Below are 57,671 nucleotides of genomic sequence, written 5' to 3'. Positions count from 1 at the left end.
CGCCAGCGCGGTACCGCTCCTTAATCAAGTGAATAACATGCTTCAGTCCCGCTCAATGGTGGACGAGGCGCGTCTGCCGCGCGATCCGCGGCCTGCAAGCGTAGGACGGGGTGTGATTTGCTGGCCGGGCGGCCAGTCCTTGCCTGAAGGGAGCGAAAACTGTCGGCGTCGGTTGTCAACCTGGCTGCTGGAAGACAGTGAACCGCCTACGCTGCTGCTGCCTGAACAGGAGGGTATTCGCGGGATCCGTTTCCCGGTCTGGCTGGATAAAGAAGGTAAACGCGTCGCGGCGGATTGCCCTGATGCGACAGAGAAAGTGCTGGATGTCTGGCCGCTGCCGCTGGAGCCCTGGCTGCCTGTTGTCGAAAAACGGGCTGCTCGTCTCCCCGCCCGTTCCGAGGTTTGCCCCCCGCGGGATAACCACAATGCAGCACCGCTGATGTTGTCAGGCGTCAGAGAAGGGGCGGTAATTAAACGTCTTCCAGGTGAGCAAAATATTAATCTCTACGTTTCAACCAGCGGCGGGGAGGGGCAACGATGGTGGTTTTTGAATGGCGAACCGCTGGACCGGCATCAGAAGAATTATTCACTGCAATTATATTTGCCGGGTAAATATCAATTACTTGTATTGGATGAAACAGGACAATCGGCGACAGTGAATTTTGAATTAGATCGCTAAGTGTTACTCCTGAAGAGTTAGCTTGATAATTATCAATATTCATTCCTGAAAAAAAACGAGAATGCGTTTTTATTTTCTGGAACGAGCAATGAAAAACAATAAACATCAGGGAGAGGGAATTATACCCGCCCTATCCCGGCGTCAGTTTATTCAGGCAGGTTCGGCGCTCGCCGCCCTGCCGTTTGTCGTCAAAACCGGCAAAGTGCAGGCGCAAGACACGGCGGTAACAGACGCCACGCCTGAAGAAAAAGTGGTGCAAACCTGTAGCACGTTTGACTGTGGCGGTAAGTGTGACATTCGTGCTCACGTCAGTGAAGGCGTCGTGACCCGAATTTCAACGCGTCCGGATAATGCGCTTGATCCGCAGATGCCAGTGATGCGCGCCTGCGTTCGTGGTCGGGCTTATCGGAAATTTGTTTATCATCCCGATCGACTGAAATATCCAATGAAACGTGTAGGTAAACGTGGCGAAGGAAAATTCGAGCGTATTACCTGGGATGAGGCCACCACCCTTATTGCGGATCGCTTAAAAACGATTACGCAAAAATACGGTGCGGCTTCACGCTATGTTCATGTGGGCACCGCCGTGTCCGGCGGGACCTTTTCCGGCGATAAAATGGTTCGTCGTCTGCTCAACTTAACCGGCGGCTATCTCGAAAGCTATCACTCGGTCAGTATGGGCAATACGGCGGCGGCAACGCCGTATACCTACGGCACCGCTGCCAGCGGCAGCTCTCTGGACACGCTGCTGGACACTAAACTGGTCATCCTCTGGGGGCATAACCCGACGGAAACGATCTTCGGGCACAGCAACCACTTCTACCAGAAGATGAAGCAAAACGGCACCCGCTTTATCGTTGTCGATCCGCGCTATTCAGACACGGTTTCTTCCCTGGCCGACCAGTGGATCCCGCTCCTTCCCACAACAGACAACGCTCTGATGGACGCGATGATGTACGTGATCGTTACTGAAAACCTGCACGATCGCGACTTCATTCAGCGCTATACCCTGGGCTTTGACGAAGCATCAATGCCTGAAGGCGTTCCGGCCAATGAATCCCTGATGGCTTACCTGAGCGGGGCAAAAGATGGTGTGGCGAAAACCCCCGAGTGGGCAGAGAAAATTACCCACATCCCTGCACAAACTATCCGTCAGCTGGCGCGCGACTACGCAACCACCAAACCCGCCGCCCTGATCCAGGGCTGGGGCCCGCAGCGTCATAACTGTGGCGAGCGCACCGCGCGCGGCTCAACGCTACTGGCGACGTTGACGGGTAACGTCGGCGTAAAAGGCGGCTGGGCAGCAGGCTATGGCGGCTGCGCTAACCGCAAATTTGCGGCCGGACCCGAAATGCCGGATAACCCGGTAAAAGCCAAAATATCGGTGATGAACTGGGTGCAGGCCGCCGACGATGCTTCTCAGGTGACGGCGGATGTCGGTCTGAAAGAGGCTGACAAGCTGGACAGCAATATCCGCATCCTGTTCTCGCTGGCCGGCAATTACCTGGCTAACCAGAACCCGGATCTCCATCAGGCGACCCGCGTGCTGGAAGACGAGTCGAAAATCGAATTTATTGTCGCAAGCGATCTGTTTATGACGCCGAGCGCCAGATACGCCGATCTTCTCCTGCCGGAAACCAGTTTTATGGAACGCTGGAATATCGGCGAAACCTGGGGCACCGCGAGCTATCTAATCCTGTCAGAAAAGCTGATCGAGCCTGAGTTTGAGCGCCGTTCGGATTACGACTGGCTGCGGGAGGTTGCCGTGAAGCTTGGCGTCGAGCCAGCGTTCAGCGAAGGGCGTGACGAAAAAGCGTGGATTGAGCACATCTGGGAGCAGACGCGGCTGTCCATGCCGGATGAAAACCTGCCGGACTTCGCGACGCTACAGAAGACGCGTCAGCATCTTTTCAAAAGCGCGCCGTACGTTGCCTTTGAAGACAACATTCGCGATCCGCAGAATCATCCGTTCCCGACGCCGTCCGGTAAAATTGAGATCTTCTCGAAGCGTCTGTACGACATGCATCACCCGGAAATTCCGGCGCTGTCGCACTACGTGCCCGCGCATGAAGGGCCGGAAGATGAACTGGCGAAAACCTTCCCGCTTCAGCTGATTACCTGGAAAGGGAAAAACCGCGCCAACTCTACCCAGTATGCCAACCCGTGGTTAATCGAAGCGCAGCAGCAAAAGTTGTGGATTAACCCGCAGGACGCGCAAAAGCGCGGTATTGCACAGGGCGATACCGTGCGCATCCATAACGCGCGTGGCATCTGTGAAATCCCGGCAGAAGTGACGCCGCGCATTATTCCGGGCGTTGTTGCCATGCAGGCGGGTGCCTGGTGGCAGCCGGATGAGCAGGGTGTTGATAAAGGCGGCTGCGCGAACGTCCTCAGTTCCGCCCGCATTACCGCACTGGCAAAAGGGAATTCTCATCAAACCATGCTGGTGGAGGTAGCAAAAGCATGAGTCAGTTTAAACACTACGCGCCGGTGAGCGATAAACAGCTGGGTTTTTATATCGACTCCTCCCGCTGTTCGGGCTGCAAGGCCTGCCAGGTGGCGTGCAAAGATAAAAACAATCTTGAGGTCGGACGTCGTTTCCGTCGCGTTTATGAAGTCAACGGCGGGAGTTTTATCCCGACCGGGCAGGGCGGCGTCAGCAACAACGTTTTTGCCTACACGCTCTCTATTTCCTGTAACCACTGCGCAGATCCTATCTGCACCAAAAACTGCCCGACCACCGCGATGCACAAGCGGCCGGGTGACGGCATCGTGCGCGTCGATACAGACAAGTGCGTTGGCTGCGGTTACTGCGCGTGGTCATGTCCTTACGGCGCGCCACAGCTCAACGAGCAGACAGGGCAGATGTCGAAATGCGATTTTTGCGTGGATCTCCAGGCAAAGGGGGAGCAGCCTGTCTGCGTGGCAACCTGCCCACTCGAAGCGATCAAATTCGGACCCATCGATGAACTTCGGCAAAAATACGGCGCGGTTTGTGATGTGAATGGCTTGCCCGACTCCTCCATCACAAAACCGAACCTGGTAGTCAAAGCGCATCAGGGTGCAGAGAAAGAGGGGAAGCGTCATGCATGAGTTACCGCTGCTGATTTTTACGCTTTTCCTGCAAGGATCGGTTGGCGTTACGCTGTGGCTGGCGTTCGGAAGCTCGCAACGCAGCGTGCTGTTGCCTGCTGCCGGGGCGTTTGTGCTGGCGAGCCTGGGGCTGCTTGCCTCCGCGCTGCACATGGGCTATCCGCTTAATGCTTTCAACGCGCTGCGCCACGTCTCCAGCTCCTGGCTGAGCCGTGAGATTATCTTTGCCAGCCTTTACCTTGCGTCACTAGGCCTCGCCACGCTGCTGATGTTTGTCAAAAAGCCAGGCTGGAAACCGCTGTTGGTTGTGGCAGGTCTGATCGGTTTAGTCGATGTATTCTGCATGGCGCAGATCTACATGCACGCATCCGTGGTGACATGGCAGCACGTTAACACTCTGGTGCTGTTTATCGGTTCGGTAGGGATTATCGGTTCAGCCTGCATGGTCGTTGGGACGTGTTCCCAAACTACAGTGCGTGCGGCGGTAGTCATTATTTCGCTGCTGGTGCTTGTGCGTCTGCTAATGCAGCCCGTCTGGCTGGCAGATATTACGGCCATGGACAACACCGTGGTGACGTTCCCTCACGCACCGTTACAGATGCTGGAGCAACTGCGAACCGTGCATCTGCTGAGCTGGTGCGTATCCGTTGCGGGTATGCTGAGCTTTGCTGCGGGCGGCCTGAAAGCGGCGCGATCGCCCATGCTGCTGGGAAGCGCGTTGCTGATTGTCGGTGAGCTGATGCTGCGCTTCGTTTTCTTCAGTATTGGCTGATGGGCGGATTGACCTTTGCCCCGGCGATGGACGTGACGCATGCGTGCGTCCGTCGCCGTTTTCGCCACTCTTCCTGCCTCGCCTGCGCGGACGTCTGTCCTGTGCAGGCTTTTTCTTTTACCGACTCAGGCGTCTCGGTTGATGACAGCCGCTGTATTGAATGCGGTGACTGCCTGTTCGTTTGCCCCGCAGGTGCCATCACCGGCATCACGCCGCGAAAACGCTTTCTGTGTGGCGATACGCTTGTTGGACCGTTTACTGACCGTGCGCCAGGGGTGAATGAGCTGCTGCTCTGGCACGCGCAGTACCACGTTCGTTTTATCAGTATCGAGGCGGAGCAGAATCCTGACTGGTTGCTGGCGATTGCCCGGCTGAATCTGGCGCTTCGTCGACGCGGTGAAGCGGCGTGGGCGTTTAAACATATACCCGTCAACAAAGTTAATACCGCCCGGCGTGCGCTTATGCACGTTCCCCGTGAGGATGTCCGGGCCTGTAGCGTCGTGCCCGGTCAGCGTGAGCTGCGCAGGGCGTTTCCTGCGTTTAGTAAGGCAGAGATAACTCTTGATACTGGATCCTGCGTACTGTGCGGCGCGTGCTGGCGGAGTTGTACGGAAAACGCGATTCGGTTTGAGAACGCGGAACTGGTACTGAAAACCGGAGGCTGTACGGGGTGCGGCGGCTGCGAAGCGGTATGCCAGCATGCGGCGATAAACGTGACGCAAACAGAAGGAACAGCGAAAAGCGTGACCATACCGGCATATGAAGCCGTTTGCCTGACGTGCCACCGTCATTTCTGGTCATTTGGTCCTGATGAAAAGCAGTGTCCGCTCTGTTTTCACCATCAGTACGGTATGCGAAATCCGGCCTGTTGCTAATCTTCGTCTCATTTTAAAAAAATGTTATGCATAACCATAGGCAATGGCGCTATTGCTCTTTATAATCCGCGCCACACCATACTCAGGTATGCAAAAACAACAGAACATTTTACAGAGGTTATCAATGGCTATTGAACGTACTTTTTCCATCATCAAACCAAACGCGGTGGCAAAAAACGTTATTGGCAGCATCTTCGCTCGCTTTGAATCAGCAGGGTTTAAGATCGTTGGCACCAAAATGCTGCACCTGACCGTTGAGCAGGCTCGCGGTTTCTACGCTGAGCACGAAGGTCGCCCATTCTTTGACGGTCTGGTCGAGTTCATGACTTCTGGCCCAATCGTGGTATCCGTTCTGGAAGGCGAAAACGCGGTACAGCGTCACCGCGATCTGCTGGGTGCAACTAACCCGGACAACGCGCTGGCAGGGACTCTGCGCGCCGACTACGCAGACAGCTTCACCGAGAACGGCACCCACGGTTCCGACTCTGTTGAATCTGCTGCGCGCGAAATCGCGTTCTTCTTCGCTGAAGGCGAAGTGTGCTCGCGCACGCGCTAATAATTTCGTAAATGCCGCGTGCAAACGTGGCATCCCTGCGCCAGACTTTGTACAATGCAACGCCCCGGACGAGCAAGCTGCTTGCCGGGGCGTTTCTTTTCAACCCACCAAGGGCCACAACGTGTAACAACGAGGCCGGAAAAAATTATGTCTGAATTAGTGAATACCTCCGAAGTCGCCATTCCTGCGGTTCCCAATAAAAATGGAAAAATTAACCTGCTGGACCTGAACCGTCAGCAGATGCGCGAGTTCTTTAAAGAGATGGGCGAGAAGCCGTTTCGTGCCGATCAGGTCATGAAATGGATGTACCACTATTGCAGCGACAACTTTGATGACATGACGGACATCAACAAAGTGCTGCGCAATAAGCTTAAAGAAGTGGCGGAAATCCGCGCACCGGAAGTGGTGGAAGAGCAGCGCTCTTCAGATGGCACCATCAAGTGGGCCATTGCCGTTGGCGATCAGCGCGTTGAAACCGTTTATATCCCGGAAGACGATCGCGCTACGCTGTGCGTCTCTTCTCAGGTAGGATGTGCGCTTGAGTGCAAATTCTGCTCTACGGCGCAGCAGGGCTTTAACCGTAACCTGCGCGTGTCGGAAATCATCGGCCAGGTCTGGCGTGCCGCGAAAATCGTGGGCGCGGCGAAAGTCACCGGTACGCGTCCGATCACCAACGTGGTGATGATGGGGATGGGTGAACCGCTGCTCAACCTGACCAACGTCGTCCCAGCGATGGAAATCATGCTCGATGATTTCGGTTTTGGTCTGTCCAAACGCCGCGTTACGCTCTCAACTTCCGGCGTTGTGCCTGCACTGGACAAACTGGGCGACATGATTGACGTCGCGCTGGCCATCTCCCTTCACGCGCCAAACGATGCTATCCGTGACGAAATTGTGCCAATCAACAAAAAGTACAATATCGAAACCTTCCTCGCTGGCGTGCGCCGTTATCTGGAGAAATCCAACGCTAACCAGGGCCGCGTGACCATCGAATACGTGATGCTGGATCATGTTAACGACGGTACTGAACATGCTCATGAGCTGGCTGAACTGCTGAAAGATACGCCATGTAAGATTAACCTGATCCCATGGAACCCGTTCCCGGGCGCGCCGTATGGCCGTAGCTCGAACAGCCGTATCGATCGCTTCTCCAAGGTGCTGATGGAGTATGGTTTCACCACCATCGTACGTAAAACGCGCGGCGATGATATTGACGCAGCCTGTGGTCAGTTGGCGGGTGACGTTATTGACCGTACCAAACGTACGCTGCGCAAGCGTATGCAGGGTGAATCAATCGCGGTTAAAACCGTTTGATTATTATGCAGACACGGCGCATTTTTTGCGCCGTGAAGCATTAATTTACTGAATAACCAGTCACAATCATTATGACTGATTAATAATTACGGTGCGTTTCATACAACTTTCGGGCAGTATGTAACGACGTAACAACAGTTTAGCGTGAAGGCCTGCCAGCGCTGTCATCTGCGGCCCGACAGTCTTATACTGTTTGTTCCAGGTTAACTGACCTAAAGTTTCGCGGTGCGGGTGGCATTGTGACTCACCGGCACCTGAACCCTTATTTTCACGTACCAGTAGTTGTAGCGAATGAATACTGAAGCCACTCACGATCAAAATGCAGCACTCTCCACTGGCGTTCGTCTTCGCAACGCCCGTGAACAACTCGGACTCAGCCAGCAAGCCGTTGCAGAACGCCTGTGCCTGAAGGTTTCCACCGTTCGCGATATTGAAGAAGATAAGGCACCCGCCGATCTGGCTTCAACGTTTCTGCGCGGTTATATCCGTTCTTACGCCAAACTGGTTCATATCCCTGAAGAAGAATTACTGCCGATGATGGAGAAGCAGGCGCCTGTGCGTGCGGCAAAAGTTGCGCCGATGCAAAGCTTCTCCCTGGGTAAACGTCGTAAAAAACGTGATGGCTGGCTGATGAGCTTTACCTGGCTGGTCCTGTTCGTGGTTGTCGGTCTGACGGGCGCATGGTGGTGGCAAAACCACAAAGCGCAGCAGGAAGAGATCACTACTATGGCCGATCAGTCCTCCGCTGAGCTTAATCAGTCCAGTAATAACGGCGCGCAAAGCGTGCCGCTGAGCACCGAAGGGACCGCGACTTCCAGCGAACCTCAGGCGGCAGCAACTAACACGCCTGCAACCGAGCCAGCTACGGCACCAGAGGCGACGGCAAATAGCGCGTCTGCTAATCAGGGGCAGGATCAAAACGCAGTCGTATCACCTTCACAGGCCAATGTTGATGCCGCCCCTGCGGTAACGGCACCGACAGATAACACCGCGGCGTCACTGCCAACCGACCCGGCGGGTACGGCGGCACCTGCCGTTGACCCGAATGCGCTGGTGATGAATTTCACCGCCGATTGCTGGCTGGAAGTGACTGACGCGACAGGTAAAAAGCTGTTCAGCGGCCTGCAACGTAAAGATGGCACGTTAAATCTAACGGGCCAGGCACCTTATAAGCTTAAAATCGGCGCACCGGCAGCGGTACAGATCCAGTATCAAGGAAAACCTGTCGATCTGAGCCGCTTTATCAGAACTAACCAGGTTGCGCGTCTTACCGTTAATGCCGAACAATCAGCAGCACAGTAACAGACGGGCAATGCGGGAGATTTTACATGCATAACCAGGCTCCTATTCAACGTAGAAAATCGAAACGGATTTACGTTGGGAACGTGCCAATTGGCGATGGGGCGCCTATCGCCGTCCAGTCGATGACCAATACGCGTACTACGGATGTAGAAGCGACGGTCAATCAAATCAAAGCATTAGAACGCGTCGGCGCGGACATTGTTCGCGTCTCTGTGCCGACCATGGATGCCGCCGAGGCGTTCAAGCTGATCAAGCAGCAGGTGAGCGTTCCGCTGGTTGCCGATATCCATTTTGATTACCGTATCGCGCTGAAAGTCGCTGAATACGGTGTCGATTGCCTGCGTATTAACCCAGGCAACATCGGCAACGAAGAACGCATTCGCATGGTGGTTGACTGCGCCCGCGACAAAAACATTCCAATCCGTATCGGCGTGAACGCGGGCTCTCTGGAAAAAGATCTTCAGGAAAAATATGGCGAACCTACGCCGCAGGCGCTGCTCGAATCCGCCATGCGTCACGTCGATCATCTGGATCGCCTCAACTTCGATCAGTTTAAAGTGAGCGTGAAAGCGTCTGACGTTTTCCTGGCTGTTGAATCGTATCGTCTGCTGGCAAAACAGATCGATCAGCCGCTGCACCTTGGGATCACCGAGGCAGGCGGTCTGCGTAGCGGTTCGGTAAAATCGGCGATTGGTCTCGGTCTGCTGCTCTCTGAGGGCATCGGCGACACGTTACGCGTCTCTCTGGCCGCCGATCCGGTGGAAGAGATTAAAGTCGGTTTTGATATTTTGAAATCGCTGCGCATCCGCGCACGTGGGATCAACTTCATCGCCTGCCCAACCTGTTCACGTCAGGAGTTTGACGTGATCGGCACCGTGAATGCCCTGGAGCAGCGTCTGGAAGACATCATCACCCCGATGGACGTCTCCATCATCGGCTGCGTGGTGAACGGTCCGGGTGAAGCGCTGGTGTCCACGCTGGGCGTTACCGGCGGTAACAAGAAAAGTGGTCTCTATGAAGATGGCGTTCGTAAAGATCGTCTGGATAATAGTGACATGATCGACCAGCTCGAAGCCCGCATTCGCGCAAAAGCGACGATGATGGACGAAGCGCAGCGCATCAGCGTACAGCAGGTTGAAAAATAACGTGATGGGAAGCAGGCTGCTTCCCATGTATGATTGAACCCATTCTTTGGGTTCTTTTTTGTATATAGAAAGAGAATAAACGTGGCAAAAAACATTCAAGCCATCCGCGGCATGAACGATTATCTGCCTGGCGAAACCGCCATCTGGCAGCGCATTGAAGGCACACTGAAGCAGGTGCTCGGCAGCTACGGTTACAGCGAAATCCGTTTGCCGATTGTAGAGCAGACCCCGTTATTCAAGCGCGCGATCGGCGAAGTGACCGACGTGGTTGAAAAAGAGATGTATACCTTTGAGGACCGCAACGGCGACAGCCTGACCCTGCGTCCTGAGGGGACGGCGGGTTGCGTACGCGCCGGCATCGAACATGGTCTCCTGTACAATCAGGAGCAGCGCCTGTGGTATATCGGCCCGATGTTCCGCCACGAACGTCCGCAGAAAGGTCGTTATCGCCAGTTCAACCAGCTTGGCGTGGAAGTGTTTGGTCTGCAAGGGCCAGATATCGATGCTGAACTGATTATGCTGACCGCCCGCTGGTGGCGCGCGCTCGGTATTTCTGAGCACGTTTCCCTGGAGCTGAACTCTATCGGTTCTCTGGAAGCGCGTGCTAACTATCGCGATGCGCTGGTAGCGTTCCTGGAACAGCACAAAGAGAAGCTGGACGAAGACTGTAAGCGTCGTATGTACAGCAACCCGCTGCGCGTACTCGATTCCAAAAATCCTGACGTACAGGCGCTGCTGAACGATGCGCCAGCGCTGGGTGACTACCTGGATGAGGATTCCCGCGAACACTTTGCTGGCCTGTGCAAGCTGCTTGAAGCGGCGGGCATTGCTTATACCGTTAACCAGCGTCTGGTGCGCGGTCTGGACTACTACAACCGCACCGTATTTGAGTGGGTGACCACCAGCCTCGGTTCGCAGGGCACCGTCTGTGCCGGCGGACGCTATGACGGACTGGTCGAGCAACTGGGTGGTCGTGCAGCACCGGCTGTTGGCTTCGCGATGGGTCTTGAGCGACTTGTTTTGCTGGTTCAGGCAGTTAATCCGGAATTTAAAGCCGATCCTGTTGTCGATATATACCTGGTGGCCTCAGGTGCGGATACGCAGTCTGCGGCGATGCAGCTTGCCGAACGCGTGCGCGATGCGCTGCCGGAGGTTAAGCTGATGACCAACCACGGCGGCGGCAACTTTAAAAAACAGTTTGCTCGTGCCGATAAGTGGGGCGCAAGTATCGCACTGGTGCTGGGTGAGTCCGAGGTGGCCAACGGCGAAGTGGTGGTGAAAGACCTGCGCTCTGGTGAGCAAACTACGGTAACGCAGGATGGCGTTGCGGCGCACTTGCGCACTCTATTGGGTTAAGGAGAAGGACTGCGTGGAAATTTACGAGAACGAACACGACCAGGTTGATGCGGTTAAGCGCTTCTTTGCTGAAAACGGCAAAGCCCTGATTGTAGGGGTTATTTTAGGTGTTGGTGCGCTGGTAGGCTGGCGTTACTGGAACAATCATCAGGCTGACTCTGCTCGCGGTTCGTCCCTGAACTACGAAAATACCGTTAGCGCAATCCGTGCCGACCAGCCGCAAACGCTGACGGCTGCGGAAAAATTTGCCGCTGACAACAAAAATACCTACGGTGCGCTGGCTGCACTGGAAGTGGCTCAGCAGTATGTTGATAAAAACGAACTGGACAAAGCCGCTGCGCAACTGTCTCAGGGGCTTGCTGCTGCCAGTGACGAAAATCTGAAAGCGGTAATCAATCTGCGTCTGGCGCGTATCCAGGTTCAGCAGAAAAAAGCCGACGACGCGCTGAAAACGCTTGATACCATCAAAGGCGAAGGCTTTGCCGCTATTGTCGCCGATCTTCGCGGTGAAGCACTGCTGAGTAAGGGTGATAAAGTGGGCGCGCGTAAAGCGTGGCAAGCTGGCGTGGATAGTAAAGCTTCACCTGCGCTGAGCGAAATGATGCAGATGAAAATAAATAATTTGTCCGTCTGAGAGGGACCCAATGCAATTGCGTAAATTACTTCTGCCAGGACTGCTTTCTGTTACGTTATTGAGTGGTTGTTCACTGTTCAGTGGCGAAGAAGACGTTGTTAAAATGTCCCCGCTGCCGACGGTTGAAAACCAGTTCACCCCATCCACCGCCTGGGACACCTCTGTAGGCGATGGTATTGGCGATTTTTATTCTAACCTGCACCCGGCATTTGCTGACGGCGTTGTCTATGCGGCCGATCGCAAAGGCACCGTTAAAGCGCTGAACGCTGATGACGGAAAAGAAGTGTGGTCCATTAACCTGGCGGAAAAAGACGGCTGGTTCTCCCGTAAACCTGCACTGCTTTCTGGCGGCCTGACCGTTGCCGGTGGCCATGTGTATGTGGGCAGCGAAAAAGCGCAGGTTTATGCGCTGAATGCCAGCGATGGTTCAGTTGCGTGGCAGACCACCGTTGCCGGGGAATCCTTATCGCGTCCGGTTGTCAGCGACGGTCTGGTGCTGATCCATACCAGCAACGGCCAGTTGCAGGCGCTGAACGAAGCCGATGGTCTGGTAAAATGGACGGTTAACCTGGATATGCCAGCGCTGTCTCTGCGCGGTGAATCTGCGCCGGCGACCGCATTTGGCGCCGCCATTGTGGGCGGTGACAACGGCCGTGTCAGCGCGGTACTGATGCAGCAGGGCCAGATGATTTGGCAACAGCGAATTTCTCAGGCGACGGGTTCAACCGAAATCGACCGTCTGAGTGACGTGGACACCACGCCAGTCATCGTTGACGGTGTGGTTTACGCGCTGGCGTATAACGGCAACCTGACGGCGCTGGATCTGCGTAGCGGGCAGATCATGTGGAAACGTGAGCTGGGTTCCGTGAACGATTTCATCGTCGACGGCAACCGTATTTATATGGTGGATCAGAACGACCGTCTGCTGGCGCTGAGCACCGAAGGCGGCGTGACGCTGTGGACGCAAAGCGATCTGCTGCACCGTCTGCTGACCGCACCGGCACTGTATAACGGCAGTCTGGTGGTGGGCGACAGCGAAGGCTATATGCACTGGATCGATCCAGAGAATGGCCGCTTCGTGGCACAGCAGAAAGTGGATAGCTCAGGCTTCCTGACGGAGCCCGTTGTGGCTGACGGCAAACTGCTGATTCAGGCAAAAGACGGCACGCTGTACGCGATCACGCGTTAATTAAGCGGCGGTTGTAGTATACTAAACGGCTCCTGTTCACTCAGGAGCCGTTTTGACATTTTTAAAAACGCTGCGAAAGCGACGTTATTTTGAATTTTATGAGGCTTCAAACATGGTACCTGTGGTCGCGCTTGTCGGGCGCCCTAACGTTGGAAAATCCACTCTTTTTAACCGTTTAACACGCACCCGTGATGCGCTGGTTGCGGATTTCCCGGGGCTGACGCGTGACCGTAAGTACGGTCGTGCAGAGGTGGAAGGACGCGAGTTCATCTGTATCGATACCGGGGGTATTGACGGTACGGAAGACGGCGTAGAAACCCGCATGGCAGAGCAGTCTCTGCTGGCTATCGAAGAAGCAGATGTGGTTCTGTTTATGGTGGATGCTCGCGCAGGCCTGATGCCCGCGGATTCTGCTATTGCTAAACATCTGCGTTCGCGCGAAAAGCCAACCTTCCTGGTGGCGAACAAAACTGACGGCATCGATGCCGATCAGGCTGTTGCGGATTTCTGGTCTTTAGGCCTGGGCGATATTTATCCTATCGCGGCCTCGCACGGTCGCGGCGTGACCAGCCTGCTGGAAACCGTTCTGCTGCCGTGGGTTGACGAAGTTAACCCCCCGGAAGAGGTGGACGAGGACGCCGAATACTGGGCGCAGTTTGAAGCCGGAGAAGAAGGCGAGGAAGAGCCAGAAGATGACTTCAACCCGCAGGATCTGCCTATCAAGCTGGCTATCGTTGGTCGCCCAAACGTAGGTAAGTCTACGCTTACTAACCGTATTCTGGGTGAAGAGCGCGTGGTGGTTTACGACATGCCTGGCACAACGCGCGACAGCATCTACATCCCAATGCAGCGCGATGAACGTGAGTACGTACTCATCGACACCGCAGGCGTGCGTAAGCGCGGGAAAATCACCGATGTGGTGGAAAAATTCTCGGTGATCAAAACCCTTCAGGCAATTGAAGACGCCAACGTGGTGCTGCTGGTTATCGACGCACGAGAAGGTATCTCCGATCAGGATCTCTCTCTGCTCGGCTTTATCCTTAATAGTGGGCGCTCACTGGTTATCGTCGTCAACAAGTGGGACGGCCTGAGCAACGAAGTGCGCGAGCAGGTGAAAGAGACGCTGGACTTCCGTCTGGGCTTTATCGACTTTGCGCGCGTTCACTTCATCTCTGCCCTGCACGGGAGTGGTGTTGGCAACCTGTTCGAATCCGTTCGTGAAGCCTATGACAGCTCCACCCGCCGTCAGAGCACCGCCATGCTGACCCGTATCATGAACATGGCTGCTGAAGACCACCAGCCGCCGCTGGTGCGCGGTCGCCGCGTGAAGCTGAAATATGCTCACGCCGGGGGGTATAACCCGCCTATCGTGGTGATCCACGGTAACCAGGTGAAAGACCTGCCGGATTCCTACAAGCGCTACCTGATGAACTACTTCCGCAAGTCGCTGGACGTAATGGGTACGCCTATCCGTATTCAGTTCAAGGAAGGGGAAAACCCGTTTGCGAATAAACGCAACACCCTGACGCCGAACCAGATGCGTAAGCGTAAGCGTTTGATTAAGCACATTAAGAAAAGCAAATAATTTTTACCGAACTCACTAAAACCCGCGCCTGTCGCGGGTTTTTTTTCATTCATTCAAAAGGCCCGCCTTCCCTGTGTGATGTCAATCACTATTCGCTTTTAACCATGTTTATATCTAAGAAAGTAGACAATCGTCGAATTTTCGTCTTAAAGTCCAGAGTTCGGTACTAGACAAAACTAGCGCCTGGTTATCAAATGGTTAACCAACATTTCGCCGCATGTAAAAAATCGATCGGATACGTAACCGTTCGGCGTACATGCTGGTGTTTACAAGCACGACACATACCTTTTCGGGAGAATTATGCAATCCTCTGTTAATCAAAAAGAGAGCCGAACCTTCTTCGGCCATCCTTATCCGCTCGGTTCGCTGTTCTTCACCGAGATGTGGGAGCGTTTCTCGTTTTACGGCATTCGTCCGTTACTGATCCTGTTTATGGCCGCCACCGTCTATGATGGCGGGATGGGCCTGGCGCGCGAAAACGCCTCGGCGATTGTCGGTATCTTTGCCGGGACCATGTACCTGGCCGCGCTGCCGGGCGGCTGGCTGGCGGATAACTGGCTTGGGCAGCAGAAAGCCGTCTGGTACGGTTCAATTCTGATTGCGCTCGGCCACCTGTCGATTGCGCTGTCGGCCATCATGGGCGATAACCTGTTCTTTATCGGCCTGATGTTCATCGTGCTCGGCTCTGGCTTGTTCAAGACCTGTATCTCGGTGATGGTCGGGACCCTTTATAAGAAAGGCGATGCGCGTCGTGACGGCGGTTTCTCGCTGTTCTATATGGGCATTAACATGGGTTCGTTCATCGCGCCGCTGATTTCCGGCTGGCTGATTAAAACCCACGGCTGGCACTGGGGCTTTGGTATCGGTGGTATCGGGATGCTGGTCGCCCTGATTATCTTCCGCGTGTTTGCCGTTCCGGCCATGAAGCGCTACGACAGCGAAGTCGGTCTGGACTCCACCTGGAACAGTCCGGTAGTGAAACGTAACGGCGTGGGCGCCTGGCTGCTGGCGCTGGCTGCGGGTGTTGCAATCATCGTTACGTTGATTGCCCAGGGCGTGATTGTGATTAATCCGGTCGCGGTCGCCAGCGTACTGGTGTATGTGATTGCCGCCTCCGTTGCGCTCTACTTCATCTATCTGTTCATCTTCGCCGGGCTGAATCGCAAAGAGCGCGCAAGGCTGCTGGTGTGCTTTATTCTGCTGGTCTCCGCCGCATTCTTCTGGTCTGCGTTTGAGCAGAAGCCAACCTCCTTCAACCTGTTTGCCAACGACTACACTAACCGCATGATCGGTGATTTTGAGATCCCGGCGGTATGGTTCCAGTCGATTAATGCCCTGTTCATCATTCTGCTGGCCCCGGTATTTAGCTGGGCATGGCCGAAGCTGGCGAGCAAAAACATTCGTCCGAGCAGCATCACCAAGTTCGTGATCGGTATTCTGTGTGCGGCAGCGGGCTTTGGCCTGATGATGCTGGCGGCACAGAACGTGCTGAGCAACGGTGGGGCAGGGGTTTCTCCGTTCTGGCTGGTGGGCAGTATCCTGATGCTGACACTCGGTGAGCTGTGCCTGAGCCCGATCGGTCTGGCGACCATGACCCTGCTGGCGCCGGAAAGAATGCGTGGCCAGATGATGGGACTGTGGTTCTGCGCAAGCGCGCTGGGTAACCTGGCGGCGGGCCTGATTGGCGGCCACGTGAAGGCCGACCAGCTGGATATGCTGCCGGACCTCTTCGCGCGCTGCTCCATCGCGCTGCTGATTTGTGCTGCGGTGCTGATTGTCCTCATTGTTCCGGTGCGCCGCATGCTGGAAAATGCGCAGACTAAACCGGCTGCTAACGCCTGATAAACCTCGACCTTGCCGGGGTGCGTTATGCCCCGGCAATTGACTTAACGAGGTAAGAACATGCTGTTAGGGTTTGTTGGGCTTGGTGCTGTGGTTGAAACGGCTTACTTACCGGCAATACGAAATCTTTTTCCTGATACCCCGCGCTGTTTAGGTTTTGATGTTCACCCCGAGAAGCAGCCTGAAGGCGTCACACGTTGCGCGTCGCTCGGTGAACTTCTTTCCCACCCGCTGGATACCCTGTTTATCACCACTTCCTCCCTGTCCCATCTCGAGGTACTTGAGCATGCGCTGGCCTCACCCGCGTCGCGTATTGTGGTAGAAAAGCCGATTGTTGCCACGCTTTCCCAAATAGAAAAGCTCAATGTGCTGCTGGCCACGCCCGGTGCGGCATCCCGCGTGCTGGCGCTCGACCACTGGATGGCGCGCATCGAAACGGTGAAGCGGTCGCTGGTCGATCGTTTTTCTGATGTCGTCAGGATCGAAGGCTTTTTGCAGGAGCCAAGCGGGTATAACGCAGCCGGCGAACCCATCGCGCTTAATTTCGCCACGGGTGAACCGGATACCAGAACGCTTCGTCACCCTGATGGCGTGATTCTGGATATAGGCACGCACGTGCTGGCGATGCTGCGCGAAACGATGCGCTTTCTGGGTGGCCATGACGAAATGACGCTCCAGGTCGTCGCCGCTAAAGACCGCCTGGGCCGCGCTATTGTGAAAGGAGATTTGACTACGGCGGAAGGTGAGGCGCATCTTCAGGGAAGCATCAGCGGCGTGCCGGTGGACATCTGGCTTAATAAATACGCGGGACCTGCGGGCGGGCAAAAGGGATTACGCTGCCATTTGCGCGACGGGCGTATCGTCAGCCACGACCGACGCGGCGCAGAAGATGTGCTGGAGCTGATTAAGGGTAAAGAAATTCAGCGCTGGCATATTCCCGGTACGATATACGAGCATTGCCTTGCGGAGCATATTCTGGGCGCAAAAAGTCTCTTTGAACGGGATCCGCACGAGGTGAGCCGCACGACGCGCCGCAGGGTCGAGGAGGTAACGCTGCTGCTGACCTTACAGCAACAGTTGCGTGGCTCGCACTGAATGCGACGTGGTAAAATTAATGTAGACCTGAACGCTTTGAAGGAGTCACCATGACGATTACCTGCCCGGATTGCCAGACACCGCTGGAGCCCCAGAACGGGGTGGCGCACTGCGAAAATTGTAATAAAGATTTCGCGCTCGAAGCCCGTTGCCCGGAGTGCCATCAGCCGCTCCAGGTTTTAAAAGCCTGCGGTGCGGTGGATTATTTCTGCCAGAATGGCCACGGTCTTATCTCTAAAAAACGCGTGGAGTTTGTTCGGGCTGAAGGTTAATCGCACACGCAGCCTTCCCCTTTCTGCCACAGTTCCACCAGCGACTCGGGTGCTTCCTGCTCGGGTACAAGCACGATGATATCGGCGTAGTGCGCCTGATTTTGGCCGGTCCAGATAATCTGGATGCGAAAATAGCGCTGGTCACCGCTGCCGGGCGAAGAGGCGTGCCCGGGCGGCTGGCCGCGCGGGAAAGCCTGCTCAAGAATGTTCACCAGGCGCTGGCGCTGGGCCTCATTGAGCGAGGAAAGCGCGATGGTGCGCTGACCGCTCAGCTTAGGAATAAAGGCGACGCCGCCTTCCCGGGCCAGCTCAACCACGGCGTCATCCGTCAGTTCCGGTACCTGCATTACAGTACTCCCACCTGTTCCCAGGCTTGTTTAATGGCCGCCCCAACGTCACCCCCCGAGCGCTTCTCGCCGTGGGCGATCGTCAGTTTTGCGAAAGCGTCAAAATCCGCATCCTGCGCCAGGTTGCGATCGCAAACCGTGTCGTACCAGGCATAACCTGCTTTTTCCCAGGCGTAGCCACCGATTGCCGTTGCGGCCAGGTAAAACGCCCGGTTGGGGATGCCGGAGTTGAGGTGTACGCCGCCGTTATCTTCGCGCGTTTTGATGAAATCTTTCATGTGCGCGGGCTGCGGGTCTTTGCCAAGGAGGGGATCGTCGTAGGCGGTGCCGGGTTCAGACATTGAGCGCAGCCCTTTGCCGTTAATCCCCGCTGCCAGCAGCCCTTCGCCAATCAGCCAGTCTGCCTGGTCGGCGGTTTGCTTCAGATGATACTGTTTGACCAGCGAGCCAAACACGTCGGATAACGACTCGTTCAGCGCGCCCGACTGTTCAAAGTAGATCAGCCCGGCTTCCGTCTCGGTCACGCCGTGGCTCAGCTCATGCGCCACCACGTCGATGGCAATGGTGAAGCGGTTGAAGATTTCCCCGTCGCCATCGCCAAAGACCATCTGCTGGCCATTCCAGAAGGCGTTTTGATACTCACGGCCGTAATGCACGGTGCCGGTGAGGATCAGCCCTTTGTTATCGAGCGAATCGCGCTGATATTCTTTCCAGAAGAAATCATGGGTGATACCCAGATAATCGTACGCTTCGTCCACCGCCACATCGCCGTTGGAGGGCTGGCCTTCGTAGCGCACCTGGGTACCCGGCAGCTCCTGGGTCTGTTTTGCATCGTAGATGTCACGCTCAAGCTGACCGGCTGTATTCACATGCGGCGCGGCGGGTTTGCCCGGCATATGCGCCATCAGCGTCTGGACGTGGGTTAAGGTCTGACGGGCGCAACGCTGCTGCGGCTCAGAACCGCTTTCGATAATACGGCGAAGAATATACGGAGGGATGACGCTATGAAGATGGGGCATGCTGCTCTCCTTATTAAAAAAGGCAATAGCAGCAGTATAGTTTGTAACCGGCGAAGATTTATCCGCTTTTGCGCTGGCGCGTTTTTTTCACCGGTTTAATCTCTTTCACTTCACTCTCGACCCAGCCGTCTGAAAGCCGGGTGGTAAGCACATCTCCGGCTTTTACCTGTTTCGTTTGTTTCAGCACTTTGCCGTCCGTCGCGGTAGTCACAGTATAGCCGCGGGCCAGCGTGGAGAGCGGGCTGACGGCTTCCAGATGGGTGACCGCATTGCCAAAACGCTCGCGGGTGGTGCTCAGGCGCGAACGGATATTTTCCGCGAGGCGGAACTCAAGCTGCTGGATACGCGTTTGTGCGCGATAAATCTTCGGCTGCGGATCCTGCTGATTCAGACGCTGAGTCGTGCGCTGCTGGCGGGATATCGCCCGCTTAAGCTGGTTATCTATCGCGAAATTCATGCGCTGACGTAGACGTTCCAGCACGGTTTGCTGACGCGCCAGACGTAATTGCGGATGCTGCTGTTGCAGACGATGGTGAAGCTGGGTAAAGCGGCGGGTACGGTTGGCGAGGAAATAGTCCATCGCCATCTCCAGGCGCTGCTGCCCGTTCTGGATCTGACGCAGCAGCTCCTGCTGGTTACGGCTGACCACCTCTGCCGCCGCGGACGGCGTGGGCGCGCGTAAATCCGCGACAAAATCCGCAATCGTCACATCCGTTTCGTGACCGACGGCGCTCACTACCGGGATAAGGCTGGCAAAGATCGCCCGCGCCACGCGCTCGTCGTTAAAGCTCCACAGGTCTTCCAGCGAGCCGCCGCCGCGCCCGACGATCAGGACATCGCACTCCTGACGCGTATTTGCCAGCTCAATCGCGCGCACGATCTGCCCCGGCGCATCGTCACCCTGAACGGCAGTTGGGTAGATAATGACGGGCAGGGAAGGGTCACGGCGCTTCAGCACGTGCAGAATATCGTGCAGGGCCGCACCGGTTTTCGAGGTGATAACCCCAACGCAGTGGGCTGGTGAGGGCAGGGGCTTTTTAAACTGCTGGTCGAACAATCCCTCAGCCGAAAGCATGGCTTTTAGCTGCTCGTACTTCTGCTGCAACAGGCCTTCGCCCGCGGGCTGCATGCTCTCGACGATAATCTGATAATCGCCGCGCGGCTCATACAGGGTAATGTTGGCGCGAACCAAAACCTGCTGGCCATGCTGAGGGCGGAACGTCACGCGACGATTGCTGTTGCGGAACATCGCACAGCGCACCTGAGCGGTGTCGTCTTTCAGCGTAAAATACCAGTGACCGGAAGCGGGCTGCGTGAAGTTAGAGATTTCACCGCTGATCCAGACCTGCCCCATTTCCTGCTCAAGCAGCAAACGCACCGTCTGATTAAGGCGGCTGACAGTATAAATTGAGGGGGATTGAGAGGATAACATGTGAGCGGGATCAAATTCTAAATCAGCAAGTTATTCAGTCGATAGTAACCTGCTGAGAGGCAATCGCAAGCTTTTTTATAAAAAAGTGTAGATGCAATCGGTTACGCTCTGTATAATGCCACGGCAATATTTAACCACCCAGGTCAGAGATATTGCCCATGCTACGTATCGCTAAAGAAGCACTGACGTTTGACGACGTCCTCCTCGTTCCCGCTCATTCCACCGTTCTGCCGAATACTGCCGACCTCAGCACGCAGTTGACGAAAACCATTCGTCTGAACATTCCTATGCTCTCCGCAGCAATGGACACCGTGACTGAAGCGCGTCTGGCTATCGCCCTGGCACAGGAAGGCGGCATTGGCTTTATCCACAAAAACATGTCTATCGAGCGTCAGGCGGAAGAAGTTCGCCGCGTGAAGAAGCATGAATCCGGTATCGTGTCCGATCCTCAGACCGTTCTGCCAACCACCACGCTGCACGAAGTGAAAGCCCTGACCGAGCGTAACGGCTTTGCAGGCTACCCGGTAGTCACTGAAGACAACGAACTGGTGGGCATCATTACCGGTCGTGACGTGCGTTTCGTGACTGACCTGAACCAGCCTGTCAGCGTCTATATGACACCAAAAGAGCGTCTGGTGACCGTGCGTGAAGGCGAAACCCGCGACGTGGTGTTGGCGAAAATGCACGAAAAACGCGTTGAGAAAGCGCTGGTTGTGGACGCGAACTTCCACCTGCGCGGCATGATCACCGTTAAAGATTTCCAGAAAGCAGAACGTAAACCGAACGCTTGTAAAGACGAGCATGGCCGTCTGCGCGTTGGCGCTGCGGTGGGCGCAGGTGCAGGTAACGAAGAGCGCGTTGACGCGCTGGTTGCTGCGGGCGTTGACGTGCTGCTGATTGACTCCTCCCACGGCCACTCCGAAGGCGTTCTGCAACGTATTCGTGAAACCCGTGCTAAATACCCGGATCTCCAGATCATCGGCGGTAACGTGGCAACCGGCGCAGGCGCTCGCGCGCTGGCGGAAGCGGGTTGCAGCGCGGTGAAAGTGGGTATTGGCCCTGGCTCTATCTGTACCACCCGTATCGTCACCGGCGTAGGCGTGCCGCAGATCACGGCGGTTTCTGACGCGGTTGAAGCGCTTAAAGGTACCGGTATTCCGGTAATCGCGGACGGCGGTATCCGCTTCTCTGGCGACATCGCCAAAGCGATCGCCGCAGGTGCCGCAGCCGTGATGGTGGGCTCCATGCTGGCGGGTACCGAAGAATCCCCGGGAGAAATCGAACTCTACCAGGGTCGTTCTTACAAATCCTATCGCGGTATGGGCTCCCTGGGTGCGATGTCCAAAGGTTCCTCTGACCGTTACTTCCAGACCGATAACGCCGCAGACAAACTGGTGCCGGAAGGTATCGAAGGCCGCGTGGCCTATAAAGGCCGCCTGAAAGAGATCATTCACCAGCAGATGGGCGGTCTGCGCTCCTGTATGGGTCTGACGGGCTGTGGTACCATTGACCTGCTGCGTACCAAAGCGGAATTCGTACGCATCAGCGGTGCGGGTATCCAGGAGAGCCACGTTCACGACGTGACGATCACCAAAGAGTCCCCGAACTACCGTCTGGGCTCCTGATAAATTTCCGCGCCCGGCTCAATGCCGGGCGCTTTGTTTTGTTTCACTTGCCTCGGAATTAGCGTCAATGACGGAAAACATTCATAAACATCGCATTCTCATCCTGGACTTTGGTTCTCAGTACACTCAGCTGGTGGCGCGCCGCGTGCGTGAACTGGGCGTTTACTGTGAACTGTGGGCGTGGGATGTCACGGAAGCACAGATTCGCGAGTTCAATCCAAGCGGCATCATCCTGTCCGGCGGCCCGGAAAGCACCACCGAAGAGAACAGCCCTCGCGCGCCGCAGTACGTGTTCGAAGCGGGCGTGCCGGTATTCGGCGTTTGCTACGGTATGCAGACCATGGCAATGCAGCTGGGCGGCCACGTAGAAGGCTCTAACGAACGTGAGTTCGGCTATGCACAGGTAGAAGTCGTCACCGACAGCGCGCTGGTGCGCGGTATCGAAGACTCCCTGACCGCAGACGGCAAACCGCTGCTTGACGTGTGGATGAGCCACGGCGACAAAGTCACCGCTATCCCGTCCGACTTCGTGACCGTTGCCAGCACCGAAAGCTGCCCGTTTGCCATCATGGCGAACGAAGAAAAACGCTTCTACGGCGTGCAGTTCCACCCGGAAGTGACCCACACCCGTCAGGGTATGCGCATGCTGGAGCGCTTCGTGCGTGACATCTGCCAGTGTGAAGCCCTGTGGACCCCGGCAAAAATCATCGACGACGCCGTGGAGCGTATCCGCCAGCAGGTTGGCGATGACAAAGTGATCCTCGGCCTCTCCGGCGGCGTGGACTCCTCCGTGACCGCCATGCTGCTGCACCGCGCCATCGGCAAAAACCTGACCTGCGTCTTCGTGGATAACGGCCTGCTGCGCCTGAACGAAGCGAAGCAGGTGATGGACATGTTTGGCGACCACTTCGGCCTGAACATCGTTCACGTGGAAGGGGAGCAGCGCTTCCTGGACGCGCTGAAAGGCGAGAACGATCCGGAAGCCAAACGTAAAATCATCGGCCGCGTGTTCGTGGAAGTGTTCGACGAAGAAGCGCTGAAGCTGGAAGACGTGAAATGGCTGGCGCAGGGCACTATCTATCCTGACGTTATTGAATCAGCTGCCTCCGCAACCGGTAAAGCGCACGTCATCAAATCTCACCACAACGTTGGCGGCCTGCCGAAAGAGATGAAGATGGGCCTTGTTGAACCGCTGCGCGAGCTGTTCAAAGACGAAGTGCGTAAGATCGGCCTGGAGCTGGGTCTGCCGTACGACATGCTCTACCGTCACCCGTTCCCGGGCCCGGGCCTGGGCGTGCGCGTGCTGGGTGAAGTGAAGAAAGAGTACTGCGACCTGCTGCGTCGCGCGGACGCGATCTTCATCGAAGAGCTGCACAAGGCTGACCTGTACAACAAAGTGAGCCAGGCGTTTACCGTGTTCCTGCCGGTTCGCTCTGTCGGCGTCATGGGCGATGGCCGTAAATACGACTGGGTTGTCTCCCTGCGCGCGGTGGAAACCATCGACTTCATGACCGCGCACTGGGCGCACCTGCCGTATGACTTCTTAGGCCGCGTGTCTAACAGAATAATCAATGAAGTCAATGGCATATCGCGTGTCGTGTACGACATCAGCGGTAAGCCACCGGCGACGATCGAATGGGAGTAAGCCCATAACCTTTCCTGCGAAGTTATCAGCAGGTAAGACTGATAAAACCCTCTGTTTACAGAGGGTTTTTCTTTTCTGACCGGCGGTGAGTTACTGCCTAATCTGCTGCGATCCACGGCAGCCGATACTGCGTCGCCATGCGCCTGGTGCCTGACCGTACTGACGCTTAAAGCTGCGGTTGAAGGACTGCTGAGAGTCAAAGCCCAGCGCGATCGCCACGTTCAGAATCGGTTCATCGCTGTGGGCCAAGCGCTCAACCGATTTTTGCAGCTTTTGCGCGCGAATATATTCGGCGAGAGGGGAGCCGGTATGTTCTTTGAAAAGCCGCTGGAGGTGCCATTTCGAATAGCCGGCTCGCCTGGAGACGGTTTCAATATCCAGACGGCTATCGAGGTTGTTGTCGATCCAGTCGAGTAAATCGTGAATGAATGCACCCGTGTTCATTTTGCTTCCCCTACGCCACATATTAAAAAGCATCTTTGTGTGTTGCACTTAAAGGTGACCCGTTTTTACATTAATTGCAAGTTTTATAGTTGCATTTAAATCCCTGCTCAAAACGCGTGATCTACCTTTGCCGCAAATAGCACATAAAGTGCAACAATTATTCTTGCACTTAGTTAAGCGCCTTCCTACAATCGCCGCGAATAGTGTATTCGCAACTGTTACAGTTTTGTGGCGATGAACGACACAAATGGCCTTAAGCCAGCTACCGGACAAAGGAAGTGGCGCGGCGCCTCCCGCTGCGTCTTGCCCGGCGGCTACAATAACCGGAATAAAAATAATGAGCCTGCAAAAAACCTGGGGTAACTTTCATCTGAGCGCGATGGGGGTAGTTTTACTCTCCGCGCTTCTCGTCGGGTGCGATGACAGCGTCGCGCAAAATGCCGCGCCGCAAGCGCCCGTCGTCAGCGCTGCTGACGTGGTGGTGAAATCCATTAGCCAGTGGGACAGCTTTAACGGTCGCGTTGAAGCGGTGGAAAGCGTTCAGCTGCGTCCGCGCGTCTCCGGCTACATTGAGAAAGTGAATTACACCGACGGCCAGGAGGTGAAGAAGGGTGAGGTGCTGTTCACGATAGATGACCGAACCTATCGCGCCGCGCTGGAGCAGGCGCAGGCGAATCTGGCGAGAGCCAAAACGCAGGCCAGCCTGGCGCGAAGCGAGGCTAACCGTACCGATAAATTAGTCAATACCAACGTGGTATCCCGTGAGGAGTGGGAGCAGCGCCGTTCCGCAGCTACCCAGGCACAGGCCGATATTCGCGCGGCGCAGGCGGCGGTTGACGCTGCGCAACTTAACCTCGACTTCACCAAAGTGACTGCGCCTATCGACGGTCGCGCCAGCCGGGCGCTGATCACCAGCGGTAACCTGGTGACGGCGGGCGACAGCGCCAGCGTGCTCACCACCCTGGTCTCGCAGAAGACGGTTTATGTCTACTTCGACGTGGACGAGTCAACCTACCTTCACTATCAGAACCTGGCCCGCAGCGGGCAGGGGGCGTCAAGCAATCACACGGCGCTGCCGGTGGAGATTGGCCTGACGGGCGAGGAGGGCTATCCCCATCAGGGCAAAGTGGATTTCCTGGATAACCAGCTTACGCCGGGCACCGGAACGATCCGCATGCGCGCACTGCTGGATAACTCACAGCGTCAGTTCACGCCTGGACTCTTTGCCCGCGTGCGCCTGCCGGGTAGTGCGGAATTTAAAGCCACGCTTGTTGACGATAAGGCGGTGCTGACCGATCAGGATCGTAAATACGTCTATATCGTAGATAAAGACGGAAAAGCGCAGCGCCGCGACATCACGCCCGGGCGTCTGGCCGTTGGTTTACGTATCGTACAGCAGGGGCTGAATCCCGGGGATAAAGTCATCGTCGATGGTTTACAAAAAGTGTTTATGCCGGGTATGCCGGTTAACGCGAAAACCGTTGCCATGACCGCCAGCGCCGCCCTCAACTGATCCCTTACCTGAGAATCCAATCCATGGACTTTTCCCGTTTTTTCATCGACAGGCCGATTTTTGCCGCGGTGCTGTCGATTCTGATTTTTATCACAGGGTTAATTGCCATCCCGCTGCTGCCGGTAAGCGAATATCCTGACGTCGTGCCGCCAAGCGTGCAGGTTCGCGCCGAGTACCCGGGCGCTAACCCGAAAGTAATTGCCGAGACCGTGGCAACGCCGCTGGAAGAGGCGATCAACGGTGTTGAGAACATGATGTACATGAAATCCGTTGCGGGCTCCGACGGCGTGCTGGTGACTACCGTCACCTTCCGTCCGGGGACCGATCCGGATCAGGCGCAGGTTCAGGTACAAAACCGCGTCGCACAGGCCGAAGCGCGTCTGCCGGAAGACGTGCGGCGTCTGGGCATCACGACTCAGAAACAGTCGCCAACGCTGACGCTGGTGGTGCATCTGTTTTCGCCTGGGGGTAAGTACGATTCACTGTATATGCGTAACTACGCCACGCTGAAGGTGAAGGACGAGCTGGCGCGTCTGCCCGGCGTGGGTCAGATCCAGATTTTTGGCTCGGGCGAATACGCGATGCGCGTCTGGCTGGATCCGAACAAGGTGGCTGCCCGCGGGCTGACCGCTTCGGACGTGGTGACGGCGATGCAGGAGCAGAACGTGCAGGTGTCCGCCGGGCAGCTTGGCGCCGAGCCGCTGCCGAAAGAGAGCGATTTCCTGATCTCCATTAACGCCCAGGGCCGCCTGCATACCGAAGACGAGTTCGGCAACATTGTCCTGAAAACCACGCAGGATGGTACGGTCGTCCGTCTGCGCGACGTGGCGCGTATCGAGATGGGTTCCGGCAGCTATGCGCTGCGCTCCCAGCTGAACAATAAAGATGCGGTCGGGATTGGTATCTTCCAGTCGCCGGGAGCAAACGCCATCGATCTGTCTAACGCGGTGCGCGCCAAAATGGACGAATTGTCCACGCGGTTCCCGGACGATATGAAATGGGCGGCGCCTTACGACCCAACGGTGTTTGTACGCGACTCGATCCGCGCGGTGGTGCAAACGCTGCTGGAAGCGGTGGTGCTGGTCGTGCTGGTGGTGATCCTGTTCCTGCAAACCTGGCGCGCGTCGATTATCCCGCTGATTGCGGTGCCGGTATCGGTAGTGGGCACGTTCAGTATTCTCTACCTGCTGGGCTTTTCGCTGAATACCCTGAGTCTGTTCGGGCTGGTGCTGGCGATTGGTATCGTGGTGGACGATGCCATCGTGGTGGTGGAAAACGTCGAGCGAAATATCGAAGAGGGGCTCGCACCGCTTGCGGCAGCGCATCAGGCGATGCGTGAGGTGTCCGGGCCGATTATCGCCATTGCGCTGGTGCTGTGTGCGGTGTTCGTGCCGATGGCGTTTCTCTCCGGCGTAACCGGTCAGTTTTACAAACAGTTTGCGGTGACGATTGCGATTTCCACAGTGATCTCCGCCATCAACTCGCTGACGCTCTCGCCGGCGCTGGCCGCGCTGCTGTTGAAGCCGCACGGTGCGCCGAAAGATTTCCCGACCCGGCTTATCGATCGTCTGTTCGGCTGGATTTTCCGTCCGTTTAACCGCTTTTTCCAACGCAGTTCGACTGGCTATCAGGGGCTGGTGGGTAAAACGCTCGGCCGACGCGGGGCGGTATTTGTGGTTTATTTGCTGCTGCTGTGTGCCGCAGGCGTCATGTTTAAAGCGGTTCCCGGCGGGTTTATTCCGACGCAGGATAAGCTGTACCTGATCGGCGGCGTGAAAATGCCGGAAGGTTCGTCGCTGGCGCGTACCGATGCGGTGATCCGCAAAATGAGCGAAATCGGGATGAATACCGAAGGCGTGGATTATGCGGTCGCGTTCCCGGGGCTGAATGCGTTGCAGTTCACCAATACGCCGAACACCGGGACGGTCTTCTTTGGCCTGAAGCCGTTCGACCAGCGCAAACATAGTGCTGCGGAAATTAACGCTGAAATTAACGCGAAAATTGCGCAAATCCAGCAGGGCTTTGGCTTCTCGATTCTGCCGCCGCCGATTTTAGGGCTGGGTCAGGGGTCGGGTTATTCGCTGTACATTCAGGATCGTGCTGGTCTGGGCTATGGGGCGCTGCAAAATGCGGTGAACACCATGTCCGGGGCGATTATGCAGACGCCGGGGATGCATTTCCCGATCTCGACCTACCAGGCCAACGTTCCGCAGCTGGATGTGCAGGTTGACCGTGACAAGGCGAAAGCGCAGGGCGTGTCGCTGACCGATCTCTTCGGGACGCTGCAAACCTATCTGGGCTCGTCTTACGTGAATGACTTCAACCAGTTCGGGCGCACCTGGCGCGTAATGGCGCAGGCTGACGGGCAGTTTCGCGACAGCGTGGAAGATATCGCGAATTTACGCACCCGTAATAGCCAGGGCGACATGGTGCCGATTGGCAGTATGGTGAAAATCACGACCACCTACGGGCCTGACCCGGTGATCCGCTACAATGGCTACCCGGCGGCAGACCTGATTGGTGATGCCGACCCGCGCGTGCTCTCTTCCGCGCAGGCGATGACGCAGCTGGACGGTATGTCTAAGCAGATCCTGCCGAACGGGATGAATATTGAATGGACGGACCTGAGCTTCCAGCAGGCCACCCAGGGCAACACGGCGCTGATTGTCTTCCCGGTCGCGGTGCTGCTGGCGTTCCTGGTGCTGGCTGCGCTGTATGAAAGCTGGACGCTGCCGCTGGCGGTGATCCTCATCGTGCCGATGACGATGCTCTCCGCGCTGTTTGGCGTCTGGCTGACCGGGGGCGATAACAACGTCTTCGTGCAGGTAGGGCTGGTTGTGCTGATGGGGCTGGCCTGTAAAAACGCGATTCTTATCGTGGAGTTTGCCCGCGAGCTGGAAATTCAGGGCAAAGGCATCATGGAGGCCGCGCTGGAGGCCTGCCGACTGCGTTTACGTCCGATTGTAATGACCTCTATCGCCTTTATTGCCGGGACCATTCCACTGATCCTTGGTCACGGGGCAGGGGCAGAAGTGCGCGGCGTCACCGGGATCACCGTCTTCTCCGGGATGCTGGGCGTGACGCTGTTTGGTCTGTTCCTGACGCCGGTCTTTTACGTGACGCTGCGTAAGTTCGTAACGCGCGGCAAAGCGGAAAGAGAGGTGTTGCCTGCGTAGGACGTAGCAGATAGCAAAAAGCCGCCTTCACTGTGAAGGCGGCTTTTTTCGCAATCTGCCAGGATTAAGGCGCTTTTTTATGCTGCGTACAGAGTTCCGGCACCGGAACGCACCCGCTGGTATCGGCTTTTTTTACCTCTTCCAGCGCGCTGGCGACGGTATGGCGCGCTAAAACCGCTAACGAAGCCTGCTCCGCTTCATCAGCAATTGATTTGAAGTACCAGCAGGCGTTGGCGCTGACCACGCAGCGGGCCGGGACGTCAGGACGGGACGCCCACAGCTTTTTATCTTCAGTGACGGAGAGGTAGATATCGCGCAGGGTAATTTCTTCCGCCGGGCGGCCAAGGTGAATAGAGCCGTTGCGGCCAAGCGTGGAGACGATAATGCCGTCGCGGGCGAGAGGAACCATTAATTTGCGGATAAAGCTCGGATTCGCTTCCAGGCCGTAGGCCAGGATTGCACTCGTCGAACGTTCACCCGATTGCTCCGCCATCGCTACGCTGAGAACCATCTGCAAAGCTGTCGGGAAGCGGTAATCTAACATTTTTCTGTCCTGGGTTGCGGTGAATCTTGTTCTTTTTGGCACCGCAGAGGTGAATAATCAGTAAGTAACAATATAACAAATACGGTAATTTTATTGAAGCAATCTGCGGCATACGTGAAGTAACGCTGCGCTGACACATGTCAGGACGTGTAGCGCCGCGTTTACGTTCATGCGAACGCCGGGTTCGGGAAATCAACGGTCACCATAAGGCCGCCTTCGTCTGAGGTACTCAGATTGACCCTGCCGTTGTGTTGCTGCGTAACGGCTTTAACGATGGCAAGCCCCAGTCCACTCCCGCTTTGGCTCTGATTAGGATCGCGGAAAAATCGGTCGAACACGCGCTCCCGCAGTTCAACCGGGATGCCGGGGCCCGCGTCTGAGACGCGCAGCTGAGCAGACCGATCGCCCGATTGCAGTTGTACCTCAATGCGTCCACCCTCAGGGCTGTACTTCACGGCATTCTCAATTAAATTATCGATCAGCGACACCAGACGTTCCCGAATGCCTGCGACATGGATTTCATCGTCGGCGATGAATTCAAACTCAATTCTGCGCCCGGACGCCAGCGGTTCCAGGGCAGCCATTCGCTCCTGAATAAGCGTTGTCAGCGGCACAGGCGACATCACCGTGCTGATGTGCGCTTCGCTGTGCATCATCAGCAGAAGCTGATTAACGAGACGCGCAGCACGGCTATTGCTGCGAACAATGCCCGCAAGCAGTTCCTGCTGGCTTTCGCTGATGACCCAGGACTGCAACGCCTCGACGTTGATCCGCATCGCGGCCAGCGGCGTACGCAGTTCGTGTGCGGCATCGGCAATAAACATTCTTTCCCTTTCGGCGCTGTCCCGCACCCTGGCCAGAAAGTCATTAATCGCGTCGACCGTCTGGCGAAGCTCCGTGTGTCTGGGGACGGCTTTTAACGGAGAGAGGTCGCTCGGCGTGCGCAATGAAATTTCATTCACCACCTTGTTCCAGGGGCGCATCGCAATGCGGATGGACAGCCACGCGGGGAACAGAAGAAAAGGGATGCATATCATCAGCGGCATGACGTAGTAGCCGCGCGAGTTCAGGTAGATAAAGAAATTCCAGCTCCCGGCCGGGGTAAAGAGGGTGACCTCCACGTCGGAGTGCGCGGATTTGAGGGTACGGCTCGTCCATGTATGGTCCTCACTCTGCACAAGCTGCATGACCCCCAGACGGCTATTTTTTATCGACGTTGGCGCACCATCTGAAGAAAAAATAATCATATCGTGCTTGCGAACAATGAGATTGATTGACAGCTCCGGATCTTCGCCGCCGCCATACCCCTCCCGCAGCGCCTTGCTGAACGCTGTAAGCACATCATTACGCGCCTGCGGACGATCGTCCATACTCTCAACCAGGGAAAACAGGGTTTCGTAAGTCTCACTGCCCGTCAGTATTGGCGGGCTACGCAGGTCTTCCAGCAAAATGAAGGTTAAAAAGAGACACCAGAGCAACGTCAGCAGCAGCATCTGGGCGACCAGCATTCGCCTGACCAGCGTGGGGAGCCTGAGGCGGTGCCACAAATTACGCATCAACCTGTCGCCTTCTGAACAGGTACGGTATCAATGACATACCCAACGCCTCTCACCGTTCGCACAAAGCCATCGCCAATTTTTCGCCGCAGGTTACCCATATGCACGTCAAGCGCGTTGCTGAGGTTTTCTTTCGTGCCAAATATCCTTTCTTCCAGATACCGTCGCGTAAGCACGCGATCGGCGCGCAGCATTAACGTTTCAAGCAGCACATATTCGCTTGCCGTCAGCTCAACGTGGCGAGCGCTCACCGTCACGCGACGGGTCGGAATATGAAGCGATAAACCGCGAATTTCTATTGCCTCGTTTTCATAACCGTAACTGCGCCGCGCAAGGGCTCTCACGCGCGCCAGCAGTTCGGCGAGAACAAAAGGTTTGACCAGGTAGTCGTCTGCTCCTGCATCCAGCCCGCACAGGCGATCCTGTAGCGTGCCTCGCGCCGTCAGGATGATGACGGGGACGCCTCTAAGCTGTTGACGCAGGCGCGTCATCAGGCTCATGCCATCGCCATCGGGCAGCCCCAGGTCGAGCAAAATAAGTTCCGGCACGCAGAGCCCAAGCTGATGCAGCGCATCCTCTTTGCGGCGTACCCATATGGCATCAAATCCTTGATCTGCAAGGGCGATACGCACGCCATTGCCAAGATCCAGGTCGTCTTCAATTAGTAGAATTTTCACATTGGTAACTGTATCAACAGTGCATGAAGAACAACTGAAGAAAAAACGGTAACAGGAATTCTTCAGGGTTTACAGAACCTTCACGTGCTTCAGCCTTTCTTCATTTACGGCTCATAAGAACCTTAGGGTGAGTATTCAGAATGAGCGCTCTGGCGTTTAACACCGCTTGTATCGCAATTATCTGAATCCAAAGGGCTTCTTTAATGAGAAACATCACACTGCGTCATAGTTTTCCCCGTTCACGCATCGGTCGCAGCATGAAAAGCATCTTGCCGGGGGCCGTCCTGGCGTTACTGGCCACTCCGGTCCTGGCGGCAGATCAACCCCAGGGCAACGTGTTAACCCTGGGAGGCGGCGTGGATGTTGCGCCACGCTATTCCGGTTCGGACGAGAGCCGGGTCTCTGCGGCTCAGGTGGTTGATTATGCGATGGCAAATGGTTTTTTTGCCAGCACCACGCGGGGGATCGGCTACGGCAACAGCTTTGGTAAGCTGGACTACAACGCAGCGCTAAGCTATCGCGCAGGACGTAAGGATCGCGATGTCAGCAGCAATTCGATCGACTCCGGCAGCGACGACCTGCGAGGAATGGGTGACATTAAAGGCTCAGCTATCGTTGTGCCAGGGCTGGGGTACAGGGTGACTGACTGGCTGACCGTGCAGTTGCAGGCAGAGGTTCCGGTTTCTGAGAGAGACAATGGTGAGGCTGTGCATTTCGGTATTGCCAGCCCGTTCTATACATCACCGAAAAATGCGTTAACGCTGGCGCTGACCGGTAGCTGGGGAACCAGTAAGTACGTGCAAACCTACTACGGGGTGAATGCCGCCCAGTCGGCCGCATCGGGATTGGCCCGACACGATGCCGGATCGGGAATATATGCGTATTCGCTGAACCTGGACTGGACCCATAAGCTTACCTCCCGCTGGAGCCTGCTTGCCGCAGCTGGCGTTACGCAGCTGACGGGGGATGCGGGCGATAGCCCCATTGTTCAGCGAAAAACGTCTCCTGTGGGAAGTTTGAAGGTGACGTATAGCTTCTGATGGTTAAGAGAGGGGGAAGGCGCGTTTGTGACAAAACCGCACATAACCCCGTTGCAAGAGCCAGATGTGCATAAAGCCCGCAGGATGGCGTGGCCCGAAGTCGGACCGTTCATCATGCGGGTTTTTTATCACTGTTGACCCGATAACGCCTGTTCAATCGTACGGGTAATGACGTCCGGCTGGCTTACCATCGATACATGGCTTGCCGCTACCTCCGTGATGTTGGCGTTGATTTTTTTCGCCATTGCGCGCTCAAGTTCAGGATTGATCATCCGGTCATTTTTGCTGACCACATACCAGCTCGGTTTGTCATGCCAGGCGGCATGCGCGACTTTCTCGCCAAACGCATCAGCCTTAATGGGCCCCTGCGTCGAGGCAATCACATTGCGCTCAGCGTCCTTCACGTCAGGTGCAAAATTTTCGCTGACCGCTTTTGACGGCAGATATAGATACCCCTCTGCCGTTTTAGCGAGGCTGGCGCTCCCTGGCGGAGCCGGGAAGCTGTCTGCCAGTTCTGCCGTTGACTGGCCGGAATCCGGTGCAAAAGCGGCGACATAAACCAGAGATTTCACCCGCGGATTATTGCCCGCTTCGCTGATTACCGTCCCGCCCCAGGAGTGCCCGACCAGCACAACGTCGCCATGAGCCCGGGCGATAGCGCGCTGCGTGGCGGCGACATCATCTTTCAGAGACGTGAGCGGCAGTTGTACCGCAATGACCCCGGTATGATGTTTTTGCAGCCGGGTAATCACCTTATTCCAGCTGCTGCCGTCAGCAAACGCGCCGTGCACCAGCACCACGCTGGTGGTCTCTTTGGCAAACGCACCGGCCGACAGCGCCAGCAGACCCGCCGCAGCGAAAGATAAAACGTTCATCTTCAACTCCTTAAAAGTGATGCACCGCAGCATGCGGCGGCACGGTAAATTCCACGGTTTTGTGGTCGATGGGTTTATGGGTAGGGTCGGCAAGGATGACCGTCACCTTGTGCTTTCCGGCGGGCAGCCCGACCAGAATCACCGGCTCGCCGCTGGTGTCAGCCCAGTGCCAGGGGGCGTCATCCACCACAACGTGAATATGGCCGATACGTGGAGTGACTTTCAGCGCGTCGGGCCCAAATACAGGTTCAATGCGCAGGTTTTCGACCCGGTACTGAATAAAGACCGCCCCTTTACCTGGCGGTCCCGCCAGCGGCGGATCGACGAACAGTTTTGCCGGCGGCTGGGGCTTTTCCAGCGGCGCTACGGCGGCCGGGCCATTAACATCAGCGGCGCTCAGGCCATCCAACGGTGCGGCCAGTGCGCCAGCAAATGACGTCAGCGCAAATACAGGAAACAGGAAATATCGACGAATCATCTGTGTCTTTCCTCATCAGTTCATAATGGCGAGGGACACAGGAGACCATTTTTATGTATCAGGGATGTTTGCTTTTGCGGGCGATTTGTACCGGTTTGTCAGCGTAGCAGCTGGGATACAGTGCGATACAGTTTGTCTGGCGGGGCGGCGCACGAGCACCACTGCTAATCCCAAAATGACCAGCGTCAGTCCTGCGGAAACCCACATTCCGCCTGTTATACCCAGTGACTTATTCAGCCACGCATAGGCAAACGGAGAGGCGGCTGCCATCAGTTGGCCGGGAATAAGCAGCAGCCCGGTGTGGCTGGCATAGCGCTCTGCACTAAACAGCTCCAGGGGTAGCGTCGCTTTGACGATGGTCACAAGCCCGTTAATTGCGCCATAGCCGAACACAAATCCGGCGGCGCACCAGGCCTGCATGTCGCTGCTCAGTCCGATGAGAAAACAAAGCGGCATGGCGAGCGCAGTGAAAAGCGTCAGGTTGAGCGCAGTGAGGCGCGTCCCCGCCAGCACCTCCATAAGGCGCGCGCCGGTCTGCCCCATCCCCCACAGCATGCCGACGGCGACCGGCAAGCCGAAGCTGGCGATAAATTCGGGAAGGTGGGTAGAGGTGCCGTTAGAGACGAAGGTGATAAGCGCAATGAAGGTTGCATAAAGCCAGCCGTTACGCCTGTCATGAGGGGAGACCGGTGCATATGCTTTTGGCTTGACAGTAAAGCGCTGGCGCGGGAACGATCGAAGAAGCAGGGCACTGAGCAGGCCGAACAGGGCGTAGATCCTCAGCGCGTCCTGCCAGCCCATTACGTTTAATAGTGCGTCTCCCAATGGCCAAAAGGCGGCGGACGCCAGTCCACCCGCCAGGGTGATATGAGAGATTGTCCTGCGTGCCTGTTGTCCGTACAGGTTTACCAGAGCGGCAAAAAGCGCATCATACAGTGACAGGCGCATCCCGACGCCAGTCAGCAACCAGGCGCCATACCAGCCTGAAAGGCTGGGCATAGCGGCCATCGCCAGACAGCTTAAGGCGATCAGCAACGTCCCGCTTATTACCACCTTCTGTCCGCCAAAACGTGTCAGCAGAGGAGCGACAAACGGCGAGACAATAGCCATGACCAGCATGGCCAGCGTCAGACCGAGATAAATTTGCGGGGGCGACCAGCCTCTGTCTGCCGCGATGGCATGAGCAAAGGTTCCCGGCATGTAAAAGGAGATCCCCCAGTTAATGAGTTGATTACATCCCGCGTTGATCGCAAGACGACGTGGGAGGGCAGGTGTTTCCATAATTTTTCATTCCGTCAGGCAGTTGTCCCGAGCATACAGGGCGGGGTATCGTGCTGGCAGAGCCGTATCCTTATTAACCGTATAAGAGAAACTTCGCATGACGACGCTCAATCTGGGACATCTCGCCACTTTTCGCCTGGTCGTTCAACGCGGCAGCTTTTCTGCGGCAGCAGATATGCTGGGGATTTCCCAGCCCGCAGTCAGTCTGCAAATACGCCAGCTGGAGCAGTTTCTTCAGACGCGGCTGATTGAACGTACGGGGCGTGGGATCAAAGCCACTGCTGCCGGTGAGGCGCTACGGGTGCACGGTGAACGTCTTGAACTGGCGGTTGAGGAGACAATTCGTTCGGTAAGTGCGTTCAATCAGGAAGTGAGCGGTACCATTACGCTGGGCACGGGCGCGACGGCCTGTATTCATCTCCTTCCACCACTGTTGCGGCAGCTTCGTGAGGAGTACCCCCTGTTACGGGTCGGGGGGACGACGGGAAATACGCCGGATATCGTCAGGGCGATTGAAGAGAATCGGCTGGATATGGGACTGGTCACGCTGCCGACGAGCAGCCGTGCGCTGGCGGTAATGCCCGCGATAGAGGAAGAGTTTGTCTGGATAGGCGCGCAGGTACAGCCGGAAGAAGTGGAACAGTATACGCCAGACTCTTTATACGCTCAGCCGCTCATTGCGTTTGAGTCAGGCAGCGGTACGCGAACGTTGATTGACGGCTGGTTTGAAGCCCGCGGGTTAGCCGTCTCACCGATTATGCAGCTTGGCAGTATCGAGGCCATCAAACGCATGGTGCGTGCAGGGCTGGGCTACAGTATCGTGCCGCGAATGGCGGTGGAGCATGCCGACGACCGGGAGGGATTACGCGTTCGATCGTTAACGCCCGTGCTGCGCCGACAGCTGGCGATAGTGATGCGTCAGGATAAGATCCTCAGCAAAGGGATGGCAGCGATTATTCGGCTGTTACAGCATGAACAGGGGCGTTAGCGCTCGGGCGAATCCACTACAAGACCTGATTGCTGCGACTGAATTTTGTCCTGATGGTGATACCAGGCGCCAATAGAGGAATAAACAAAGCGGCCAAAGAAAAACAGAAAACTGATGAGCAGTATGATGCGGGTCATCCGGGTGTTAAATCGATGTCGTTTTCGCATACGCGTAGCCTGACTCACTTTCTTTTCCTGAGTAAGCCCTTTTGGGCGATGCGGTTATTAAGGCACAGCCGTAAGCCAGGGTCAATTCGGTCAAATGTAAAATAGCGTCAATGCTTACATTAATTTATGTTATTAAAAACAACGATTTTATTTATCGCGTTGATAATTACAGGAAAAATATTCAAAAAAAGCGTAAGAAAGGTGTATTCAGATAATTTAATTTGATTTAGGTCAACGGAATCCCGCCGTTGATATTTAAAATCCCTCCTCCACTGTGCTTGCCAGGAATTTTCCGGGCAACGTGTACGTCAGGTTGGATGCCTGTCTTCAATTACCCTCTGGAGTGCAAGGGTTATAAACGAGCATCTATGAATATTCACCACTTCCTGAAGCAAAATAAAGACCGCTGGTGGGCACTTCCTCTTATTTTACCCGTCGTGTTACTCCCGGTGCTAAGTGCGGCTAATACCTTAACGCAACTGGGTGACGGTATCGTTGCGATCTATTATCTCCCGCTCTCCTTTTTGCTAACGCTGATGTTATTCTTTGGCCTGGAAGCCTTGCCCGGGGTGGTGGTGTCGCTGTTTTTACGTTATTACCCGTCCGTAGGGCTGTTTGAATCCCTTGTCAGCATTCTGCATTTTATCGTCCCGCTGGTGCTTAGCTGGGGCGGATATCGCGTGTTTGCGCCCCGACGCAATATGACGTCTTACGGTGATGGACGCCTGATGGGGCAGCGTATTTTCTGGCAGGTGTTTTGCCCGGCAACGCTTTTTCTGGTGCTGTTTCAGTTTGCGGTTTATCTCGGCGTTTATGAGAGCCGCCAGAGCCTCGCTGGCTTGAATCCCCTTAATATACGGACCCTGATTAACTATCAGGGGCTGCTGGTGAGCGGGCTGACGGGCGTGCCGCTAAGCTACCTGCTGATCCGCCTGATACGTCATCCACGCTATATCAGGGGACTGATGTCCCAGCTCCGCGCGCAAGTAGACAAAAAGGTGACTGCCGTTGAGTTTGTGGTGTGGTTTTTAGCACTGGGCGGGTTGCTGGTTATGCTGCTGCTTCCCATGAATGCAAACAGTTCTATTTTCAGTACCAACTACACCTTGTCCCTGCTGATGCCCGTGATGCTCTGGGGTGCGATGCGCTTTGGCTACAAGTTGATGTCACTCATCTGGACGCCGGTTCTGCTGGTGTCGATTCACTACTTTTATCACTACATTCCGGTGCAGGAAGGTTATGGCATTCAGCTGGCGATCACCTCATCCAGCTATCTGGTTTTTTCCTTCGTTGTGACGTATATGTCGATGCTGGCGACACGCCAGCGGGCCATCAATATTCGCTCCCGCCGTCAGGCTTTTTTCGATCCGGTGGTGCATATGCCCAACCTGCGGGCGCTGTCTCGCGAGCTGACCGCGAATCCGTGGTCGGCACTCTGTTTACTGCGCGTACCCGAGCTGGAGGTGCTGGGACGCAATTACGGGGTGATGCTGCGGATCCAGTATAAACAGCAGCTGGCACAATGGATAAACGGCACCCTTCAGCCAAATGAGCGGGTCTATCACCTCACCGGGTATGACATGGCGGTGCGTCTGGATGCGGCGTCGCATCAACAGCGCATTGAGACTTTGGACGAGCATATCAAGCAGTTCGTTTTTATCTGGGATGGGATGCCGGTACAGCCTCAGGTTGGCGTGAGCTATTGCTATGTGCGCTCACCCGTCAATCATCTTTATCTGGTGCTGGGGGAGCTGGGCATCGTGGCCGATCTCTCCCTCTCAACCAACCACCCTGAGAATCTTCAGCAGCGCGGAGCTGTTCATTTGCAACGTAGCCTAAAAGATAAAGTTGCGATGATGAGTCGGTTACAGACTGCGCTGGAACAGAACGCTTTTACCCTGCTGGTTCAGCCTGTACGCGGGCTGCGAGGCGATTCTTACCACGAGGTGCTGCTGCGGATGCGCGATGACAACGGTGCGTTGATCTTTCCCGAGCAGTTCCTGCCCATAGCACAGGAGTTTGGTTTATCGTCGCGTGTCGATTTATGGGTTCTGGAACGTACGCTGAGTTTCCTGGCACAGCACCGCCATCGCTTACCGGGCCAGCGCTTTGCGATCAACCTCGCACCGTCTACCGTTTACCGGGCGCAGTTCCCGCTTGAAGTAAGCCGCCTTTTAGCCAAATATGCCGTTGAGGCGTGGCAGCTGATCTTTGAAGTGACCGAAAGCAGCGCCTTTGGTCATGCGGATCTGGCGGCATCTACTCTCAGGAAATTACAAAAAATGGGGATACGGATCGCTATTGATGATTTTGGCACCGGCTACGCCAGCTATGCGCGGTTAAAAAGCGTGGATGCCGACATTCTTAAAATCGACGGCGGCTTTATTCGCAATATTGTCAGCAACAGCCTGGATTATCAGATTGTGGCTTCCATTTGCCATCTGGCCCGGATGAAGAAAATGCTGGTCGTGGCAGAATATGTGGAAACAGAGGAGATACGTAGCGCGGTGCACGCGCTAGGTATCGATTATGTGCAGGGCTATCTGATTGGGTTGCCGGCTGAGCTTGATACGTTGCTCGACAAGCAGCCTTCTCATGAGAACGACTGAGCCGTTACGCTGCCGCCTCAGAGCTTTCTTCTTCAATCTTCAGCAGCCAGCCGGTGACCGCTTCCCAGTACTGCTGCTCTTTTTCCAGATCCAGCAGAACCAGCGCGTTCTGGCTAAACCAGTCGTGCGGGAAGCTCAGCGTCCAGTGATAGTCATCCGTTTTTAGCTTCAGCGTCGGCGGCGTGGTGGTCGCCTGTCGTTGATTATTGAGCAACACGCCCAGGCGCAACAGCTGAATGAGCGGCAGGAACTGCTTTTTCTTAAACAGCGTAAAGCGCGGCAAATCGTCGAGCTTGATGGCCTTGCGGTGATAGCGCACCAGCGTTGCCATCATGGTTTGCTGCTCCTGGTTGAAGCCAGGCAGATCGCTGTTTTGCAGAATATAGGCTGAATGGCGATGCATCCCGCTGTGGTTAATGTTCAGTCCCACTTCGTGCAGCATCGCGGCCCATTTTAACAACGCAGCCAGCTGCGGATGCGCCAGCTTCGGGTTCTGCTCCTCCCACTGCTCGTACATCTGAACCGTGGTTTCCAGCACCCGTTTCGCCTGTTCGCGGTCAATGTTGTACTGGTTGGCCAGGCTCTGCGCGGTGCGGCTGCGGATATCCTGATGACGGAAGCGGCCTTCCATCTCATACAGCACCCCTTCGCGCAGGGCGCCATCAGAGAGGCGCAGCTCTTTAATTGCCAGGGCGTCAAACACGCCGCAGAGGATCGCCAGCCCCGGGACAAACACCGCTTTACGTTCGTCAGACAGTCCCGGCAGACTCAGGGCGTCGAAGCTCTTATGCTTAAGCACCTCTTCGGTGAGTTTCACCAGCCGCTCAGGCGTGATAAACCCGTCTTTTTCACCCATCGCCAGCAGCACTTCATGAGCCGCTTTAATTGAACCAGACGCCCCCAGCGCCACGTTCCAGCCCTGAATACGGTACTGCCAGGCCAGATTTTCCAGTTTTTGTACGGCGGCCATACGCGCGCGCTGGAAATTTTCGCGGGTGATGACGCCGCCCGGGAAATACATCTGCGCGAAGCTGACGCAGCCCATACGGCGGCTCTCCACCAGACGCGGCTCGAAATCTTCGCCAATCACCAGTTCCGTGGAGCCACCGCCGATATCTATCACCAGCTTGCGTCCTTTTTCCGGCTGCGTATGCTCCACGCCCATAAAAATCAGGCGCGCTTCTTCGTTACCGGAGATGATTTCAATCGGGTAGGGGATAACCTTTTCCGCGCGCTTAAGAAATTCCGGCGCGTTTAGCGCCTGACGTAGCGTATGCGTCCCGACGATGCAGACGCTGGACGGCGAAAAGCCTTGCAGACGTTCGGCGAACAGCGACAGGCAGTTCAGTCCGCGCTCCATGGCCTCTTCGCTCAGCATATTACGCGCATCCAGACCATCGGCGAGATGCACGCGCTGCTTCAGACGACCGATGATCTGCATCGCGCCATCCACCTCGCGGGCGATGACCATATGGAAACTGTTTGAGCCAAGATCGACCGCAGCGAACTCCTGCGGGCGTGGGGTATTATCGTTTAGTGGCATAGGTTAATCGGGTTGCTCAAGTGATTTGATGTAATCGTAAATCGCCAGCTGTGAGCGTACTTTACGGCGATTGCCGCGCGGCACATAGCGATTACTGAGTTCTTTGTCGATATAACGTGCTTTCACCGTATCACTGAACAGGATCTCAATAATGTCCAGGATACGCTGCTTAAGACGGGGATCCAGCAGCGGTGCCGCCACTTCAATACGGTAATCAATATTCCGCGTCATCCAGTCGGCGGACGAGAGGTATACGCGTTTATCACCGGCGTTATCGAAAATATAGACGCGATCGTGTTCAAGATAGCGATCCACAATGCTGATCACGCGGATGTTGTCGCTGATGCCTTCCAGTTCCGGAATGAGCGAGCACATGCCGCGAATGAGCAGATTTACCGGAACGCCGGAGCTGGAGGCGGCGTACAGGCGGTCCACCAGCCCTTTGTCCACCAGATTGTTGAGCTTCAGCGTAATGCCGGACGACAAGCCGTTCTGCGCATTGGCAATCTCTTTGTCGATCATATCGTACAGCAGGCGTCGCGAGTTCTGCGGGGACACCAGCAGATAATCGAAGCTCACCGGGCGGTACGGGTTCTCAATGAAGTTGAACACCCGACGCACCTCGTTGGTGATGCGCGCATCGGCCGTCAGCAACGAGTAGTCGGTGTAAATTCGCGCGGTTTTCTCGTTAAAGTTCCCGGTACCGATATGGGCGTAGCGCACCACGTCGTCGCCTTCCTTACGGGATATCAGGAACAGCTTGGCGTGAATTTTCAGCCCCGGCGCTGAGAAAATGACGTGCACACCCGCTTCCGTCAGACGGCGCGCCCAGTGAATGTTAGCCTCTTCGTCGAAGCGAGCCTGGAGCTCAACCACCACGGTCACTTTCTTGCCGTTGTGCGCCGCGTGGATCATCGCATCGATGATGCGGGAATCTTTCGCCACACGATAGATGTTGATCTTAATCGCCAGCACGTTCGGATCGAATGAGGCCTGACGCAGCAGTTCCAGCACGTGTTCAAAGGTGTGATACGGATAGTAAAGCAGCACATCCCGTTCACGGATGGCGTCGAACCCGTTGCGGAACTTATCGAACCAGATGTGGCGCAGGCGCGGCAGCGGTTTGTTCACAAGATTGGCTTTGCCAACGTTCGGGAAGCCGATGAAATCTTTGAAGTTGTGGTAACGCCCGCCGGGGATAATGGAGTCGTAGCGGGAGATGGTCAGCTTATCGCGCAGCATCTCCACCATCGCGTCCGGCATATCGCGCTGATAGACAAAACGCACCGGCTCTGCCGTCAGGCGTTGTTTTAGGCTGGAAGACATCAGCTCCATCAGGCTGGCCTCCATCTCATGCACCAGATCGTACTCGGCGTCACGGGTCATCTTCATCGAGTAGGCGTTGAGCGCGTCGTAATCGAAGAAGCCTTTGAAGATATCGTCCAGACAGTAGCGCAGAATATTATCCAGAAGGATCATCGGCTTGCGTCGGCGTGGCGTTTCCGGCGGCAGGTTAACAAAGCGCGGGACTTTATCAGACGGTATTTCCAGCAGCGCGTAGTTAATGGTCTCACCACGAATGATTTCTACTGCCAGATAGGTGTAATCATCCTTCAGGAACTGCACCAGATCGGTTTCACGGTTGATCAGAATTGGGGTGATATGCTGGCGCAGATAATGTTTGAAATAGTGGCGCAGCCAGTTTTGCTGATTCGCGGAGAGCTGACGTTCGTTAATCAGGAAGATTTGGTTACGTGCCATTTCCAGCAGCAGCTCGTTATAGAGGCCATCAAATTCCTGATCGGCTTTCATTACCCGAGACTGGATTTTTCCAAGCAGATGCCGCGAATGGGAGTTTAAGCCCTGTTCTTCGCTGATGATGATTCGGCGTTTTAGTTCGGCAAAGCGAACCTTGTAGAACTCATCCAGATTGTTGGAATAGATGCCTAAAAAACGCATGCGCTCAATCAGCGGGTTGCTTTTATCGGCCGCTTCCTGAAGTACACGTTCGTTAAATGCTAACCAGCTTAGCTCTTTCTCGATATATAACTTTTCCTGACCCATTACAGCTCACACTCCAGTTCAATCACAGGACGTGGTAAATCCGTCTCGTCCTTATTATGGCGAGCATTTCCACGATATGTCCAACAGTGCCAGAAAAGTATGACAGTTATTTTTTTGTTGGGGAATTTAGAGGGTTGGGGGAGGGGGTGTCGGGTGGCGCTGCGCTTACCACGACCTACGGGATCGTAGGCCCGTGCAAGCGAAGCGCCGCCGGGCAATTCAAACAGACTACTCTTCAGCCGCATAACCCTGCGGGGGCAACTTCACGCCGTCCAGCCAGGCTGCGCCGTTGCGCATCTCCAGACGTCCATCGACAAACCAGCTTACCACCAGCGGATAAATGGCGTGTTCCTGCGTCTGTACACGTTGGGTCACGTCGTCTTCGCTGTCGCCGTCAAAGACCGGTACTTTTGCCTGCAAAATTACCGGTCCGCCGTCCAGCTCGTCGGTGACGAAATGCACGGAGGTACCATGCTCATCATCGCCGTTCTCCAGTACCTGACGATGGGTGTGCAGGCCGGGGTATTTTGGCAGCAGGGAAGGGTGGATATTGAGCAGTCGTCCGGCGTAGTGTGCAACAAAAGCCGGGCTCAGGATGCGCATGTAGCCTGCCAGCACCACCACGTCAGGCGCGTAGGCGTCAATCTCCTGCACCAGTTCACGGTCAAACGCTTCACGCCCGGCGAACTGGCTGGCCTCCAGCGCGTGCGCAGGAATGTTTGCTTCCCGCGCGCGCTCAAGGCCGAACGCCTCGGCCTTGTTGCTGAATACTGCCCGAATGGTGCCATTGATTTTCTTCTGTTTGCAGGCGTCTATGATTGCCTGCAAATTGCTTCCGTTGCCGGAAATGAGCACCACGATGTTTTTCATTCAATGACCACACGCTGTTCGGAATCGGAAGCTTTAATCGTACCGATTTTCCACGCGTTTTCACCTTTTTCTGTCAGCAGCTTAACCGCTTTATCCGCTTCGCTGGCGGGCAGGGCGATAACCATACCCACGCCGCAGTTAAAGGTGCGGTACATTTCGTGAGAGCTCACGTTGCCTGCGGTTTGCAGCCAGTTGAAGACGGACGGCCACTGCCATGAGGATGCGTCGATCACCGCCTGGGTATTGTCCGGCAGTACGCGCGGAATGTTTTCCCAGAAGCCACCGCCGGTGAGGTGAGCGATGGCGTGCACGTCGACGTTCGCAATCAGCTCCAGAACGTTTTTCACGTAGATGCGGGTCGGGGCCAGCAGGTGATCGGCCAGCGGTTTGCCGTCCAGGTCGGTGGTCAGCGGATCGCAACCGCTCACTTCGAGGATTTTACGCACCAGAGAGTAGCCGTTGGAGTGCGGGCCGCTGGAGGCCAGCGCAACCAGCACATCGCCGTCAGCCACTTTGCTGCCGTCGATAATTTCTGATTTTTCTACCACGCCGACACAGAAGCCTGCGACGTCATAATCTTCACCGTGATACATGCCGGGCATTTCCGCGGTTTCACCGCCGACCAGCGCACAGCCAGATTGCAGGCAGCCTTCGGCGATCCCGTTAATGACGCTCGCTGCGGTATCCACGTCCAGCTTGCCGGTCGCGTAGTAATCGAGGAAGAACAGCGGCTCAGCGCCCTGTACCACCAGATCGTTGACGCACATCGCCACCAGATCGATACCGATCGTATCGTGACGCTTCAGATCCATCGCCAGGCGCAGTTTTGTACCGACACCATCCGTACCCGAGACCAGCACAGGTTCACGATATTTTTGCGGCAGCGCGCACAGTGCGCCGAATCCACCCAGGCCACCCATCACTTCCGGGCGGCGGGTTTTTTTCACCACACCTTTGATTCGGTCAACCAGCGCATTACCTGCGTCAATATCAACACCGGCATCTTTGTAGCTGAGAGAAGTTTTGTTGGTCACGGCTTAAATCCCCACGCGATTGCATAGCTAGTAAGAAAAATCGGCGCAATTCTAACAGTCCAGGCAAACGTTTGCGAGCCTATTCTCGGCGCGGGGATCTTTTTTTCTGTGCAGGCTATCCTGGGCAACAAACTTGACTCTATTCACGAAAATGAAACCGGTTTCGGCGATCTGCTTGCAACGGCTATCCCCTTTGCACATCATCAAACTGAAACCGGTTTCTGTAACTGTTTTTGCAGAAAATAACGCAGAATGAGGGAAAGCGAATGTCAGGATTTAAAGCAGGTTTTCTGTGGGGTGGGGCCGTTGCGGCGCACCAGCTTGAAGGCGGCTGGAAAGAGGGCGGCAAGGGCGTGAGCGTTGCCGATGTCATGACGGCAGGCGCCCACGGGGTACCGCGTGAAATCACCAACGGCGTGCTGGAGGGGAAAAATTACCCAAACCACGAAGCCATCGACTTCTATCACCGCTATAAAGAAGACATCAAACTCTTTGCCGAAATGGGGTTCAAATGCTTCCGCACCTCCATCGCCTGGACGCGTATCTTCCCGAAAGGCGACGAGCTGGAGCCGAACGAAGCGGGACTCCAATTCTATGACGATCTGTTCGACGAGTGCCTGAAGCACGGCATCGAGCCGGTGATCACGCTTTCCCACTTCGAGATGCCTTTCCATCTGGTGACGGAATACGGCGGCTGGCGCAACCGCAAGCTGATCGACTTTTTCGTTCGTTTTGCAAAAGTGGTTTTCCAGCGCTACCAGCATAAGGTGAAGTACTGGATGACCTTCAACGAGATCAACAACCAGGCTAACTTCCACGAAGACTTTGCGCCGTTCACCAACTCCGGGCTGAAGTACGTGCCGGGAGAAGATCGCGAGCCGGTGATGTTCCAGGCGGCGCACTATGAGCTGGTGGCCAGTGCCCTGGCGGTGAAGGCGGGGCGCGAGATCAACCCGTCGCTGCAAATCGGCTGCATGATAGCCATGTGCCCCATCTATCCGCTGACCTGTGCCCCGGACGACATGATGATGGCGATGAACGCCATGCATCGCCGCTACTGGTTCACCGACGTTCACGTGCGCGGTAAGTATCCGCAGCATCTGCTCAACTACTTTGAACGTCGCGGCTTCGCGCTGGATATCACTGAAGAAGATAAAGTTGCGCTGACGCAGGGCTGCGTGGATTACATCGGGTTCAGCTACTACATGTCTTTCGCCACCAAAGCGACGGCAGATAATCCGACGCTGGACTACGACGAGAGCAAGAGCCTGGTTTCTAACCCGTACGTACAGAAATCGGACTGGGGCTGGCAGATCGATCCTGTCGGGCTGCGCTACTCCCTGAACTGGTTCTGGGATCACTATCAGCTGCCGCTGTTTATTGTGGAAAACGGCTTTGGCGCGATCGACGTGCAGGAGAGCGACGGCACGGTGAACGACCAGTACCGCATCGACTACCTTTCCGCACACATCCGCGAGATGAAAAAAGCGGTGGTGGAAGACGGCGTAGATCTGATGGGCTATACCCCGTGGGGCTGTATCGACCTGGTCTCTGCCGGCACCGGTGAAATGAAAAAACGCTACGGCTTTATCTTTGTCGATAAAGACAACGAAGGGAACGGCACCCTGAACCGCAGCAAGAAAAAGTCGTTCGACTGGTATAAGCAGGTGATTGCGAGCAACGGGGATAACCTGTAATAGTCGGGTGGTGCTAACGCTTACCCGACCTACAATACAATACACGTAGGATCGCGTAGGCGTAGCGCCACCGGGCAGAACCCCGCACCCAAGCCGGAGCTTTGCCTCCGGCTTTTTTGTCTTTGATTGACGTATGTCAAGCAAGATGGGTATGGCGCAATCCGAAAAAAGCGGTATAATCCCGCGATTTTTTTGCGGATGCCACCTCAGAGGAGAAAGAGAATGAAGATTGTGGAAGTGAAACACCCACTCGTTAAACACAAGTTGGGCCTGATGCGTGAGCATGACATCAGCACGAAGCGTTTTCGCGAACTGGCTTCTGAAGTGGGCAGCCTGCTGACCTACGAAGCGACCTCTGATCTGGAAACGGAAAAAGTGACCATCGAAGGCTGGAACGGTCCGGTACAGGTTGAGCAGATCAAAGGTAAAAAAATTACCGTGGTGCCTATCCTGCGTGCCGGTCTGGGCATGATGGAAGGCGTGCTGGAGCACGTGCCAAGCGCGCGTATCAGCGTGGTGGGTATCTACCGTGACGAAGAAACGCTTGAGCCGGTCCCGTACTTCCAGAAGCTGGTTTCTAACATCGACGAGCGTATGGCGCTGGTGGTTGACCCGATGCTGGCGACCGGTGGTTCGATGATCGCCACCATCGACCTGCTGAAAAAAGCCGGATGCAGCAGCATTAAAGTGTTGGTCCTGGTCGCAGCGCCGGAAGGTATTGCAGCGCTGGAAAAAGCGCACCCGGACGTCGAACTGTATACCGCATCCGTTGACCAGGGGCTGAACGAGCACGGGTATATCATCCCGGGGCTCGGCGATGCCGGCGATAAGATTTTTGGTACTAAATAATCGAATAACGATAAAAAAGCCGACTTTGATAGTCGGCTTTTTTTTGAATAAAAACCAACAATGACACTCAGAGGAAAACACTATGACGCGCCGTGCTATCGGGGTGAGTGAAAGACCGCCGCTTTTACAGACAATCCCGCTTAGTTTGCAGCACCTGTTCGCCATGTTTGGCGCAACCGTGCTGGTGCCAATCCTGTTTCACATTAACCCGGCTACCGTACTGCTGTTTAACGGCATCGGTACGCTGCTTTACCTTTTCATCTGTAAAGGCAAAATCCCGGCCTATCTCGGGTCGAGCTTCGCGTTTATCTCGCCGGTGTTATTGCTGCTACCGCTAGGTTATGAAGTGGCCCTGGGCGGCTTTATTATGTGCGGCGTGCTGTTCTGCCTGGTCTCCTTCATCGTGAAGAAAGCCGGTACGGGCTGGCTGGACGTGATGTTCCCCCCTGCGGCGATGGGCGCCATCGTTGCCGTCATCGGCCTGGAGCTGGCGGGCGTGGCGGCGAACATGGCTGGGCTGCTGCCTGCGGACGGCCAGTCCCCGGATTCCAAAACCATTATCATCTCGCTGGTGACGCTGGGCGTGACGGTATTCGGTTCCGTCCTGTTCCGCGGCTTTATGGCGATTATCCCGATCCTGATCGGCGTGCTGGCGGGTTACGCGCTCTCCTTCGTGATGGGCGTTGTGGATACCACGCCGATTGCCGAGGCGCACTGGTTCGCGCTGCCAACCTTCTACACCCCGCGCTTTGAATGGTTCGCCATTTTCACCATTCTGCCTGCCGCGCTGGTGGTGATTGCGGAGCACGTCGGCCACCTGGTGGTGACGGCGAACATCGTGAAGCGCGACCTGATCCGCGATCCGGGCCTGCATCGCTCCATGTTTGCCAACGGTTTCTCCACCATCATCTCTGGTTTCTTCGGCTCCACGCCAAACACGACTTACGGTGAGAATATCGGCGTAATGGCGATCACCCGCGTCTACAGCACCTGGGTTATCGGCGGCGCGGCGATCATCGCCATTCTGCTCTCCTGCGTCGGCAAGCTGGCGGCGGCGATCCAGATTATCCCGGTTCCGGTGATGGGGGGCGTTTCCCTGCTGCTGTATGGGGTAATCGGTGCCTCGGGTATTCGCGTGCTGATTGAATCCAAAGTGGATTACAGTAAGGCGCAGAACCTGATCCTGACCTCCGTTATTCTGATCATCGGGGTGAGCGGTGCTAAGGTTCACATCGGCGCGGCAGAGCTGAAAGGCATGGCGCTGGCGACCATTGTGGGCGTCGGCCTGAGCCTCATATTTAAGCTGATCTCGGTGATCCGCCCGGAAGAGGTGGTACTGGACGCGGACGAAAGCGAAAAAGCGCCACACTGATCGTCATGCCGGGCGAAGGATCGCCCGGTTCTCTCCTTGCAGGTTCCGTGTTAAACTCCATTCCGATTTTATGTAAGATCTCTGGTTGAGGTATTTCTGAACGGACCGGCACAGCTCTCTCTGCCACTTTATCTTCCTGACGACGAAACTTTCGCGAGTTTCTGGCCGGGTGATAACCCCTCTTTACTGGCTGCACTGCAAAACGTGCTGCGCCAGGAACACAGCGGATACATCTATATCTGGTCACGCGAAGGCGCGGGACGCAGCCACCTGCTGCATGCCGCCTGTGCGGAGCTTTCGGCGCGCGGTGACGCGGTAGGCTATGTGCCGCTGGATAAACGCACCTGGTTTGTGCCTGAGGTGCTGGAGGGCATGGAACATCTCTCCCTGGTCTGCATCGATAATATCGAATGCGTGGCGGGGGACGAACCGTGGGAAATGGCGATCTTTAACCTCTACAACCGCATTCTGGAGTCGGGCAAAACCCGGCTGCTGATCACCGGCGATCGTCCGCCGCGTCAGCTTAATCTTGGGCTGCCGGATCTGGCGTCTCGTCTGGACTGGGGGCAAATCTACAAGCTCCAGCCGCTGTCGGATGAAGATAAGCTTCAGGCGTTACAGCTGCGTGCAAAGCAGCGTGGGTTTGAGCTGCCGGAAGACGTGGGCCGTTTCCTGCTCAAGCGTCTGGACAGGGAAATGCGCACGCTGTTTGATACGCTCGATCAGCTCGATCGCGCTTCCATTACCGCCCAGCGCAAGCTGACCATTCCGTTTGTGAAAGATATCCTTAAGCTTTGAGTGTTTTCGCCCGTTGGCGCTACGCTTACCGGGCCTACAGGTGCTCTTTGTAGGCCGGGTAAGGCGCAGCCGCCACCCGGCTAAAGATCCCCCATCAGGTGTTCAACCAGCAGTGGAATCGGTCTTCCTGACGCCACGCTCCGTCCCCCTTCGCGCCACAGCGCCGTGCCGCTGATATCCAGATGCGCCCACGGGATTGTCGGCGGGCAGAAATGGTGCAGCAGCCACGCCGCCGACGCGCTTATCGCCGCATTGTTGGTCGGCGTATTGCACAGATCGGCAATGGCGCTGTCGGTCTGCTTTTTCAACCGGGCGTCCAGCGGCAGGGACCACACTTCATCGCCGCTCTGTTTTCCCGCCAGCGTCAGCGCCGCGCGCAGCGGTTCGTTCTGCGTCATTAGCCCGCTCAGCTCATACCCCAGCGCTTTCACCACTGCGCCCGTCAAGGTCGCCATATCAATGATAAAGCGCGCCTGAGGATGGCGCTGACTCGCCCAGGCGATAGCGTCTGCCAGCACCAGCCGGCCTTCGGCATCGGTATTATTGATTTCGACGGTGGTGCCGTTGCAGGCCCTCGCCACCGTTCCGGGCTGCATGGCGTTAGGGCCGATGGCGTTTTCCGCCAGCGCCAGCACGCCCATAATGCGCACGGGTAATGCCAGCTCCGCAACGGTCAGCATCAGCCCGAGCACGTTAGCCGCGCCGCACATGTCATATTTCATGGTGTACATGCCCGCGCCTTCCTTCAGCCACAGGCCGCCGGTGTCAAAGGTAATGCCTTTTCCCACGTAGCAGCGTACCGGGCCATCAGACACGCCGTTATAGTGAATAGCCAGCAGACGCGGCGGGCAGGTCGCCCCTTTGCCAACGGCATGCAGCAATCCAAGCCCTTGCTCAACGATTTGCGTTTCATCCAGTACGTCACAACGTAGGGCAGGGAAGGCGGCACACAGTTTTTGTGCCTCTTCAACGACAAACTGCGGCGTGCAGCGGTCAGACGGCATATCAGCCAGACGTCGCGCCGCAACCATGCCGTGGGCGATAGCTTGCTGTTGGCGGAAGAGTGTTTCCAGCTTCGCCTGCTGTTCCGGCAGGCAGAGGGCGGTGATGTGCGCGATACGAACGGCATCGTCGGTTTTCTTTAGCTGCAAATCGCTCAGCCGGTGCGCCTGATTAAAGAGAAAACGTAGCACCTGGGCCAGCACCACATCGTCGATATTCGTCACGTCCAGCACGACATCAGTGCTGACGGGAGTGGCAATCATCGGTCGCAGGGCGGCAATCAGGCCTTCAGTCAGGGCGTCATGCCAGAGCGCGTCCGGTAGCAGGGTGAGGCGCGCAAACGGCGCGCAGCCAAAGCGCGTGTCCGCGATGCCGTCGGACGCGCGCATTTCTGTGACAAGCGCCGTTTCGGGCAAAAGCGTACAGGAGGCGGATGCAATAAAATGGCTTTGCGGCTTCGCGTCAGAAAGCGCATTGATAAACTGACAGGCGATCATCATGACTCCTCAATCGGCGCGCGGATCCGCGCGGCATAGGCCTGCATCCACTCATCATCTACCGCATGATAGTGTGTTTTCTCCCGCAGGCGTTCGGTACGATAAACCGTGAGAGGCTGACGGTCCGTCGCCACCACAAACGAGAAGGTTTTGATGTTGGTCGCGGCGCCAAATTCTCCTTTATTGTTCATGCACACTACGGAGAGGTCGCCCGCGCGGCCAAAGCGTGACATCAGTTTGTCTTCCAGTTCGAATACGACCGAATCCGCTGCCTGCTGCGGCGACATACCTTGCGCCATCCGGCGAACAATTTCGTAGCTGGTGCAGCCTTTCATCAGATCTTCGCCGACCCCCGTGGCGGTGGCCGCGCCGGTTTCGCTGTCGCAGTAAAAGCCAGAGCCGATGATGGGAGAGTCACCGAGGCGACCACGTTTTTTCATAAACAGGCCGCTGGTGGAAGTGGCGACGCTCATCGAACCCTGTTTATCGAGACCGATAATACCGACGGTGTCATGTCCGTCGTAGGGGCTTAACCCCTTGTCCAGCGTCTCGCGGCAGCGCTTGCGGTAGTGCTGCATGGCGCGATCCGTAAGCATGGCTTTTTCGGCAAAGCCCTGGCTCAGTGCCCATTCCCGCGCGCCCCGGCCGACCAGCAGGCTGTTGTAACGCTGGCGGCTGAGCGCCTGCGCTACGCGCACCGGGTTGGCGATATCCACCAGGTTACCCACGGCACCAAACGCCAGCGTGTCGCCGTCCATATACGCCGCGTCCAGCTCTACCTCGCCGTTTTCGGTCGGCAGTCCGCCGTAGCCGACGGATTTATACAGCGGGAAGTCTTCCACGGCAGCGACGGCATCGACAACCGCTGCTGCGACCGGTTTCCCCTCTGCAAGGGCAGATGCAGACTCCGTTACGCCTTCAAGCGCCATTCGCCAGGTGGCGATAATTCCCCACATGCTTTACTCCTGTTTTGCAAGGGTGGTGTCGGGTTGCGTAGCGGCAGTCAGTTCCGCGGCGCGGTACTGTTTATCCACGATACGCATAAAAGGCAGATACAGCATGGCGCCAATCAGCAGGTTGATAAGCTGCATCACGCTGCCGCTCAGGTGCCCGGTGACGATAAAGCCGCTGATAACTGGCGGCAACGTCCAGGGGATAAACACCCCGGTGGTGACGGCGACCGCGCCAATTTTCATCGCCAAATACTGCACGGTGACCAGTACCAGCGGCACCAGGTTGAACGGGATGAGCATGATCGGGTTCATGATCACCGGCAGGCCAAACAGGATCGGCTCATTGATGTTAAATACTGAGGCCCCTGCGCCGAGGCGCGCCACTTCTCGCATGTTTTTACTGCGGGCGAAAATCAGCATCGCTATCACCAGCGACAGCGTGGCGCCCGCGCCGCCCATCCAGATCATGTCAAAAAACTGTTCGGTGATGATGTGCGGCGGCGGCGTGCCCGCCTGAATCGCGGCGATGTTGTCGGTCTGGTTTTCCATCCACAGCGGACGAATAATGCCGTTGATCATCGAACCTGAGTTAATGCCCACTGACCACAGAATGGTGATGCTGAATACGGTCATCAGCGCCCCGAAATAAGAGGTGCCGTAGTGGCGCACCGGCGTGGCGACCACTTCATAGATAAACTGATGGATGGTGTTGTAGTGGGTGTTTTCGAAGAGGATGCGGATGCCCAGCACCAGTATCATCACCAGCAGGGCCGGGATCAGCGCCGCGAAGGACTCCTGCACCGCAGGAGGCACGCCGTCCGGCATTTTGATGACCAGCTTTTTGCGCTTTAGCCAGCAGAACAATTCCGTCCACAGCAGCGAGCCGATCATCGCCACAAACAGCCCCTTGCTGCCAATCCACTCTACCGGTATGACGGTAATGCCGCCGTTTTCCGCCACTTTGATAAACGGCGTCAGGATTAAAAATGCGACCAGTGCCAGGATGCCGCAGGAGATACGGTCCTCGCCATAGTGCTCGGCCAGGCGGTAGGCGACCAGGAAGCTGATAAACAGCGACATGGTCGAGAACACCGCATTGAACGGAATTTCGATAATCGCGCTCCAGCTCTCACCAAAGGCCTGAGACATAAATTGCTGATAGGCCTGGTTGGGGAAGGAGGAGATCACCAGCAGGATGGAGCCGACGATGATAAACGGCATGAATGAAACGTAGGCTCCACGAATGGCGCCAAGATGGCGCTGCTGGGCCGTTTTCGCCGCCAGCGGCATCAGTTTTGCTTCAAGAAATCCCAGAACATTGTTCATTGTGAACTCCGTACAAGATTGAGAGGTGTTGTTTATGTTATGTCTGTGGATTATCAGTGAAGCGCGGGGAGCGAAAGGTGAAATCGGTCACAAAGCGTTCGCAGTTACATAATAAATCTCACAAGATTGGTTAGGGAGAGGTACGCGATGGAAATCAAACTGCATGCCAACGCCACCACCACACCGCGTATCCGCCGCTATCTTCAGCAGTCAGATAAAAGCGACAGAGAGCTGGCTATTGAACTGGGGATCTCGGTCACCACCGTCAGACGCTGGCGCAATCGCGATCGCGTTTCGGATAACCACACCACGCCAAAAGTGATACACAAAGCGCTGAGACAAGAGCAGGCGGCACTGATAAATGCCCTGCGGGATATCACTAGTGCACCGCTGGATGAGCTGCTGCTGCTGGTGAATGACGGACTCGGGATCGCCGTTTCCCGCGCGACTCTGAACCGCTACCTCAAACCAGCTTCGGTAAAACAAAAGGGGGCGTCATTGCAGGGCAAAAAGGCGCTGAAGGCTGGTATCGTGCCGCAGAAACTGCTCCTGTATCATTTGCCGCTGTCGCTGCATATGGACGACGGTGGTGAGCAACACCTGCTCTGGGCGCGTGAACCCGTCAGCGGCTGGTGTTACGCCCGGCTTTATGCCGGCGTATCGCCGCAGTTACTGACCCACTGGACGAACGAGGTGCTGGCTGCCTGTCCGGCGGATATTCAATCTGTTGAGACTTTTGGGTTGGCAGTGACGCTGCCGGGGTCCCGCGTCAGTGTAAAAGTGCATCCGCAACAAAACCCGGCCGTGCAGGTTGCCCTGCCGTTACGCGAAATCGTTCCTCGGCTGAATAGTGAACCACCGGGAGAGCTGTTGAGCCAGCTATGCGAGTTTTATAACAGCGGAAAAACACAGAAAAAGCTGGGAGAGAGTACGCCGCAGGCGTTTCTGGAAGCGCTGCGGCGTAACGATTAGAGGATTTTGAGGACGTCTTCCGGCGGACGACCAATACGCGCCTTGCCGTTTACCACGACAATCGGGCGCTCGATCAGCTTTGGATTGTCAACCAACGCCTGGATCAGCCGATCTTCAGTGAGAGCGGTATCATTCAGATTGAGCGACTTATACAGCTCTTCTTTCTGACGCATCAGGTCGCGCGCGCTGCCCATATTTAGCATCTTCAGCAGGTGGCGGATTGTCTGCGCGTCCGGCGGCGTCTCCAGATACAACACCACTTCCGGATCGATGCCGTTAGACTTCAGCAGATTCAGAGTCTCGCGGCTCTTGGAGCAGCGAGGGTTATGGTAAATTTTTACCGCGTCTGTCATGACTTCTCCTTGATTACATCTTCTCGTACGGCTTAAAGCGTTGTTGCAGCCCGCGAAGCTGGTCGATTCGCGCATCGTAGCGGGCCTGTTGCAGGCTGCCGAGCTTCACCTGTGAGCTGGCGCTGCTCAGCAGGGAAATGGCCTGATCGAGACGACCCGCCAGCGCCAGACCTTCCGCACGCGCGGCCAGCTCCTGATCGCGGTTACCCAGTTGACCCTCTGCCTGGGCGAGCAGCTCCCAGCCGTTCTGGTCGTCTTTATTGTTAAAGGTGTAGCGGTTCAGAATGGTCACCGCCTCGCCAGGCTGCCCGCCCTGTAGGTAGGCGTTCGCCAGGTTAAGCTGTAATACCGGATTGTTGCGAATGTCTTTCGCCCCTTTCAGACGGTTGATCGCATCGGTCGCTTTTTTCTGCCCCAGATCGATATCGGTGGCGAGGTCAAGATACCACGGATTGTCAGGCGCCGACGCCAGCAGGGGCTGTAGCGCTTTACGCGCTTCATCGTACTTGCTGGCCTCCATCGCCTGGAGCGCCTGACCATACTGCGCCGCGTTTTTCTCGCGCACGTTGCCTTTCGCCAGCGCGTCCAGCAGATCGCTGGTGAGCTGATTACGTCCGGAGTTATACATGCCAAGCGTTCTCACTTTGGCCATGTAGAAATCCTGCGAAGACTGCACGACCACCGGGCGCATCTGGTTGGCACGGTTACGCGCATCTGAAAGACGGCTTTCCGGCAGCGGGTGGGTCAACAGAATTTCAGGGGGACGCGACGAGTAGCGCGCCTGGTCGAGCAGCTTTTCCAGGAAGCTCGGCATGGCCTGCGGGTCAAAGCCGGAGCGCTGTAAAACCTGAATGCCGATGCGGTCTGCTTCCTGCTCGTTCTGCTGGGTAAAGCTGATCATCCCCTGACGCGTTCCCGCCAGCGTCCCGGTAAGGGCCGCCATCCCGGCCTGCGGGCTGGCCATCGCCAGCAGAATAGAGCCCAGCGCGCCCACCCAGGTCAGCGGGGCGTTACGCTTCTGATCTTCCATCGCACGCGCCAGATGGCGCTGGGTAACGTGCGAAATTTCGTGCGCCATGACGGACGCCAGCTGGCTTTCGTTATCGGAATAACGGAACAACGCCGAATGCAGCACCACGTTCCCGCCAAAGAAGGCGAAGGCGTTGATTTCGTCGTTATTGATTAAATAGAAGTGGAAGGGCGTTTTTACCGAGTCTGCGTGCGCCACCAGCCGCATCCCCAGACCGTTGATGTACTGCACCAGCAAAGGGTCGTTGATCAGCGGAGCACTGCCGCGCAGCTGGCGTACGTAATAATCCCCCATCTGCATCTCCTGCCCGATGGAGAGCGTGCTTCCTGCCGTGGTGCCCATGTCCGGCAATGAATCGGACGAGTCAGCGAAAGCGGGCAACACCTGACCCACCGTCACGGCGGCAATCAGTGTCGCAACCAGTGTTTTTCTCAACTGCCTGAACATAACCACTGTCCTGTCTTTTGGATGTGCTAATTTGACCGATGAACCCGCATAACGTTCATCTCCGCTGCTCTGCGAGTGTAGCCGTGTTAAGAGATGAAGAAAATCCCATTCATCAGGGTTTTGCGAAACCTGACAGTGAAACAAAAAGGAAAGTCTTTTTTGTGACAGTTAGATACAATTCACCGTCTCACTCCCGCCATTCGATTCAGGGAAGGGTTGTATGCTCGAAATGTTAATGCAATGGTATCGGCGTCGGTTTAGCGACCCGGAAGCCATTGCTTTGCTGGTCATTCTGGTTGCCGGATTCGGTATCCTGTTCTTCTTTAGTGGCCTGCTGGCACCGCTACTGGTGGCGATTGTGCTGGCGTATCTGCTGGAGTGGCCCACCGCGCGTCTGGAACATATCGGCTGTTCCCGCCGCTGGGCGACCAGCATTGTGCTGGTGCTGTTTGTCGGCATTCTGCTGCTGATGTCCTTCGTGGTGATGCCCATCGCCTGGCAACAGGGGATCTACCTGATCCGCGATATGCCCGGCATGCTGAATAAACTGTCTGATTTTGCCGCCACGCTGCCGCGCCGCTATCCTGCGCTGATGGACGCCGGGATCATCGATGCGATGGCCGAAAACATGCGCGCCCGCATCATGACCATGGGTGACTCGGTGGTGAAATACTCTCTGGCCTCGCTGGTGGGGTTGCTGACGCTGGCGGTTTACCTTGTTCTCGTACCGCTAATGGTGTTTTTCCTGGTCAAAGATAAAGAGCAGATGCTGAACGCGGTGCGCCGCGTGCTGCCGCGCAATCGCGGTCTCGCCGGTCAGGTCTGGCAGGAGATGAACCAGCAGATCACCAACTACATACGCGGTAAAGTGCTGGAGATGATTGTGGTGGGCGTGGCGACCTGGATTGGCTTCGTGATCTTCGGGCTGAACTACTCGCTGCTGCTGGCGGTGCTGGTCGGATTCTCGGTTCTGATCCCGTATATCGGCGCGTTTGTGGTGACCATTCCGGTTGTAGGGGTGGCGCTGTTCCAGTTTGGTCTGGGTACGGAGTTCTGGAGCTGTTTCGCCGTATACCTGATTATTCAGGGACTGGACGGAAACCTGCTGGTACCGGTGCTGTTCTCAGAAGCCGTTAACCTGCATCCGCTGGTGATTATTCTGTCAGTGGTGATTTTCGGCGGGCTGTGGGGATTCTGGGGCGTGTTCTTCGCCATTCCGCTGGCTACGCTGATTAAAGCCGTGGTCCACGCGTGGCCGGATGTGCCGGCGGTGGAGGAGAAGTAGATTTAGTGCGGGCTGATGTCCTCACCCCAACCCTCTCCCACGGGGAGAGGGGGTAAACGCTAAAAACGGCAACCTGGTTGCCGTTTTTAGCGTTTACCTTATAGGCCGGGTAAGCGCAGCGCCACCCGGCACTAAAGTTATCACGCGTTCTCTTTCAGCCACTTCAACACCACGTCGTGGTGGTTGCTGGTTTTGAAATCATCAAACACGTGCTCAACTTTACCGTCAGCGCCAATCAGGAAGCTGATGCGGTGAATGCCGTCGTACGTTTTGCCCATAAAGGACTTCTCACCCCAGACGCCAAACTGCTCGCAAACCTGGTGGTCTTCATCGGAAAGCAGCGTGAAGTTCAGCAGCTCTTTTTCCGCAAAACGTGACAGCTTCTCTGGCTTATCGGTGCTGATGCCCAGCACTTCCACACCGACCTTTTTCAACTCATCCATGTTGTCGCGTA

At 56.1% G+C, this 57,671-nt stretch carries 50 protein-coding genes (2 of these 50 running past the window's edge); 29 read left to right on the top strand and 21 right to left on the bottom strand.

The window, feature by feature from the left end:
* From pbpC to G6Q29_RS13495, 16 genes are all read left to right on the top strand, one after another.
* Positions 1-679: the final stretch of a peptidoglycan glycosyltransferase PbpC gene (gene pbpC / locus G6Q29_RS13570; RefSeq protein ID WP_165466005.1), read on the top strand. 1,649 nt of this gene lie to the left of the window's left edge; the window shows 679 of its 2,328 coding nt (coding positions 1,650-2,328); its start codon lies off the left edge, out of view; it ends in the stop codon at positions 677-679.
* Between the two features lie 88 nt (positions 680-767).
* Entirely contained in the window at positions 768-3,146 is a 2,379-nt protein-coding gene (locus G6Q29_RS13565; protein ID WP_347564188.1) for a DMSO/selenate family reductase complex A subunit, read from the top strand.
* Positions 3,143-3,772 (top strand): DMSO/selenate family reductase complex B subunit, encoded by a 630-nt coding sequence (locus tag G6Q29_RS13560; protein ID WP_165466003.1) that lies wholly within the window; start codon positions 3,143-3,145, stop codon positions 3,770-3,772. The genes G6Q29_RS13565 and G6Q29_RS13560 overlap by 4 nt, the downstream gene beginning before the upstream one ends.
* Positions 3,765-4,544 carry a dimethyl sulfoxide reductase anchor subunit family protein gene (locus G6Q29_RS13555; protein WP_165466002.1) on the top strand — a complete coding sequence of 260 codons (780 nt, stop codon included), beginning with the start codon at positions 3,765-3,767 and terminating at the stop codon, positions 4,542-4,544. The genes G6Q29_RS13560 and G6Q29_RS13555 overlap by 8 nt, the downstream gene beginning before the upstream one ends.
* Complete coding sequence (locus G6Q29_RS13550) at positions 4,544-5,419, top strand: 4Fe-4S binding protein (protein ID WP_165466001.1); 876 nt, start codon at positions 4,544-4,546, stop codon at positions 5,417-5,419. The genes G6Q29_RS13555 and G6Q29_RS13550 overlap by 1 nt, the downstream gene beginning before the upstream one ends.
* A 124-nt stretch (positions 5,420-5,543) precedes the next feature.
* Complete coding sequence (gene ndk, locus G6Q29_RS13545) at positions 5,544-5,975, top strand: nucleoside-diphosphate kinase (RefSeq protein ID WP_165466000.1); 432 nt, start codon at positions 5,544-5,546, stop codon at positions 5,973-5,975.
* A gap of 147 nt (positions 5,976-6,122) precedes the next feature.
* A complete protein-coding gene (locus tag G6Q29_RS13540; RefSeq protein WP_003860623.1) occupies positions 6,123-7,289 on the top strand; it encodes a bifunctional tRNA (adenosine(37)-C2)-methyltransferase TrmG/ribosomal RNA large subunit methyltransferase RlmN in 1,167 nt (388 codons plus the stop codon).
* A 291-nt stretch (positions 7,290-7,580) separates the two neighbouring features.
* Positions 7,581-8,591, top strand: coding sequence for a cytoskeleton protein RodZ (gene rodZ / locus G6Q29_RS13535; protein ID WP_165465999.1), 1,011 nt, complete (start codon positions 7,581-7,583; stop codon positions 8,589-8,591).
* 26 nt (positions 8,592-8,617) lie between these two features.
* Positions 8,618-9,736 (top strand): flavodoxin-dependent (E)-4-hydroxy-3-methylbut-2-enyl-diphosphate synthase, encoded by a 1,119-nt coding sequence (gene ispG / locus G6Q29_RS13530; RefSeq protein WP_003860619.1) that lies wholly within the window; start codon positions 8,618-8,620, stop codon positions 9,734-9,736.
* 81 nt (positions 9,737-9,817) lie between these two features.
* Positions 9,818-11,092 carry a histidine--tRNA ligase gene (hisS, locus tag G6Q29_RS13525; RefSeq protein WP_165465998.1) on the top strand — a complete coding sequence of 425 codons (1,275 nt, stop codon included), beginning with the start codon at positions 9,818-9,820 and terminating at the stop codon, positions 11,090-11,092.
* 13 nt (positions 11,093-11,105) lie between these two features.
* A complete protein-coding gene (locus G6Q29_RS13520; RefSeq protein WP_165465997.1) occupies positions 11,106-11,726 on the top strand; it encodes a YfgM family protein in 621 nt (206 codons plus the stop codon).
* 10 nt (positions 11,727-11,736) lie between these two features.
* Positions 11,737-12,915 carry an outer membrane protein assembly factor BamB gene (bamB, locus tag G6Q29_RS13515; RefSeq protein WP_017383525.1) on the top strand — a complete coding sequence of 393 codons (1,179 nt, stop codon included), beginning with the start codon at positions 11,737-11,739 and terminating at the stop codon, positions 12,913-12,915.
* A gap of 112 nt (positions 12,916-13,027) precedes the next feature.
* Complete coding sequence (gene der, locus G6Q29_RS13510) at positions 13,028-14,500, top strand: ribosome biogenesis GTPase Der (RefSeq protein ID WP_022648998.1); 1,473 nt, start codon at positions 13,028-13,030, stop codon at positions 14,498-14,500.
* Between the two features lie 300 nt (positions 14,501-14,800).
* Positions 14,801-16,342, top strand: coding sequence for a peptide MFS transporter (locus tag G6Q29_RS13505; RefSeq protein WP_165465996.1), 1,542 nt, complete (start codon positions 14,801-14,803; stop codon positions 16,340-16,342).
* A 60-nt stretch (positions 16,343-16,402) separates the two neighbouring features.
* Positions 16,403-17,437, top strand: coding sequence for a Gfo/Idh/MocA family oxidoreductase (locus G6Q29_RS13500; protein WP_165465995.1), 1,035 nt, complete (start codon positions 16,403-16,405; stop codon positions 17,435-17,437).
* Between the two features lie 50 nt (positions 17,438-17,487).
* Positions 17,488-17,709: a zinc ribbon domain-containing protein gene (locus G6Q29_RS13495; protein ID WP_165465994.1), complete on the top strand. Its 222-nt coding sequence runs from the start codon at positions 17,488-17,490 to the stop codon at positions 17,707-17,709.
* Here the strand turns inward: G6Q29_RS13495 and G6Q29_RS13490 are convergent.
* The 3 genes from G6Q29_RS13490 to xseA are packed head-to-tail and all read right to left on the bottom strand — an operon-like array spanning position 17,706 to position 20,507.
* Positions 17,706-18,056: a protealysin inhibitor emfourin gene (locus G6Q29_RS13490; RefSeq protein WP_165465993.1), complete on the bottom strand. Its 351-nt coding sequence runs from the start codon at positions 18,054-18,056 to the stop codon at positions 17,706-17,708. The genes G6Q29_RS13495 and G6Q29_RS13490 overlap by 4 nt on opposite strands.
* Positions 18,056-19,075: a M4 family metallopeptidase gene (locus G6Q29_RS13485; RefSeq protein WP_165465992.1), complete on the bottom strand. Its 1,020-nt coding sequence runs from the start codon at positions 19,073-19,075 to the stop codon at positions 18,056-18,058. The genes G6Q29_RS13490 and G6Q29_RS13485 overlap by 1 nt, the downstream gene beginning before the upstream one ends.
* A gap of 58 nt (positions 19,076-19,133) precedes the next feature.
* A complete protein-coding gene (xseA, locus tag G6Q29_RS13480) occupies positions 19,134-20,507 on the bottom strand; it encodes an exodeoxyribonuclease VII large subunit (protein WP_165465991.1) in 1,374 nt (457 codons plus the stop codon).
* Between the two features lie 158 nt (positions 20,508-20,665).
* On the opposite strand from xseA, the gene guaB reads away from it, so the two are divergent.
* The gene (gene guaB, locus G6Q29_RS13475; protein WP_165465990.1) at positions 20,666-22,132 is read left to right on the top strand and encodes an IMP dehydrogenase; all 1,467 of its coding nucleotides are present in this window, start codon (positions 20,666-20,668) and stop codon (positions 22,130-22,132) included.
* Between the two features lie 67 nt (positions 22,133-22,199).
* Positions 22,200-23,777 (top strand): glutamine-hydrolyzing GMP synthase, encoded by a 1,578-nt coding sequence (gene guaA, locus G6Q29_RS13470; RefSeq protein WP_003860599.1) that lies wholly within the window; start codon positions 22,200-22,202, stop codon positions 23,775-23,777.
* Between the two features lie 90 nt (positions 23,778-23,867).
* On the opposite strand, the gene G6Q29_RS13465 is transcribed toward guaA, so the two are convergent.
* Entirely contained in the window at positions 23,868-24,221 is a 354-nt protein-coding gene (locus tag G6Q29_RS13465) for a helix-turn-helix domain-containing protein (RefSeq protein ID WP_165465989.1), read from the bottom strand.
* A gap of 337 nt (positions 24,222-24,558) precedes the next feature.
* Between G6Q29_RS13465 and G6Q29_RS13460 the strand changes: the two genes are divergently transcribed.
* On the top strand, positions 24,559-25,734 hold the full coding sequence (locus G6Q29_RS13460; RefSeq protein WP_165465988.1) for an efflux RND transporter periplasmic adaptor subunit: 1,176 nt from the start codon (positions 24,559-24,561) through the stop codon (positions 25,732-25,734).
* Between the two features lie 23 nt (positions 25,735-25,757).
* Positions 25,758-28,910 carry a multidrug efflux RND transporter permease subunit OqxB gene (oqxB, locus tag G6Q29_RS13455; RefSeq protein ID WP_165465987.1) on the top strand — a complete coding sequence of 1,051 codons (3,153 nt, stop codon included), beginning with the start codon at positions 25,758-25,760 and terminating at the stop codon, positions 28,908-28,910.
* Positions 28,911-28,974: 64 nt separating this feature from the next.
* Here the strand turns inward: oqxB and G6Q29_RS13450 are convergent, their stop codons facing one another.
* From G6Q29_RS13450 to G6Q29_RS13440, 3 genes are all read right to left on the bottom strand, one after another.
* Complete coding sequence (locus G6Q29_RS13450; RefSeq protein WP_165465986.1) at positions 28,975-29,454, bottom strand: RrF2 family transcriptional regulator; 480 nt, start codon at positions 29,452-29,454, stop codon at positions 28,975-28,977.
* Between the two features lie 167 nt (positions 29,455-29,621).
* A complete protein-coding gene (locus G6Q29_RS13445; RefSeq protein WP_165465985.1) occupies positions 29,622-31,010 on the bottom strand; it encodes a sensor histidine kinase in 1,389 nt (462 codons plus the stop codon).
* Positions 31,010-31,687, bottom strand: a complete 678-nt coding sequence (locus G6Q29_RS13440) for a response regulator (protein WP_165465984.1) — start codon at positions 31,685-31,687, stop codon at positions 31,010-31,012. The genes G6Q29_RS13445 and G6Q29_RS13440 overlap by 1 nt, the downstream gene beginning before the upstream one ends.
* Positions 31,688-31,890: 203 nt before the next feature.
* On the opposite strand from G6Q29_RS13440, the gene G6Q29_RS13435 reads away from it, so the two are divergent.
* The gene (locus G6Q29_RS13435) at positions 31,891-32,727 is read left to right on the top strand and encodes a MipA/OmpV family protein (protein ID WP_165465983.1); all 837 of its coding nucleotides are present in this window, start codon (positions 31,891-31,893) and stop codon (positions 32,725-32,727) included.
* A 128-nt stretch (positions 32,728-32,855) separates the two neighbouring features.
* On the opposite strand, the gene G6Q29_RS13430 is transcribed toward G6Q29_RS13435, so the two are convergent.
* The 3 genes from G6Q29_RS13430 to G6Q29_RS13420 are packed head-to-tail and all read right to left on the bottom strand — an operon-like array spanning position 32,856 to position 35,361.
* Positions 32,856-33,602, bottom strand: a complete 747-nt coding sequence (locus G6Q29_RS13430) for an alpha/beta fold hydrolase (protein WP_165465982.1) — start codon at positions 33,600-33,602, stop codon at positions 32,856-32,858.
* A gap of 10 nt (positions 33,603-33,612) precedes the next feature.
* A complete protein-coding gene (locus G6Q29_RS13425) occupies positions 33,613-34,080 on the bottom strand; it encodes a DUF6130 family protein (RefSeq protein ID WP_165465981.1) in 468 nt (155 codons plus the stop codon).
* A gap of 51 nt (positions 34,081-34,131) precedes the next feature.
* Complete coding sequence (locus G6Q29_RS13420; RefSeq protein ID WP_165465980.1) at positions 34,132-35,361, bottom strand: MFS transporter; 1,230 nt, start codon at positions 35,359-35,361, stop codon at positions 34,132-34,134.
* 97 nt (positions 35,362-35,458) lie between these two features.
* On the opposite strand from G6Q29_RS13420, the gene G6Q29_RS13415 reads away from it, so the two are divergent.
* A complete protein-coding gene (locus G6Q29_RS13415) occupies positions 35,459-36,349 on the top strand; it encodes a LysR family transcriptional regulator (protein ID WP_165465979.1) in 891 nt (296 codons plus the stop codon).
* Here the strand turns inward: G6Q29_RS13415 and G6Q29_RS13410 are convergent.
* Positions 36,346-36,516 (bottom strand): YfgG family protein, encoded by a 171-nt coding sequence (locus G6Q29_RS13410; protein WP_017383512.1) that lies wholly within the window; start codon positions 36,514-36,516, stop codon positions 36,346-36,348. The genes G6Q29_RS13415 and G6Q29_RS13410 overlap by 4 nt on opposite strands.
* Before the next feature lie 368 nt (positions 36,517-36,884).
* Between G6Q29_RS13410 and G6Q29_RS13405 the strand changes: the two genes are divergently transcribed.
* Positions 36,885-39,125: an EAL domain-containing protein gene (locus G6Q29_RS13405; protein WP_165465978.1), complete on the top strand. Its 2,241-nt coding sequence runs from the start codon at positions 36,885-36,887 to the stop codon at positions 39,123-39,125.
* 4 nt (positions 39,126-39,129) lie between these two features.
* Here the strand turns inward: G6Q29_RS13405 and ppx are convergent, their stop codons facing one another.
* The 4 genes from ppx to purM all read right to left on the bottom strand — a co-directional run bounded on the left by ppx (position 39,130) and on the right by purM (position 44,636).
* Entirely contained in the window at positions 39,130-40,668 is a 1,539-nt protein-coding gene (gene ppx / locus G6Q29_RS13400; protein ID WP_165465977.1) for an exopolyphosphatase, read from the bottom strand.
* Between the two features lie 3 nt (positions 40,669-40,671).
* Entirely contained in the window at positions 40,672-42,732 is a 2,061-nt protein-coding gene (gene ppk1 / locus G6Q29_RS13395; protein ID WP_006811494.1) for a polyphosphate kinase 1, read from the bottom strand.
* Positions 42,733-42,960: 228 nt separating this feature from the next.
* Positions 42,961-43,602, bottom strand: coding sequence for a phosphoribosylglycinamide formyltransferase (purN, locus tag G6Q29_RS13390; protein ID WP_165465976.1), 642 nt, complete (start codon positions 43,600-43,602; stop codon positions 42,961-42,963).
* On the bottom strand, positions 43,599-44,636 hold the full coding sequence (purM, locus tag G6Q29_RS13385; protein WP_165465975.1) for a phosphoribosylformylglycinamidine cyclo-ligase: 1,038 nt from the start codon (positions 44,634-44,636) through the stop codon (positions 43,599-43,601). The genes purN and purM overlap by 4 nt, the downstream gene beginning before the upstream one ends.
* A gap of 266 nt (positions 44,637-44,902) precedes the next feature.
* Between purM and G6Q29_RS13380 the strand changes: the two genes are divergently transcribed.
* From G6Q29_RS13380 to G6Q29_RS13365, 4 genes are all read left to right on the top strand, one after another.
* Complete coding sequence (locus G6Q29_RS13380; protein WP_165465974.1) at positions 44,903-46,333, top strand: 6-phospho-beta-glucosidase; 1,431 nt, start codon at positions 44,903-44,905, stop codon at positions 46,331-46,333.
* Positions 46,334-46,555: 222 nt separating this feature from the next.
* On the top strand, positions 46,556-47,182 hold the full coding sequence (upp, locus tag G6Q29_RS13375; protein WP_040074548.1) for a uracil phosphoribosyltransferase: 627 nt from the start codon (positions 46,556-46,558) through the stop codon (positions 47,180-47,182).
* An 82-nt stretch (positions 47,183-47,264) separates the two neighbouring features.
* Positions 47,265-48,554, top strand: coding sequence for a uracil permease (gene uraA / locus G6Q29_RS13370; RefSeq protein ID WP_017692944.1), 1,290 nt, complete (start codon positions 47,265-47,267; stop codon positions 48,552-48,554).
* 96 nt (positions 48,555-48,650) lie between these two features.
* Positions 48,651-49,352: a DnaA inactivator Hda gene (locus G6Q29_RS13365; RefSeq protein ID WP_166792068.1), complete on the top strand. Its 702-nt coding sequence runs from the start codon at positions 48,651-48,653 to the stop codon at positions 49,350-49,352.
* An 80-nt stretch (positions 49,353-49,432) separates the two neighbouring features.
* Here G6Q29_RS13365 and G6Q29_RS13360 read toward each other — a convergent pair whose 3' ends face one another.
* The 3 genes from G6Q29_RS13360 to celB are packed head-to-tail and all read right to left on the bottom strand — an operon-like array spanning position 49,433 to position 53,130.
* Entirely contained in the window at positions 49,433-50,851 is a 1,419-nt protein-coding gene (locus G6Q29_RS13360) for a leucyl aminopeptidase family protein (protein WP_165466045.1), read from the bottom strand.
* On the bottom strand, positions 50,851-51,807 hold the full coding sequence (locus tag G6Q29_RS13355) for a N(4)-(beta-N-acetylglucosaminyl)-L-asparaginase (RefSeq protein ID WP_165465973.1): 957 nt from the start codon (positions 51,805-51,807) through the stop codon (positions 50,851-50,853). The genes G6Q29_RS13360 and G6Q29_RS13355 overlap by 1 nt, the downstream gene beginning before the upstream one ends.
* 3 nt (positions 51,808-51,810) lie before the next feature.
* Positions 51,811-53,130, bottom strand: a complete 1,320-nt coding sequence (celB, locus tag G6Q29_RS13350) for a PTS cellobiose transporter subunit IIC (protein ID WP_165465972.1) — start codon at positions 53,128-53,130, stop codon at positions 51,811-51,813.
* A 147-nt stretch (positions 53,131-53,277) separates the two neighbouring features.
* Here celB and G6Q29_RS13345 point away from each other — a divergent pair, with 147 nt between their 5' ends.
* Positions 53,278-54,102: a helix-turn-helix transcriptional regulator gene (locus G6Q29_RS13345; protein ID WP_165465971.1), complete on the top strand. Its 825-nt coding sequence runs from the start codon at positions 53,278-53,280 to the stop codon at positions 54,100-54,102.
* Here G6Q29_RS13345 and arsC read toward each other — a convergent pair.
* Both arsC and bepA read right to left on the bottom strand, forming a co-directional pair.
* On the bottom strand, positions 54,099-54,455 hold the full coding sequence (gene arsC / locus G6Q29_RS13340) for an arsenate reductase (glutaredoxin) (RefSeq protein WP_165465970.1): 357 nt from the start codon (positions 54,453-54,455) through the stop codon (positions 54,099-54,101). The genes G6Q29_RS13345 and arsC overlap by 4 nt on opposite strands.
* Before the next feature lie 13 nt (positions 54,456-54,468).
* Positions 54,469-55,932, bottom strand: coding sequence for a beta-barrel assembly-enhancing protease (bepA, locus tag G6Q29_RS13335; RefSeq protein WP_165465969.1), 1,464 nt, complete (start codon positions 55,930-55,932; stop codon positions 54,469-54,471).
* A gap of 220 nt (positions 55,933-56,152) precedes the next feature.
* On the opposite strand from bepA, the gene G6Q29_RS13330 reads away from it, so the two are divergent.
* Entirely contained in the window at positions 56,153-57,217 is a 1,065-nt protein-coding gene (locus tag G6Q29_RS13330; protein WP_003860546.1) for an AI-2E family transporter, read from the top strand.
* A gap of 140 nt (positions 57,218-57,357) precedes the next feature.
* On the opposite strand, the gene bcp is transcribed toward G6Q29_RS13330, so the two are convergent.
* On the bottom strand, positions 57,358-57,671 hold the 3' portion of the coding sequence (gene bcp, locus G6Q29_RS13325; RefSeq protein ID WP_023314630.1) for a thioredoxin-dependent thiol peroxidase. The gene runs 157 nt beyond the window's last position; only the last 314 of its 471 coding nucleotides appear in the window; the start codon falls outside the window, past its right edge; the stop codon is at positions 57,358-57,360.

The organism is Enterobacter cloacae, assembly GCF_011078175.1.
GTDB classification, from domain to species: Bacteria; Pseudomonadota; Gammaproteobacteria; order Enterobacterales; family Enterobacteriaceae; genus Enterobacter; species Enterobacter cloacae_Q.
The sequence above is the reverse complement of the archived record's forward strand: the minus strand, read 5'-3'. Positions and strand labels throughout refer to the sequence as shown.

Coding starts and splice junctions, on each gene's coding strand:
- G6Q29_RS13485 (WP_165465992.1), bottom strand. CDS start 19,075: ATGCCCCATCTTCATAGCGTCATCCCTCCGTATATTCTTCGCCGTATT.
- arsC (WP_165465970.1), bottom strand. CDS start 54,455: ATGACAGACGCGGTAAAAATTTACCATAACCCTCGCTGCTCCAAGAGC.
- G6Q29_RS13355 (WP_165465973.1), bottom strand. CDS start 51,807: ATGTGGGGAATTATCGCCACCTGGCGAATGGCGCTTGAAGGCGTAACG.
- G6Q29_RS13430 (WP_165465982.1), bottom strand. CDS start 33,602: ATGAACGTTTTATCTTTCGCTGCGGCGGGTCTGCTGGCGCTGTCGGCC.
- oqxB (WP_165465987.1), top strand. CDS start 25,758: ATGGACTTTTCCCGTTTTTTCATCGACAGGCCGATTTTTGCCGCGGTG.
- guaA (WP_003860599.1), top strand. CDS start 22,200: ATGACGGAAAACATTCATAAACATCGCATTCTCATCCTGGACTTTGGT.
- G6Q29_RS13555 (WP_165466002.1), top strand. CDS start 3,765: ATGCATGAGTTACCGCTGCTGATTTTTACGCTTTTCCTGCAAGGATCG.
- der (WP_022648998.1), top strand. CDS start 13,028: ATGGTACCTGTGGTCGCGCTTGTCGGGCGCCCTAACGTTGGAAAATCC.
- G6Q29_RS13415 (WP_165465979.1), top strand. CDS start 35,459: ATGACGACGCTCAATCTGGGACATCTCGCCACTTTTCGCCTGGTCGTT.
- ispG (WP_003860619.1), top strand. CDS start 8,618: ATGCATAACCAGGCTCCTATTCAACGTAGAAAATCGAAACGGATTTAC.
- ppx (WP_165465977.1), bottom strand. CDS start 40,668: ATGCCACTAAACGATAATACCCCACGCCCGCAGGAGTTCGCTGCGGTC.
- G6Q29_RS13360 (WP_165466045.1), bottom strand. CDS start 50,851: ATGATCGCCTGTCAGTTTATCAATGCGCTTTCTGACGCGAAGCCGCAA.
- G6Q29_RS13460 (WP_165465988.1), top strand. CDS start 24,559: ATGAGCCTGCAAAAAACCTGGGGTAACTTTCATCTGAGCGCGATGGGG.
- G6Q29_RS13420 (WP_165465980.1), bottom strand. CDS start 35,361: ATGGAAACACCTGCCCTCCCACGTCGTCTTGCGATCAACGCGGGATGT.
- purN (WP_165465976.1), bottom strand. CDS start 43,602: ATGAAAAACATCGTGGTGCTCATTTCCGGCAACGGAAGCAATTTGCAG.
- G6Q29_RS13410 (WP_017383512.1), bottom strand. CDS start 36,516: ATGCGAAAACGACATCGATTTAACACCCGGATGACCCGCATCATACTG.
- bamB (WP_017383525.1), top strand. CDS start 11,737: ATGCAATTGCGTAAATTACTTCTGCCAGGACTGCTTTCTGTTACGTTA.
- G6Q29_RS13405 (WP_165465978.1), top strand. CDS start 36,885: ATGAATATTCACCACTTCCTGAAGCAAAATAAAGACCGCTGGTGGGCA.
- G6Q29_RS13435 (WP_165465983.1), top strand. CDS start 31,891: ATGAGAAACATCACACTGCGTCATAGTTTTCCCCGTTCACGCATCGGT.
- G6Q29_RS13565 (WP_347564188.1), top strand. CDS start 768: ATGAAAAACAATAAACATCAGGGAGAGGGAATTATACCCGCCCTATCC.
- G6Q29_RS13330 (WP_003860546.1), top strand. CDS start 56,153: ATGCTCGAAATGTTAATGCAATGGTATCGGCGTCGGTTTAGCGACCCG.
- G6Q29_RS13540 (WP_003860623.1), top strand. CDS start 6,123: ATGTCTGAATTAGTGAATACCTCCGAAGTCGCCATTCCTGCGGTTCCC.
- ppk1 (WP_006811494.1), bottom strand. CDS start 42,732: ATGGGTCAGGAAAAGTTATATATCGAGAAAGAGCTAAGCTGGTTAGCA.
- bepA (WP_165465969.1), bottom strand. CDS start 55,932: ATGTTCAGGCAGTTGAGAAAAACACTGGTTGCGACACTGATTGCCGCC.
- celB (WP_165465972.1), bottom strand. CDS start 53,130: ATGAACAATGTTCTGGGATTTCTTGAAGCAAAACTGATGCCGCTGGCG.
- G6Q29_RS13450 (WP_165465986.1), bottom strand. CDS start 29,454: ATGTTAGATTACCGCTTCCCGACAGCTTTGCAGATGGTTCTCAGCGTA.
- G6Q29_RS13560 (WP_165466003.1), top strand. CDS start 3,143: ATGAGTCAGTTTAAACACTACGCGCCGGTGAGCGATAAACAGCTGGGT.
- G6Q29_RS13550 (WP_165466001.1), top strand. CDS start 4,544: ATGGGCGGATTGACCTTTGCCCCGGCGATGGACGTGACGCATGCGTGC.
- rodZ (WP_165465999.1), top strand. CDS start 7,581: ATGAATACTGAAGCCACTCACGATCAAAATGCAGCACTCTCCACTGGC.
- G6Q29_RS13345 (WP_165465971.1), top strand. CDS start 53,278: ATGGAAATCAAACTGCATGCCAACGCCACCACCACACCGCGTATCCGC.
- upp (WP_040074548.1), top strand. CDS start 46,556: ATGAAGATTGTGGAAGTGAAACACCCACTCGTTAAACACAAGTTGGGC.
- G6Q29_RS13465 (WP_165465989.1), bottom strand. CDS start 24,221: ATGAACACGGGTGCATTCATTCACGATTTACTCGACTGGATCGACAAC.
- G6Q29_RS13495 (WP_165465994.1), top strand. CDS start 17,488: ATGACGATTACCTGCCCGGATTGCCAGACACCGCTGGAGCCCCAGAAC.
- G6Q29_RS13380 (WP_165465974.1), top strand. CDS start 44,903: ATGTCAGGATTTAAAGCAGGTTTTCTGTGGGGTGGGGCCGTTGCGGCG.
- xseA (WP_165465991.1), bottom strand. CDS start 20,507: ATGTTATCCTCTCAATCCCCCTCAATTTATACTGTCAGCCGCCTTAAT.
- uraA (WP_017692944.1), top strand. CDS start 47,265: ATGACGCGCCGTGCTATCGGGGTGAGTGAAAGACCGCCGCTTTTACAG.
- G6Q29_RS13500 (WP_165465995.1), top strand. CDS start 16,403: ATGCTGTTAGGGTTTGTTGGGCTTGGTGCTGTGGTTGAAACGGCTTAC.
- G6Q29_RS13445 (WP_165465985.1), bottom strand. CDS start 31,010: ATGCGTAATTTGTGGCACCGCCTCAGGCTCCCCACGCTGGTCAGGCGA.
- guaB (WP_165465990.1), top strand. CDS start 20,666: ATGCTACGTATCGCTAAAGAAGCACTGACGTTTGACGACGTCCTCCTC.
- ndk (WP_165466000.1), top strand. CDS start 5,544: ATGGCTATTGAACGTACTTTTTCCATCATCAAACCAAACGCGGTGGCA.
- G6Q29_RS13505 (WP_165465996.1), top strand. CDS start 14,801: ATGCAATCCTCTGTTAATCAAAAAGAGAGCCGAACCTTCTTCGGCCAT.
- G6Q29_RS13425 (WP_165465981.1), bottom strand. CDS start 34,080: ATGATTCGTCGATATTTCCTGTTTCCTGTATTTGCGCTGACGTCATTT.
- G6Q29_RS13490 (WP_165465993.1), bottom strand. CDS start 18,056: ATGCAGGTACCGGAACTGACGGATGACGCCGTGGTTGAGCTGGCCCGG.